At 72.9% G+C, this 57,671-nt stretch carries 51 protein-coding genes and 1 pseudogene (2 of these 52 only partly in view); 29 read left to right on the forward strand and 23 right to left on the reverse strand.

Annotated features, from left to right (window positions below; genetic code table 11):
• Window positions 1–475 carry the 3' end of a trehalose-6-phosphate synthase gene (locus ABZU74_RS14920; protein ID WP_355423174.1) on the forward strand. The gene continues 1,025 nt to the left of window position 1, outside the view, so the window shows 475 of its 1,500 coding nt (coding positions 1,026–1,500); its start codon lies beyond the left edge, outside the window; it ends in the stop codon at window positions 473–475.
• A gap of 15 nt (window positions 476–490) precedes the next feature.
• Here ABZU74_RS14920 and ABZU74_RS14925 read toward each other — a convergent pair whose 3' ends face one another.
• The 6 genes from ABZU74_RS14925 to ABZU74_RS14950 all read right to left on the reverse strand — a co-directional run bounded on the left by ABZU74_RS14925 (window position 491) and on the right by ABZU74_RS14950 (window position 5,780).
• Complete coding sequence (locus ABZU74_RS14925; protein WP_355423360.1) at window positions 491–1,285, reverse strand: alpha/beta fold hydrolase; 795 nt, start codon at window positions 1,283–1,285, stop codon at window positions 491–493.
• A 76-nt stretch (window positions 1,286–1,361) separates the two neighbouring features.
• A complete protein-coding gene (locus ABZU74_RS14930) occupies window positions 1,362–2,768 on the reverse strand; it encodes an NAD(P)-binding domain-containing protein (protein ID WP_355423177.1) in 1,407 nt (468 codons plus the stop codon).
• Window positions 2,769–2,872: 104 nt separating this feature from the next.
• Complete coding sequence (locus tag ABZU74_RS14935; protein WP_355423363.1) at window positions 2,873–3,580, reverse strand: endonuclease/exonuclease/phosphatase family protein; 708 nt, start codon at window positions 3,578–3,580, stop codon at window positions 2,873–2,875.
• The gene (locus ABZU74_RS14940) at window positions 3,577–4,524 is read right to left on the reverse strand and encodes an ROK family glucokinase (protein WP_355423180.1); all 948 of its coding nucleotides are present in this window, start codon (window positions 4,522–4,524) and stop codon (window positions 3,577–3,579) included. The genes ABZU74_RS14935 and ABZU74_RS14940 overlap by 4 nt, the downstream gene beginning before the upstream one ends.
• A 76-nt stretch (window positions 4,525–4,600) precedes the next feature.
• Complete coding sequence (locus ABZU74_RS14945; protein ID WP_355423183.1) at window positions 4,601–5,293, reverse strand: hypothetical protein; 693 nt, start codon at window positions 5,291–5,293, stop codon at window positions 4,601–4,603.
• 31 nt (window positions 5,294–5,324) lie between these two features.
• The gene (locus ABZU74_RS14950; RefSeq protein WP_355423186.1) at window positions 5,325–5,780 is read right to left on the reverse strand and encodes an SRPBCC family protein; all 456 of its coding nucleotides are present in this window, start codon (window positions 5,778–5,780) and stop codon (window positions 5,325–5,327) included.
• 119 nt (window positions 5,781–5,899) lie between these two features.
• Here ABZU74_RS14950 and ABZU74_RS14955 point away from each other — a divergent pair, with 119 nt between their 5' ends.
• The 7 genes from ABZU74_RS14955 (at window position 5,900) to ABZU74_RS14985 (ending at window position 14,165) form a co-directional block, all read left to right on the forward strand.
• Window positions 5,900–7,714 carry a long-chain fatty acid--CoA ligase gene (locus ABZU74_RS14955; protein WP_355423189.1) on the forward strand — a complete coding sequence of 605 codons (1,815 nt, stop codon included), beginning with the start codon at window positions 5,900–5,902 and terminating at the stop codon, window positions 7,712–7,714.
• Window positions 7,715–7,728: 14 nt separating this feature from the next.
• Window positions 7,729–9,420, forward strand: a complete 1,692-nt coding sequence (locus ABZU74_RS14960) for a GAF domain-containing sensor histidine kinase (protein WP_355423192.1) — start codon at window positions 7,729–7,731, stop codon at window positions 9,418–9,420.
• 7 nt (window positions 9,421–9,427) lie between these two features.
• Window positions 9,428–10,096: a response regulator transcription factor gene (locus ABZU74_RS14965; protein WP_030337723.1), complete on the forward strand. Its 669-nt coding sequence runs from the start codon at window positions 9,428–9,430 to the stop codon at window positions 10,094–10,096.
• 191 nt (window positions 10,097–10,287) lie between these two features.
• Entirely contained in the window at window positions 10,288–11,097 is an 810-nt protein-coding gene (locus ABZU74_RS14970; protein WP_355423196.1) for an SAM-dependent methyltransferase, read from the forward strand.
• Between the two features lie 79 nt (window positions 11,098–11,176).
• Entirely contained in the window at window positions 11,177–12,835 is a 1,659-nt protein-coding gene (locus ABZU74_RS14975; protein WP_355423366.1) for a bifunctional diguanylate cyclase/phosphodiesterase, read from the forward strand.
• 62 nt (window positions 12,836–12,897) lie between these two features.
• The gene (locus tag ABZU74_RS14980) at window positions 12,898–13,482 is read left to right on the forward strand and encodes a TetR/AcrR family transcriptional regulator (protein WP_355423199.1); all 585 of its coding nucleotides are present in this window, start codon (window positions 12,898–12,900) and stop codon (window positions 13,480–13,482) included.
• 20 nt (window positions 13,483–13,502) lie between these two features.
• The gene (locus tag ABZU74_RS14985; RefSeq protein WP_355423202.1) at window positions 13,503–14,165 is read left to right on the forward strand and encodes a lysophospholipid acyltransferase family protein; all 663 of its coding nucleotides are present in this window, start codon (window positions 13,503–13,505) and stop codon (window positions 14,163–14,165) included.
• A 14-nt stretch (window positions 14,166–14,179) separates the two neighbouring features.
• On the opposite strand, the gene ABZU74_RS14990 is transcribed toward ABZU74_RS14985, so the two are convergent.
• The 5 genes from ABZU74_RS14990 to ABZU74_RS15010 form a co-directional block, all read right to left on the reverse strand.
• A complete protein-coding gene (locus tag ABZU74_RS14990) occupies window positions 14,180–15,304 on the reverse strand; it encodes a glycosyltransferase family 4 protein (protein ID WP_355423205.1) in 1,125 nt (374 codons plus the stop codon).
• Window positions 15,301–16,560: a M48 family metallopeptidase gene (locus ABZU74_RS14995; RefSeq protein WP_355423208.1), complete on the reverse strand. Its 1,260-nt coding sequence runs from the start codon at window positions 16,558–16,560 to the stop codon at window positions 15,301–15,303. The genes ABZU74_RS14990 and ABZU74_RS14995 overlap by 4 nt, the downstream gene beginning before the upstream one ends.
• Before the next feature lie 102 nt (window positions 16,561–16,662).
• Complete coding sequence (locus ABZU74_RS15000; RefSeq protein WP_355423211.1) at window positions 16,663–16,881, reverse strand: hypothetical protein; 219 nt, start codon at window positions 16,879–16,881, stop codon at window positions 16,663–16,665.
• 254 nt (window positions 16,882–17,135) lie between these two features.
• A complete protein-coding gene (locus ABZU74_RS15005; protein WP_355423214.1) occupies window positions 17,136–17,855 on the reverse strand; it encodes a DinB family protein in 720 nt (239 codons plus the stop codon).
• Window positions 17,856–17,967: 112 nt separating this feature from the next.
• Window positions 17,968–19,419: an NYN domain-containing protein gene (locus tag ABZU74_RS15010; RefSeq protein WP_355423217.1), complete on the reverse strand. Its 1,452-nt coding sequence runs from the start codon at window positions 19,417–19,419 to the stop codon at window positions 17,968–17,970.
• Between the two features lie 127 nt (window positions 19,420–19,546).
• Between ABZU74_RS15010 and ABZU74_RS15015 the strand changes: the two genes are divergently transcribed.
• The 5 genes from ABZU74_RS15015 to ABZU74_RS15035 all read left to right on the forward strand — a co-directional run bounded on the left by ABZU74_RS15015 (window position 19,547) and on the right by ABZU74_RS15035 (window position 25,052).
• A complete protein-coding gene (locus tag ABZU74_RS15015) occupies window positions 19,547–21,301 on the forward strand; it encodes a DEDD exonuclease domain-containing protein (RefSeq protein WP_355423220.1) in 1,755 nt (584 codons plus the stop codon).
• Window positions 21,302–21,429: 128 nt separating this feature from the next.
• Window positions 21,430–23,223, forward strand: coding sequence for an HD domain-containing protein (locus ABZU74_RS15020; RefSeq protein ID WP_355423369.1), 1,794 nt, complete (start codon window positions 21,430–21,432; stop codon window positions 23,221–23,223).
• 53 nt (window positions 23,224–23,276) lie between these two features.
• Window positions 23,277–23,819, forward strand: a complete 543-nt coding sequence (locus ABZU74_RS15025) for an NUDIX domain-containing protein (RefSeq protein ID WP_355423223.1) — start codon at window positions 23,277–23,279, stop codon at window positions 23,817–23,819.
• A complete protein-coding gene (locus ABZU74_RS15030) occupies window positions 23,816–24,685 on the forward strand; it encodes an NTP transferase domain-containing protein (protein ID WP_355423226.1) in 870 nt (289 codons plus the stop codon). Before ABZU74_RS15025 ends, ABZU74_RS15030 begins: the two co-directional genes overlap by 4 nt.
• Before the next feature lie 79 nt (window positions 24,686–24,764).
• Window positions 24,765–25,052, forward strand: a complete 288-nt coding sequence (locus ABZU74_RS15035; RefSeq protein WP_124772802.1) for an Lrp/AsnC ligand binding domain-containing protein — start codon at window positions 24,765–24,767, stop codon at window positions 25,050–25,052.
• Between the two features lie 127 nt (window positions 25,053–25,179).
• Here ABZU74_RS15035 and ABZU74_RS15040 read toward each other — a convergent pair whose 3' ends face one another.
• The 5 genes from ABZU74_RS15040 to ABZU74_RS15060 form a co-directional block, all read right to left on the reverse strand.
• On the reverse strand, window positions 25,180–25,875 hold the full coding sequence (locus ABZU74_RS15040; protein WP_196918970.1) for a DUF4142 domain-containing protein: 696 nt from the start codon (window positions 25,873–25,875) through the stop codon (window positions 25,180–25,182).
• Between the two features lie 190 nt (window positions 25,876–26,065).
• Complete coding sequence (locus ABZU74_RS15045) at window positions 26,066–27,697, reverse strand: cytochrome b N-terminal domain-containing protein (RefSeq protein WP_355423230.1); 1,632 nt, start codon at window positions 27,695–27,697, stop codon at window positions 26,066–26,068.
• Complete coding sequence (locus ABZU74_RS15050) at window positions 27,694–28,782, reverse strand: Rieske 2Fe-2S domain-containing protein (RefSeq protein WP_355423233.1); 1,089 nt, start codon at window positions 28,780–28,782, stop codon at window positions 27,694–27,696. Before ABZU74_RS15050 ends, ABZU74_RS15045 begins: the two co-directional genes overlap by 4 nt.
• Before the next feature lie 64 nt (window positions 28,783–28,846).
• Entirely contained in the window at window positions 28,847–29,683 is an 837-nt protein-coding gene (locus ABZU74_RS15055; RefSeq protein ID WP_355423236.1) for a cytochrome c, read from the reverse strand.
• A 70-nt stretch (window positions 29,684–29,753) separates the two neighbouring features.
• Window positions 29,754–30,353, reverse strand: coding sequence for a heme-copper oxidase subunit III (locus tag ABZU74_RS15060; protein WP_091408043.1), 600 nt, complete (start codon window positions 30,351–30,353; stop codon window positions 29,754–29,756).
• 99 nt (window positions 30,354–30,452) lie between these two features.
• Between ABZU74_RS15060 and ABZU74_RS15065 the strand changes: the two genes are divergently transcribed.
• From ABZU74_RS15065 to ABZU74_RS15080, 4 genes are all read left to right on the forward strand, one after another.
• Complete coding sequence (locus ABZU74_RS15065; RefSeq protein WP_355423372.1) at window positions 30,453–31,382, forward strand: cytochrome c oxidase assembly protein; 930 nt, start codon at window positions 30,453–30,455, stop codon at window positions 31,380–31,382.
• Between the two features lie 103 nt (window positions 31,383–31,485).
• Window positions 31,486–31,881, forward strand: coding sequence for a hypothetical protein (locus tag ABZU74_RS15070; RefSeq protein WP_196925327.1), 396 nt, complete (start codon window positions 31,486–31,488; stop codon window positions 31,879–31,881).
• A gap of 89 nt (window positions 31,882–31,970) precedes the next feature.
• On the forward strand, window positions 31,971–33,014 hold the full coding sequence (gene trpD / locus ABZU74_RS15075; protein ID WP_355423240.1) for an anthranilate phosphoribosyltransferase: 1,044 nt from the start codon (window positions 31,971–31,973) through the stop codon (window positions 33,012–33,014).
• A 309-nt stretch (window positions 33,015–33,323) separates the two neighbouring features.
• The gene (locus ABZU74_RS15080) at window positions 33,324–33,527 is read left to right on the forward strand and encodes a hypothetical protein (RefSeq protein WP_355423243.1); all 204 of its coding nucleotides are present in this window, start codon (window positions 33,324–33,326) and stop codon (window positions 33,525–33,527) included.
• Between the two features lie 333 nt (window positions 33,528–33,860).
• Here ABZU74_RS15080 and ABZU74_RS15085 read toward each other — a convergent pair whose 3' ends face one another.
• The gene (locus ABZU74_RS15085) at window positions 33,861–34,286 is read right to left on the reverse strand and encodes a cytochrome c oxidase subunit 4 (protein ID WP_355423246.1); all 426 of its coding nucleotides are present in this window, start codon (window positions 34,284–34,286) and stop codon (window positions 33,861–33,863) included.
• Window positions 34,287–34,295: 9 nt separating this feature from the next.
• Window positions 34,296–35,267, reverse strand: a complete 972-nt coding sequence (coxB, locus tag ABZU74_RS15090) for a cytochrome c oxidase subunit II (RefSeq protein ID WP_355423249.1) — start codon at window positions 35,265–35,267, stop codon at window positions 34,296–34,298.
• A 230-nt stretch (window positions 35,268–35,497) separates the two neighbouring features.
• On the opposite strand from coxB, the gene ABZU74_RS15095 reads away from it, so the two are divergent.
• Window positions 35,498–36,649, forward strand: a complete 1,152-nt coding sequence (locus ABZU74_RS15095; protein ID WP_355423252.1) for an aminotransferase class V-fold PLP-dependent enzyme — start codon at window positions 35,498–35,500, stop codon at window positions 36,647–36,649.
• Window positions 36,646–36,879: a sulfurtransferase TusA family protein gene (locus ABZU74_RS15100; RefSeq protein WP_196918979.1), complete on the forward strand. Its 234-nt coding sequence runs from the start codon at window positions 36,646–36,648 to the stop codon at window positions 36,877–36,879. The genes ABZU74_RS15095 and ABZU74_RS15100 overlap by 4 nt, the downstream gene beginning before the upstream one ends.
• A gap of 148 nt (window positions 36,880–37,027) precedes the next feature.
• Here the strand turns inward: ABZU74_RS15100 and ABZU74_RS15105 are convergent, their stop codons facing one another.
• The 3 genes from ABZU74_RS15105 to ABZU74_RS15115 all read right to left on the reverse strand — a co-directional run bounded on the left by ABZU74_RS15105 (window position 37,028) and on the right by ABZU74_RS15115 (window position 39,896).
• Window positions 37,028–38,005, reverse strand: a complete 978-nt coding sequence (locus tag ABZU74_RS15105; RefSeq protein ID WP_355423255.1) for a carbohydrate kinase family protein — start codon at window positions 38,003–38,005, stop codon at window positions 37,028–37,030.
• A gap of 201 nt (window positions 38,006–38,206) precedes the next feature.
• On the reverse strand, window positions 38,207–38,575 hold the full coding sequence (gene erpA / locus ABZU74_RS15110) for an iron-sulfur cluster insertion protein ErpA (protein WP_030337969.1): 369 nt from the start codon (window positions 38,573–38,575) through the stop codon (window positions 38,207–38,209).
• 181 nt (window positions 38,576–38,756) lie between these two features.
• Window positions 38,757–39,896 carry a glycerate kinase gene (locus tag ABZU74_RS15115; RefSeq protein ID WP_355423375.1) on the reverse strand — a complete coding sequence of 380 codons (1,140 nt, stop codon included), beginning with the start codon at window positions 39,894–39,896 and terminating at the stop codon, window positions 38,757–38,759.
• 68 nt (window positions 39,897–39,964) lie between these two features.
• Between ABZU74_RS15115 and nadA the strand changes: the two genes are divergently transcribed.
• The 6 genes from nadA to ABZU74_RS15145 all read left to right on the forward strand — a co-directional run bounded on the left by nadA (window position 39,965) and on the right by ABZU74_RS15145 (window position 50,590).
• Complete coding sequence (gene nadA / locus ABZU74_RS15120) at window positions 39,965–41,164, forward strand: quinolinate synthase NadA (protein ID WP_355423258.1); 1,200 nt, start codon at window positions 39,965–39,967, stop codon at window positions 41,162–41,164.
• Between the two features lie 212 nt (window positions 41,165–41,376).
• The gene (murA, locus tag ABZU74_RS15125) at window positions 41,377–42,732 is read left to right on the forward strand and encodes a UDP-N-acetylglucosamine 1-carboxyvinyltransferase (RefSeq protein ID WP_203177790.1); all 1,356 of its coding nucleotides are present in this window, start codon (window positions 41,377–41,379) and stop codon (window positions 42,730–42,732) included.
• Between the two features lie 113 nt (window positions 42,733–42,845).
• Window positions 42,846–43,439: a DUF3043 domain-containing protein gene (locus ABZU74_RS15130; protein ID WP_355423261.1), complete on the forward strand. Its 594-nt coding sequence runs from the start codon at window positions 42,846–42,848 to the stop codon at window positions 43,437–43,439.
• 170 nt (window positions 43,440–43,609) lie between these two features.
• Window positions 43,610–44,170, forward strand: coding sequence for an XRE family transcriptional regulator (locus ABZU74_RS15135; protein WP_355423264.1), 561 nt, complete (start codon window positions 43,610–43,612; stop codon window positions 44,168–44,170).
• Window positions 44,171–44,552: 382 nt separating this feature from the next.
• Window positions 44,553–49,547 (forward strand): WG repeat-containing protein, encoded by a 4,995-nt coding sequence (locus ABZU74_RS15140; RefSeq protein WP_355423267.1) that lies wholly within the window; start codon window positions 44,553–44,555, stop codon window positions 49,545–49,547.
• Between the two features lie 44 nt (window positions 49,548–49,591).
• Window positions 49,592–50,590, forward strand: a complete 999-nt coding sequence (locus tag ABZU74_RS15145; RefSeq protein WP_355423270.1) for an aldo/keto reductase family protein — start codon at window positions 49,592–49,594, stop codon at window positions 50,588–50,590.
• Window positions 50,591–50,720: 130 nt separating this feature from the next.
• Here ABZU74_RS15145 and ABZU74_RS15150 read toward each other — a convergent pair whose 3' ends face one another.
• On the reverse strand, window positions 50,721–51,518 hold the full coding sequence (locus ABZU74_RS15150; protein WP_355423273.1) for a site-2 protease family protein: 798 nt from the start codon (window positions 51,516–51,518) through the stop codon (window positions 50,721–50,723).
• Complete coding sequence (locus tag ABZU74_RS15155) at window positions 51,518–51,718, reverse strand: hypothetical protein (protein ID WP_030337978.1); 201 nt, start codon at window positions 51,716–51,718, stop codon at window positions 51,518–51,520. Before ABZU74_RS15155 ends, ABZU74_RS15150 begins: the two co-directional genes overlap by 1 nt.
• Window positions 51,719–51,864: 146 nt before the next feature.
• Here ABZU74_RS15155 and ABZU74_RS15160 point away from each other — a divergent pair.
• The 4 genes and pseudogenes from ABZU74_RS15160 to ABZU74_RS15175 form a co-directional block, all read left to right on the forward strand.
• Window positions 51,865–53,322 (forward strand): annotated as a pseudogene (locus ABZU74_RS15160) (protein kinase); the annotation flags it as partial.
• 413 nt (window positions 53,323–53,735) lie between these two features.
• Entirely contained in the window at window positions 53,736–55,715 is a 1,980-nt protein-coding gene (locus ABZU74_RS15165) for a bifunctional adenosylcobinamide kinase/adenosylcobinamide-phosphate guanylyltransferase (RefSeq protein WP_355423276.1), read from the forward strand.
• Window positions 55,705–56,478: an adenosylcobinamide-GDP ribazoletransferase gene (locus tag ABZU74_RS15170; protein WP_355423279.1), complete on the forward strand. Its 774-nt coding sequence runs from the start codon at window positions 55,705–55,707 to the stop codon at window positions 56,476–56,478. The genes ABZU74_RS15165 and ABZU74_RS15170 overlap by 11 nt, the downstream gene beginning before the upstream one ends.
• 67 nt (window positions 56,479–56,545) lie before the next feature.
• A protein-coding gene (locus ABZU74_RS15175; RefSeq protein WP_355423282.1) for a DUF2314 domain-containing protein crosses the window boundary here: on the forward strand, window positions 56,546–57,671 show its 5' portion. Its footprint extends 170 nt past the window's final position; only the first 1,126 of its 1,296 coding nucleotides appear in the window; the start codon lies at window positions 56,546–56,548; its stop codon lies beyond the right edge, outside the window.

Raw genomic sequence — 57,671 nt, forward strand, 5'->3', positions numbered from 1 at the left:
CTACCTCACCCAGCCCTTCGACCGGGCCGAGCTGGCCGCGCTCTACCGGGTCGCCGACGTGATGGCGGTGACCCCGTTGCGCGACGGAATGAACCTGGTCGCCAAGGAGTACGTGGCAGCGCGGGTCGACGACACGGGCGCCCTGCTGCTCAGCGAGTTCGCCGGCACCGCCGCCGAGCTGTCCCAGTCGTACCTGGTCAACCCGCACGACCTGGAAGGGCTCAAGCAGGGCCTGCGTGCGGCGCTGCGCGCCAGCCCGGCCGACACCACCCAGCGGATGCGGGCCATGCGCGCCCACCTGCACCAGCACGACATCCGGGCCTGGGCCCGCTCCTACCTGCACGCCCTGGACGAGGGCGGCGCCCTGGTCAGTCGCCTGGCCAGCACCGACACCGCCGCCGACGGCACCGCTCGGGTGCCCCGGCCGACCACACCGACCGGCAGCAGCCCGGCCGTCCACCAGGCCGGCGGCTGACCGCCGGCCCGGATCTCAGTGCGCCGCGGGCTCCTTCTCCAGCCAGTCCAGGATCGCGTCGATCGGCTCCGCCCACCGCGAATCCAGCATCAGGTCGTGGCCCATCCCGGGGAAGAGCAGCGGGGCCGACCCGTACCGGCGGGCCACCCGGGTCAGCGTCGACGCCGGCACCACCCGGTCGTCCGGGCTGCCCAGCACCAACACCGGGGGCTCGCCCACGGCCGGCTCGGCCGCCGGCTCACCCAGCAGCGCCCACTGGGCCCGCCGACCCGCCCGACCGAGGCGTCCGACGTACCGCCGAGCCTCCTCGTCGGGCAACTCGCGGCTGAACAGCTGCCCCCGGTTGAGCCGCAACGGACCGCCGAACACGGCCGGCAGCGTGCCGGCGGGGTTGCGGCGCAACGCCGCGCCCAGCAGTCCCCAGCCGCCGAAGACCGGCGCCACCAGGACCGCGCCGCGCGCCGGGTAGCGGGCCAACGCGTGCGCCACCACCAGGGCCCCGGCGCCGTGCCCCACCAGCACCGCCTGCCGCGGCAGGCTCGCGGCCACCTGGACCACATCGTGGGCGTACGCCCGCAGCGTCGCCTCCGGCGCCGGCTCACTGCCACCGTGCCCGCGCAGGCTCACCGCGTACGCCGGGAACCCCCGCGACGCCGCGTGACCCAACCAGTGCTCGGCGAACGCCCACGCGCCGTGCCCGAACCCGGGAACGAAGAGCAGCGGCGGACGCCCCTGTTCCAGCTCGGGGATCGCGCTGAGCACCTCACGCCGGGCCGGCCGGACCGGACGGGACCACTCCCGGCCCCGCATGATCCGCAGCTCGCTCGCGCTCACGGTGCCAACCTTTCGTTCGCGACTGCGGGGCTCGCAAGCTCACTCCTCGCGCTCACTTACCCTCCAGCTCGACCAGGGCGCGCTGGATGGCGCGCAGATAGTCGGCATGTCCGACCTCGAACCAGTGCCGGCTGCTCTCCTTGACCGGCCCGGAGTACCGCTCCCCGGCCCGCTCTCGCACCCGCTGCGCGAACGCCGTGGCCCGTTCCGGCCGGTCCCGGCGGGCCCGTAGCAGTCGGGCGAAGAGCACCGTCTGCCAGTGCGACAGGGTGAACAGCCCGGAGTCCGGTTGCAGCAGACCGGCGACGGCCAGGGTCGGGTGCCCCGGGGTGAACGCGTTGAGCCACAGCGTGGGCCGGCCCGCACCCGCGCTGTCACCGAACACCGACGCGTCGAGGAACTCGAAGCGCGGCAGGTAGCCGGTGGCGAAGACGACCACCTCGGGGTCGATCTCGCGGCCGTCGGCCAACTCCACGGCGTACGGGTGGAACCGGGCGACGTCCGGCACCGGGCCGATCGCGCCGTGGCCCACGTAGTAGACGAGCTGGCTGTTCGCGATCGGGTGCGTCTCGTACACCCGGTGGTCGGGCTTGGGCAGGCCGAAGCGGGTCAGGTCGCCGACGGTCAGCCGCAGCGTCCAGTGGTAGAGCCACTGCCGCACCCGCAGCGGCACCCGCAGCGCCAACAGGGTGTCGTTGACCTGGTCGGCGGGGCGACCGAGGACGTACTTCGGCGCGTACCAGTACCCGCGCCGGGTGGAGTGCCAGCAGCGCGACGCCTGCTGGGCGGCCTCGACGGCGATGTCGCAGCCGGTGTTGCCGGCGCCGACCACCAGCACCCGCTTACCGCGCAGCTGCGCCGGGTCCTTGTAGGACGAGGCGTGCATGATCTCGCCACGGAACTGTTCGAGGCCCTCGTAGCGGGGCAGCTTCGGCGACCAGTTGTGACCGTTGGCGATCACCACGGCGGCGTACCGGGCGGTGCGCTCCGGACCGTACCCGCCGGTGGAGCGGGTGGTCACGTCCCACCGGTCGCCCTCCACGGGCTCGACCCGGATCACCTCGGTGCCGAACCAGATGTGCGAGCGCAGGTCGAAGTGGTCGGCGTACCGCTCGAAGTAGGACAGCACCTGACCGTGGTGCGGGTAGTCCGGCCAGGAGTCCGGCATCGGGAAGTCAGGGAACTGGGTGAACGGCTTCGACGAGATCAGGTGGGTGCTGGCGTACACCGGGCTGCGGTCGTGTCGCCAGTTCCAGGCGCCGCCGACGCCGGTCTCCCGCTCGTAGCAGTCGACGCCGAACCCGTGCTCGCGCAGGTTCTTGATGGCCGTCAGGCCGCTGGCCCCGGCCCCGATGACGCAGACCGTGTCGCCCCGGTCGGAGACCGGGCGACCGTCGCTGTTCGCCGCGGGCGAGGTCGCCTCCGGGTCGGGCCGGCCGTGGTCGGTGGAGGTGGACACCGGGGAGATCTCCTTTTGGTACGGCAGGCGTGCCGGTCGCCGCGAAATCCTCTCCACAACCGGGCCGGATGTCCAGTCCTGGAACGGTCGAGCCGGGGCGGGGGTCAGCCGGCGGTGGGCAGCAGCAGGTCGACAAGGACCGGGAAGTGGTCGCTGGCCCGCCGGGTCTGCGGGGTGTCCACCACGTCGTAGTCGACAACTGTGATCCGCGGATCGACGAAGAGCGCGTCGATGCGTCGGCGCGGGTCGGCGCAGGAGTAGGTGAGCCGCTCGGCCCGGTCGGCCGCCACCGCCGCGTCGGTCAACCCGCGCGACACGGTGGCCCAGGCGGGCCCGTCCGGACCCTCGTTGAGGTCCGCCCCGGCCAGCACCGGGCTGGTCGCCGCGTCCAGGCCACGCTTGAACTCGGCGGCCTGCGAGGGCCGCTCCGCCGGGTCGGTGGACAGGTGCGAGCCGGCGAGGGTGAACCGGGCGTCACCGACCCGGCAGTCGGCGTACGCGGCGCCTCGCAGGTGCCGGCCGGGGGTCAGCGGGAAGCGCTGGCAGCGGGTGCCGAGCACCTGGACCCGCAGGCTGGTCAGGAGCAGGTTGCCCAGGGCGGGCAGCCCACCGGCGGCCACCACCAGACCGAACGACTCGGCCAACGTGGCGGACTTCTGCCGCCACCGGAACCGGCGCGGGCCCTCCTGCACGATCACCACGTCCGGCCGCGCGGCCCGGACCACCGCCGCCAGCGCGGCGGTGTCGTCGCGCTGGCTGTGGATGTTGTACGACACCACGCGCAGCGGCACGCCCACCCCGGACCGCCTCAGATCCGGCGGGCCAGGTCAGCGGCGCCGATCACCCCGGCGCTGTTGCCCAGCTCCGCCGGGAGCACCTCGGCCACCGGCAGGCGACCGCGCTGGGCGAGCGCGTCGAGGTACGAGCGGCGGGTGGGGCCGAGCAGCAGGTCACCGGCGTCGATCACCCCGCCGCCGACCACCAGGGTCTGCGGGTCGAGGATCTGCGCCATGTCGGCGAGGCTGGTGCCCAGCCACCGGCCGATCTGGGCGAACGCCTCGGCGGAGACCGGGTCGCCGCCCTGCGCGGCGGCGGTCACCATCGGGCCGGTGATCGCCTCGGCCTCACCGCCGGCCAGCTTCAGCAGGGCGGTGGCCCGGTTGGGCTCCTGCCGGGCGCCGGCCCGGGCGAACCGGACCAGGGCGCTGCCGCTGGCGTACTGCTCGATGCAGCCCAGCCGGCCGCAGCCGCACTGGTGCCCGTCCGGTACGGCCAGCATGTGGCCCAACTCGGCGGCGATGCCGTGCGAGCCGCGCATCAGGTCGCCACCGAGGACGATGCCGCCGCCCACACCGGTGCCGATGGTGAACATGATCATCGAGTCGTCGGCGTCGCGGGCCGCGCCGTAGCGGAACTCGGCCCACGCGGCGACGTTCCCGTCGTTCTCCACGATCACCGGCAGACCGACGGCCTCGCTGACGTACTCGCGCAGCGGTTCGTCACGCCACGCCAGGTTGGGGGCGAAGAGCACCGTCGAACGGCTGGCGTCGATCCACCCGGCCGCGCCGATGCCGACGGCCTCGATGGTCCGCCCGGCAGCCAACTCGCCGACCAACTCGATGATGACGTCCCGGGTCTTGGCGACGTCATCGGCGGGAGTGTCCCGTCGGGTCTGCACGAGGACCGTGCCGGTGTCGTCCACGACACCGCCGGCCACCTTCGTGCCACCGACGTCGACTCCGATGGTCAGCGTCACCGCTACCGCCCCCCTCTGCTGTGCTGTCCGGCCCAGGTCCCGGCCCAGTGCCGGTCCGGGTCGGAAGGTCCCGCGCTCAGGCGCCGTCGCCCGATGCTTCCGCGTCGGCGTCATCGGGCACCCGCGAGGCGGGCACCACGGGGCGGGTGGTCGGTGCCGGTACGGTCGCCGGCCCGGCCTCGTCGACGGGTGGTACGGCGGCCGGGGCGAGTGGGTCCGCCGTCCGGGTGGCGACCGACCAGACATCCCGCTCCGGCGCCGGCTGAGAATCATGCCCGGTACGGGTGGCATCGCGCCACACGTGGTCGTCGGCGGTCGCTGTGGGCGGGGCGCTGTGTGGTGGTTCGGGGAGCAGGTCGTCGGTGCTCGCGGCGGGGGCCGGCTCCGGCGGGGTGGTCGGCTCGGCGGGGCCCGGCGCGGGCGGTTCGGCCGGGGAGAACGCCCGGAGCAGGCTGGCGACACCGGCGGCGAGGTCACCGGCGCCGGTGGCGAGGCGTTCGGCGAATTCCGGACTCGGGTCTCGCAACGCGGCGATGCCCCGACAGACCGGGCAGACGCAGCATTCGGCCGAACCGGTGGCGAAAGCACCACCGGCGCCGGAGCGGCCGTCCGGGCCGGCGCTGTGACCGAGGACACCGGACAGCATCCCGCCCAACGAGCCGAGCGCGCCGCCCGCCGAGCCGGCGGAGGCCAGTCGCGCCCCTGCCAGCAGGGTGGCGACCAGCCGTTCTGCCTCTTCCCGGGCCGAACCCGGATCCGTTCCGCCCACCGTCGGCTCCTCTACCGTGCCACCGGACACGTCACTGCGCCGCACCGGTTGCTTCTACCCGGCGCTTGAGCTGCTTCAACGCGGTGTCCATGATCATCTTTTCGGCTTTGCGCCGAAACATCCCGAGCATCCCGACCGACAGGTCGACCTCCAGCGTGTAGGTCACCGTGGTGCTGCCGTCCGGGTTCCCCACCAGGTCGTACGAGCCGCGCTGGGACTTCTGCATCTTCGAGGGGGCGACCAGGTGCCATTCGATCCGAGACAGGTCCTCGGCGTACTCGTAGGCGAGCACGTAGTCGTCGGCCATCACCCCGGCGTCGATGGTGAAATGCACCTGACTGGGGTAGCCGTCCTCGTACTCCTCGACGACCTCGGCGCGACGCACCGCGTCGGTCCACTCCGGGTAGCGCGCGAAGTCGCAGATGACCGCCGTCACCCGATCCGGTGCGGCGCCGATGATGATCGACTGGGTGGAGGAGTCCGCCATGGGGGGGAGGCTACCCGCCTCCTGGTTGTCCCACCCCGACCGCCCGCCGGGTAGGTTTCGACACAGCCGACGCCCACGGCGGCGGCCAGCCCGACCAGTGCGAGCACGAAGGAGTGCAGGTGCGCGAGTTCTCCGTCCCACCGATCGTCACCGTTGGCGACGCGGCCAACCTCACCGATCCGGTCTGGGACAACGCCGAAGTCGCGCCCGACGCCGTCCAGTTCGCCCGCCCCACCCCGCACGCCGACGGCACCGTCACCACCTGGACCGAGGTGACCTGCCTCCAGTTCCGCGACGAGGTGGCCGCCGTGGCCCGCGGGCTGATCGCCGCCGGCATCGAGCCCGGTGTCCGGGTCGGGCTGATGAGCCGCACCCGCTACGAGTGGACACTGCTGGACTACGCCATCTGGGCCGTCGGCGCGGTGACCGTGCCGATCTACGAGACGTCCAGCGCCGAGCAGGCCGCGTGGATCCTTGAAGACTCCAACGCGGTCGCCCTCGTGGTGGAGACCGAGGCGCACGCCGCCCTGATCAACGGTGTCCGGCACCGGCTGCCCGAGCTGGGCCAGGTCTGGCAGATCGACCTGGGCGGGGTCGACGAGCTGGTCAGGACCGGCGCGACTGTCGAGTTGGCCGAGGTCGAGCGGCGGCGCAAGGCCATCCGTGCCGGCGACCTGGCCACGATCATCTACACCAGCGGCACCACCGGCCGACCCAAGGGCTGCGTGCTCACCCACCGCAACATGTACGCCGACATCGCCAACGCGGTGCCGGTGCTGCCGAACCTGTTCAACGCCGGCGCGAGCACCCTGCTCTTCCTGCCGCTGGCGCACGCCTTCGCCCGACTCATCCAGATCGGTGTCGTGCAGGCGCGGGCCACCATGGCGCACTGCGCCGACACCAAGAACCTGGTCGCCGAGCTGCAGGCGTTCCGACCGACCTTCGTGCTCTCCGTACCCCGGGTGTTCGAGAAGGTTTACAACGCGGCCAAGCAGAAGGCCGATGCGGACGGCAAGGGCGGCGTCTTCGCCCGCGCCGAGCAGGTCGCCATCGCGTACAGCGAGGCGCTGGAGACCCCGGGCGGACCGGGCCTGGCGCTGCGCGCCCAGCACGTGGTCTTCGACCGGCTGGTCTACCGCAAGCTGCGCGCCGCGCTCGGCGGACGCTGCCGGGACGCGATCTCCGGCGGCGCGCCGCTCGGCGCCCGGCTCGGCCACTTCTTCCGGGGCATCGGCGTGACGGTCCTGGAGGGCTACGGCCTCACCGAGACCTCGCCCGCCGCCGCCGCGAACCTGCCCACCGGCACCCGGATGGGCACCGTCGGCCGTCCGCTGCCCGGCGTGACAGTGCGGATCGAGGACGACGGCGAGATCCTGATCTCCGGCGAGTTGATTTTCCAGGGTTACTGGCGCAACGAGACTGCGACGGCCGAGACGATCAGCGCCGACGGCTGGTTCCGCACCGGCGACCTGGGCCAACTCGACTCCGACGGCTACCTGAGCATCACCGGCCGCAAGAAGGAGCTGATCGTCACCGCCGGCGGCAAGAACGTCGCCCCGGCGGTGCTGGAGGACCTGGTCCGGGCGCACCCGTTGATCAGCCAGTGTGTCGTGGTCGGTGACGCCAAGCCGTTCATCGCGGCACTCGTCACCGTCGACGAGGAGGCACTGCCGACCTGGCTGGAGAGCGCCGGGATGCCCCTCGACACCCCCGTCGAGCAGCTGCGCGAGCACGAGGGCCTGCGCAAGGAGATCCAGGCCGCGATCGACACCGCGAACCAGGCCGTGTCGAAGGCCGAAGCGATAAAGGTGTTCCGGGTCCTGCCCCGCGACTTCACCGAGGCGACCGGCGAGCTGACCCCGTCGCTCAAGGTCAAGCGCCAGGTTGTCCACAAGACGTACGCGGCGGAGATCGCCGATATCTACCGAGGCTGACTACCATCCGTCACGTGCCCGCATCCACAGCCACCACACCGCACCCGCATCCCCTCGCCGCGGCCGCCCGCCTGGTGATGCTGGCGCTGATCGCCATCCTGACCCTGTTCGCCACCCGCGACGTCACCCAGCTGTGGTGGATCGCGTTGCTCGCGGTGGCCGGGCTGCCATCGCTGCTGGCACCACAGCACCGGCTGGTCGGCCCACTGAGCCGGGTGGCCGAGGTGGTCGTGCTGGGGCTGGCCGCGAGCCACGTCGCCGCGGTGGCGTCCATCGGCGGCACTGTCGACGGGCTGGGCGCGTCAGCGGTGCTGCCCTACCTGGCGGTCCCGGTGACCGTCACCGCGCTGCGCCGCCGCTTCCCGGAGGGCGCCGCGCTGCTCGTGGTCACCGCCGCCACCCTGCTGCTCAGCGGCGCGCTGACCCGGGTCGACGGCGGGCCCCAGCTCGGTCAGCCGGGTTACCTCGCGGTCTGCGCGCAGTGGCTGATCCTGGCGGCGCTGGGGCTCTACGCCGCCGGCACCCTGCACCAGGTGATGGCGGTCCGCGGTGAGGGCAAACCTCAGCCGTACGCCGAGGCCACCCGGCTGCTGACCCAGCTCCGTACGGTGGCCCGGCAGCTGCCCGGGGCGACCCTGGACCCGGGCGGCATCTCCGAGCACCTGCTGGAGGAGCTGCGCACGGTGGCCCGCGCCGACCGGGGCGCCGTGCTCTCGGCCAGCGGCGGGGGTCGGCTAGTGGTGCTCGCCCAGGCCGGCGTCGACCGGGTGGACTGGGAGACGACACTGGACGCGGACTCGGCGATCGCCGACGCCTGGGCCACCCAGCAGGCCACCACGGCCGCCCGGTCGCAGTCCCGCTCGCACCGCGGCGGCGACGTGTCCGCGCTGATCATTCCGCTGGTCGCCGGTGTGCGCACGGTGGGGCTGGTGGTGCTGGAGGCCGACGCCGCGCACGCGTACCCGCCGCCGGTGGTGTCCCGGGTGACCGCGCTGACCCGCCCGGCCGCGCTGCGGTTGGAGGCGGCGCTGCTCTTCGACGAGGTGCGCTCGCTGGCCACCAACGAGGAGCGGCAGCGGCTGGCCCGGGAGATCCACGACGGGGTGGCGCAGGAACTGGTGATGGTCGGCTACGGCATCGACAACGCCCTGGCCACCGTCTTCGACGACGCCGACGAGACCGCCGAGGCCCTGCGTACGCTGCGCGGCGAGGTGACCCGGGTGATCCAGGAGCTGCGGCTGAGCCTCTTCGAGCTGCGCAGCGAGGTGGACCGGCAGGGCGGGCTGGCCGCGGCGATCGCCGAGTACGCGCGCACCGTGGGCGCGTCCGGCGGGCTGCGGGTGCACCTCTCGCTGGACGAGTCCACCGCCCGGCTGCCGGCCGCCACCGAGGCCGAGTTGCTGCGCATCGCGCAGGAGGCGGTGACCAACGCGCGCAAACACGCCGGTGCGTCGAATTTGTGGGTCACGTGTGAGGTCGACCCCCCGTACGCGCAAATAGAAGTGTCGGATGACGGTCAGGGGATGGCTGACCAGCGCCCGGACGGGCGGTACGGTCTTGCGATCATGGCCGAGAGGGCGGAACGTATCCGGGGCCGGTTGGAGATCAGGCCGCGGCAACCCAGCGGCACGACCGTGGCGGTGGTTCTCGGCACCTCGGCCCGGCGCGATAACGTGCGCGGCAGCGCAGCACCAGAAGGGGAGTAACCCGAGGATGACCACAAGTCCGATACCGGCCACCCGTACCAAGGTCCTCCTTGTCGACGATCATGACCTGATTCGCAAGGGTTTGCGGCACGCCTTCGAGCGCGACCGCCAGTTCGAGGTCGTCGGTGAGGCGGCCACGGCGGCGGAGGGGGTACGCCAGGCCGGCGCCTTGCAGCCGGACGTGGTGATCATGGATCTGCGGCTGCCCGACGGCAGCGGCCTGGAGGCCACCCGCGCGCTGCGCAAGTCCAGCGCGTCGATGGGCATCGTGGTGCTGACCATGTACGCCGGCGACGACCAGCTCTTCGGCGCCCTGGAGGCCGGCGCGAGCGCCTTCGTGCCGAAGACCGCACCGGCCGACGAGGTGGTGGCCGCCGCACGGCACGCCGCCTCCTCCCCCAGCGCGTTCACCGCGGCTGACCTGGCCGAGGCGATGAAGCGCCGGCTCGCCCCGTCCGGCCCGCAGTTGTCTCCTCGGGAGGGGCAGGTGCTGCGGCTGCTCGCCGACGGGATGAGCGTGGCGGGCATCGCCAAGCAGCTGTTCGTCAGCGAGTCCACGGCGAAGACGCACATCTCCAAGCTGTACGAGAAGCTCGGCGCGGCCAACCGGGCTCAGGCCCTGATGACCGCGCTCCGGCTCGGCCTGCTCGAGGCACCGGACGCGCCGAAGTTCTGACCTGCCTCCCGCTCGTCGAGCGGGACGTCGCGACCGACGGTCCGCGCCAGCTTCTCGGCCGGCGCGGACCGTCGCGCATCGACCGACGTCGGCGGGCAACCTCCGGCGCGCTATGGTCTGGCGTGCGTGGCGGGTGCACAATACCCGCGCGGGCGACGATGCTCGTGTCGCGGACTCGAGGGGTGAAACGCATGCAGCGGCCGGACTGGGCACCCGACACCATCGACATCGAGCGCCCGAGCGTCGCGCGGATGTACGACTACTACCTCGGCGGCTCACACAACTTCGCCGCCGATCGCGCCGCCGCGCAGGCGATGGTCGCCGCGGTGCCCGAGGCGCCGTTGATGGCCCAGGCCAACCGGGCGTTCCTGCGCCGGGCCGTGCACCACCTCGCCGAGGCCGGGATCCGGCAGTTCCTGGACATCGGCTCGGGCATCCCGACCGTCGGCAACGTGCACGAGATCGCCCAGCGGCTCGACCCGCAGTCGCGCGTGGTCTATGTGGACGTCGACCCGGTGGCGGTGGCGCACAGCCGCGAGATCCTCGCCGGCAACGAGCGGGCTGCGGTGGTGCAGGAGGACCTGCGCCATCCGGAGGCGATCCTGGCCCACCCGGACGTCCGCAAGCTGCTCGACCTGAGCCAACCGGTGGCCGTGATGGTCGTGGCCGTCCTGCACTTCGTCTCCGACGACGACCGTCCGGCGGAGCTGCTGCGGACGCTGCGGGACGCGTTGGCGCCCGGCAGTTACCTGGTGTTGTCACAGGCCAGCGATGACGGGCGCAGCGACGACGAACGCGCCGAGGCAGAGCGGGTCTACCGGCGCACCGACAGCCCGCTGTGGGTGCGCAGCCGCGCCGAGCTGACCGCGCTCTTCGACGGGTTCGAGCTGCTCGACCCGGGCGTGGTCTGGGTGCCCGAGTGGCGACCGGACACCCCGGAGAGCGCCGAGGACGCCGAGCGTGCGGTCTTCATGGGCGGCGTCGGGCGCCTCGGTGACTGAGTCGCCCGGGGCGACCCCCTACCCGGGGACGTTCGCCCGGGCCTGGGCGAAAGCGGTTTCCGGCACCAGCTACCTACCCATGACCCAGGCCCAGTTGGAGGCCCTGCTGGACCGGCTCACCGGGGAACTGGCCGGCGCGTTGCGCACCGAGCCGTTCGACCTGCGTGCCGGGCATCGGGTCGGCGCCGAGTTGGTGGCCGCGCACATCGCTTCCGCCGAGGGGCTGGGTCGTACCGTCGAGGTCATCCAGCTCCGCCTGGTGCGCGACCTGGGCTTGGTGGCCGAGGACGTCGAGGATCGGATGGCCCGGCTGCTGGCGGCCGTGGCGACCGGCTACGCCCGCGCGCTGCGCGACCGGACCCTCGACGAACAGGAGTCGATCCGCCGCGCCGCGATGCGGGCCCGCACCCAGGCAGAGCGGGCGCTGCGGGCCAGCGAGGCCCGGTTCCGGCACCAGGCCACCCACGACCCGCTCACCGGCCTGCCCAACCGGACACTGTTCACCGAACGCCTCGCCGCCGCGCTCAACGAGCCGGGCCGGGGCGCGCAGCGGGTCGGGGTGTGCTTCCTGGACCTGGACCGTTTCAAGGTCGTCAACGACTCTCTGGGGCACCAGATCGGTGACCTGCTGCTGGCCACGGTGGCGGAGCGGCTGCGCAAGGCGATGGGTGAGCACCTGGTGGCCCGGCTCGGCGGCGACGAGTTCGTCATCCTTGTGGAACGCACCGCCGGCACCGACGACATGGTCGCGGTGGCCGAGACCGCGCTCGCCGCAGTACGCACACCGGCCCTGGTCGACGGGCACGAGCTGCAGATCTCGGCGAGCATCGGCATCGTCGAGCGCCAGGTGGCCGGGGCCAACCCGACGGACCTGATGCGGGCCGCCGACAGCACCCTGCACTGGGCGAAGTCCGCCGGTGGGGCGCGCTGGGCGCTCTTCGACGCCGAACGCAACCAACGCGAACTGGCCCGCTACGCGCTCTCCGCGGCCATCCCGGCCGCGTTGGAGCGGGGCGAGTTCTACTTGGACTACCAGCCGCTGACCTCACTGCGCGACGGCAGCCTGGTCGGCGTGGAGGCGCTGGTCCGCTGGCGGCACCCGGAGTTGGGGGTGCTGCGCCCGGACAGCTTCATCGGGTTGGCCGAGGAGACCGGCCTGATCGTCCAGTTGGGCGGGTGGGTGCTGGCCGAGGCGTGCCGCGAGGCCGAGGCGTGGTCGGCCGGGGGTGCCGCCGCGCCGTTCGTCAGCGTCAACCTGGCGGTACGGCAGGTGCACCGGCCCGGGTTGGTCCAGGAGGTCCGCGCGCTGTTGCGGCAGACCGGCCTGCCGCCGGAGCGGCTCCAACTGGAGATCACCGAGAGCACGATGATGAGCACCGCCGAGGAGCCGGTACGCGCCCTGCGGGTCCTCGCCGACCTCGGGGTACGCATCGCCATCGACGACTTCGGCACCGGCTACAGCAACCTGGCGTACCTTCGGGACCTGCCGGTGACCGAGCTGAAGGTGGCCGGGGAGTTCGTGGCCGGCCTGCGGTCGCCCTCCGTCGGCCGCACCGACGAGCGGATCCTCGCCTCCCTGGTCTCGCTGGCGCACGCGCTGGACCTGACCGTCACCGCCGAAGGGGTGGAGACCGCCGGGCAGGCCGAGCGGCTACGGGCGATCGGCTGCGATGCCGCACAGGGCTGGCACTTCGGCCGCCCAGCCCCCGCCGATCGCATCCTCGCCCGCATCCGCTGAACCTCCCGCGGCGGTGCCACCCCGGAGTAGACAGTGTCTACGCCGCCTGGTAGACAGTGTCTATGGACGCCGACGAGCAGGGGCTGCGGGCGCGGCTGGTGGCCGCCGGGGTGGACCTGGTGCTGCGCGAGGGCCAGTCGGCGGTGTCGCTGCGGGAGATCGCCCGCCGTGCCGGGGTCTCGCACGGCGCGCCGCGCCGCTACTTCCCCACCCACGTCGACCTGCTCTCCGCCATCGCCCGGGAGGGCTTCGCCGACCTCACCGCCCGGGTCGAGCAGACGATGCGCACTGTCGACGCGGACCCGCGTACCCGATTGACCGCCCTGGCCCGGACGTACCTGGACTTCGCGGCGGCCCACCGCGGCATGTTCGAGTTGATGTTCCGCCACGACCTGCTGGACAGCGGCCGGCTGCGGCTGCGCGAGACGAGCCTGCCGCTGTTCGCCGTCCTGGCCGACCTGGTGGCGCAGGCGCGCCAGCCGACCGACGCGCCCGCGGCGGTCCTCGCCGGCGCGCTCTGGGCAAACCTGCACGGCATCGCCCAGCTCTGGGCCTGGGGCAGCCTGCCGCTGGCCACCGGCGCCACCACCGACGACGCAGTGCTGCGCGCCGCGTTGGAAGCGCACCTCGGCCCGGCGCCCACCTGAAACCCGACCCCGGAGGACACGTGCCCCTGCTGTACGACGTCACCAAGCTGACCGTCGGCACCGCGCTGCGCTTTGGCTGGCGGCCCACGGTGGAAGGGCTGGAGCATCTACCCCGACACAGCGGCGCGATCCTCGCCGGCAACCACCTGTCCGTCGCCGACGAGTTGTTCCTCGTCACCTCCACGCCCCGACACGTCACCTTCTGGGCGAAGGTCGAGTACTTCAACGGCCGGGGGCCGGGCGGCTGGCTCAACCGGCGGATCGTCGCCGGCATGGGCGCCATCCCGGTCGACCGCACCGACGGCCGGGCCGCCCTGCGCGCCCTCGACGCCGCCATCCCGGTGCTGCGCGCCGGCGGCCTGGTCGCCGTCTACCCGGAGGGCACCCGCTCCCCGGACGGGCGGCTCTACCGGGGCCGGGTCGGGATGACCCGACTGGCCCGCGACGCCGAGGTGCCGATCATCCCGGTCGGCGTGACCGGCACCGCCGAGGTGCTGCCTGTCGACGCACGGCTCCCCCGTCGACACCCGATCACCCTGCGGTTCGGCCCGCCGATCCCGGTCGCCGAGCGGATCAACGGGCCGCGCGACATCCGGACGGTCACCGACGAGGTGATGGCGGCGATCCAGAAACTCACCGGCCAGGAGTACGTGCCGCGCTACGCGCCCGCCCGGGAGAGCTGAACCACAGCCGGCGATCAGCCGGCGAGCAGTGCCGCCATGCGTTCGGCCTGCGCCTCCCAGCGCCACTCCCGTTCCACCCACGCCCGGCCGGCCGCGCCCAGCTGGCGGGCCAGGTCCCGGTCGGCGAGCAGCCGGCAGACCCGGTCGGCGAGCTGGGCGACGTCCCGGCCGCGTACGACGTAGCCGGTCTCCCCCTCGCGGACCGCGTCCGGTGCGCCCCCGGAGTCACCGGCCACCACCGGCAGGCCGGTCGCGGACGCCTCCAGGTAGACGATGCCCAGCCCCTCGACGTCGAGACCACGGTTGCGGGTGCGGCACGGCATCGCGTAGACGTCGCCGGCCGCGTAGTGCGCCGGCAGCTCCACCGACGGCACCGTGCCGGTGAACACCACATCCCGTTCCACACCGGTCTGGCGAGCCAGCTTCTCCAGGGTGGCCCGGTACGGCCCGCCACCGACGATGAGCAGCGCCGCGTCGGGCACCCGGCGGCGGATCTCCGGTAGGGCCCGGATCAGCGTGTCCTGCCCCTTGCGCGGCACCAGCCGGGACACACAGACCACCACCGGCCGGTCGGACAACCCGAGCCGGGCCCGGACCTGTTCACCGTCCACGGTCGGGTGGTAGGTGTCCACGTCGACCCCGGGGGCGAGGCGGCGCAGCTCGGTCACCCCGTCCAGCACCCGGGCCAACCGGCTACGGGTGTACTCGCCGAGATAGGTGGTCACGTCGACCCCCCGACCGATGCGCCGCAGCGCCGGCCGGGCGGCCGGCACCGCCGCCCAACCAACCTCGTGGCCGTGGGTCTGCGCCACCACCCGGCGAATGCCGGCCCGCCTCCGCAGACCCGCCGCGAGCAGCCCCAACGGGGCCGCCGCGCCGAACCACACCGTGTCGCAGTCGTACGCGCGAGCCAACCGGGCCGCCCTGCGGGCGATCAGCGGGGTGGGCAACAGCACCCGGGTGCGCTCCCGGACCACCTCGAACGGCTGGTCGGCGTCGAACTTCGCGGCCCCGCGCCAGCTCGACGCGTAGACGACCACCGAGCCGGCCGGTTGACGGACCGCGAGGTTGTGCACAAAGGACTGGATTCCGCCCGGGCGGGGCGGAAAGTCGTTGGTGATCAGCAGGGTACGGCTCATCGGCCGACCTCCCGGGCGTACGCGCGGGCGGCGGCCATCCGCTCCACTGTGGACGGATGCGAGGCCGAGTAGAGGTATTCCCAGCGGGGCGGGTCGGGGTCGCCGAGGTTGACCGAGCCGAGCCGGCGCTGCATCGACTCGAAGGACTCCGGGTCACCGGTGAGCGCGAGCGCGTGCGCGTCGGCCCGCGCCTCCACCCGTCGGGACATCAGCGCCTGCACCGGAGCGGCGATCAGACCGGCCACCGTGACCAGGGCGACCAGCAGCGGAAACGCGCTCGGTTGGGCCACCGAGTCGACGCCGGCCAACCGCAGCAGTGGCCCCCACGAGCCGAGCAGGTAGAGCGCCACCACTGCCGCCGCGGCACCCAACGCCCCGGTCAGCGTGCCGACCGCCACGTCGGAGTCCTTCGCATGGCCCAACTCGTGCGCCACGACGGCGGTCACCTCAGCCGGGGTCGCCTCGCGCAGCAGCGTGTCGTAGACGACCACCCGTCGAGTCGGCCCGAGACCGGAGACGTACGCGTTGACCGCCCTGGTGCGGCGGGAGGCGTCGGCGACCAGCACGTCCCGCACCGGCACCCCGTCGCGGGCGGCCATGCTCATCAGCTCGGTGCGTAACGGGCCCTGCTCCATCGGGGTGAACCTGTTGAACACCGGCTCCACCAGCACCGGCAGCACGAACGACAGCAGCACCACCAGCACCGCGGCGCCGGCCGCGCCGAACGCCCACCACCAGCGCGGCGCGAGCCGGATGACCGCGTAGAAGCCGAACAACGCCACCGCGCCGATCACCGCGCTGACGGCGTACGACTTGAGCAGGTCGACCGCCCAGCCGCTCCAGCCGTTGGTGCTCAACCCGTAGCGGGTGAGCACGCTCTGCCGCCAGGCGGCGAACGGGAGCGTCACCAGGTCGGCGACGAGCACCACCGCCAGCCCGCCGAGCACCGCCTGCGCGGCCCAGTGCCCACCGAACGGCCGGCCCACCAGCTCGACCAGGCGACTGCCCAGCGGGGTCAACCCGAGCGCGAGGGCGATCAGCAGCCCAACGGCGAGGGCGGCATAGCCGCCGGGGCGCAGCGCGGCCCGGAACTCCCGGCCCTTGGCCACCTGCTCGGCCGGCAGGTCACCCAACGCGGCGAGTTGGTCGGCTCGGGGCGCCGGCGGGCGGTGCCACGGGATGAGCAGCGCGGCCAGCACGACCAGCGCGACGGTCAGCCCGGCCAGGGCCATCAGCGCCCAGCCGCGCGGGGTCACCGCGTCACCGCCTGTCGTACCCCGCTCATCGCGCCGCTCCTCCCGCCGTGACCGCTCATCCTATGGCCCGCGAGAAGCGCGCTTCCGAGTGCGGTGTCGCGCTCAGGCGACGCGCCGGGTGGCACGGCGGCGAGTCGCCGCGGGGCGCGCGGGCGCGGCCAGCACCTCCACGTCGAAGCCGGCCCGGGCGAGCACCTCGATGGCCTCGACCTCGGCGGCGACCAGCCCGGCCGCCGGGGACGTCTCGTCGAACAGGGCGGTCAGCGGGCAGCCGGAACAGCCGTCGGCCCGCTTCGCGCACCCGTCGCAGTCGATGAGCATCACGCCTCCTGATCGGCTCGCGGTGCACGGCCGACACCCTGTCGTCGCCGGTCGAGCACCGTCGGTGACATCGACACTAACCACCGGGTACGACAGGAACCCCGTCCGACCGCCCGTTCGGGGCTAGATCCACTCCAGATCAGCGAAATCGGGCCATCCCACCCGGCCGGAAGACCCGACATCAAGGAACTCGTGTCGATCGAGCGACGGAGGGGCGTCCAGCGGCGCCCCGAGCGACCGTTCGAGGCGAAGATTCAGCCCTGCGCGTCGAGGTCACGCAGGGCGAAGCGGAGGTGCTGCCACTCCTCGCCGATGATCACGTGAAGGCAGTGCAGGACGGTCACGACGTAGTCGGGCCACCAGGCGCTCGGCCGCGACTCGGCGAGCAGCTCGGGCGTGACGGTCGCCAGGAAGTCGCGCACCATGGCCTGCCGCTCGGCCCGCACCTGAAGCACCGCCTCGAAGGTCGGCCGCTCGGTGGTGAAGACCAACATGTCGAAGCCGTCGGTCTCGTACTCGACGTGCGACTGACCGAGCGGGTGGAACGGCTGCGGCAGGCGCAGGATCGCCTTGCCCAGCCATGCGTCGGTGGCGAACACGAGGTGGCGCAGTGTCTGCGCGAACGACCACTCCCCGTCGATCGAGACGTCGACCGCGCCCTTGGGCATGGACCGGGCCCGCTCGACTGCCGACGCCCAGGCTCCCTCGACCGCCGCCCATGCCACGCGCAGGTCGTCCGGGTCCTTGGCCTGTCGGAGATCACGGCCGGGGAACTGTCGGTTGAGCTCGGCTTCGACCAGCGGCACGACATCGACGCCGTTGACCACGAGCGTGCCGTCGGACAGCCACGGCGCGTCGATGTCCAGGCCATCCACGTCGACGCCGCGCATCACCGCACCGGCCAGCGTCGCCCTGTTGAACCGGGCCCCCCGCAGGTCCCGGTCGACGAATTCCGTGGCGTTGTCCTGAGTCATGGCGACCCCCTCCCGTCGGCACCAGCGGAAACGGTAGCCCTCGGGCACGACAGAAACCGCCCCCCCCTACCGGTGCCCTCCCACCGGGCCGCTGGACCGGTCGGAGCGGGTGTCAGGAGCGGGCGAGCCGCCGCAGCAGCGAGTCCGCGCCCAGCGGGTAGGCCCCGTGCCGGCGTACGCCGTCGGCGACCTCACGGTCGGACGAGACCACCACCACCGGCCGACCCGCGGGCTCGGCGCGGACCAGCCGCCGGATCAGCTCGTCGGCGGTCTCGCCCTTGCGGGAGAAGAGCACCCGTACGCCGCGCGGGGCGGGCGGCAGCCCATGCATCCGTTCGGCGCCGTCGAAGACCACGGTGACCTCGTCGCCGGTCTGCGCGGCGATCCCGCCCAGCCCGGTGATCAGGCGTTTGCGCTGCTGCTCCAGGGACATCTCGCCGAAGCCACGCTTGGTGACGTTGTAGCCGTCCACCACGAGGTGCGCCCGGGGCAGGGCGAGCAGTTGGTCGAGCCGGGCCGGGTCGTCGGTGTCGCGGGCGCGGGCGGCGGGGCCGGCCGGGGCGGTGCCCGGCTGCTCGGCGAACGCGTCGGCGACGAAGTCGGCGGGGAGTTTGTCCACCGGGTCGAGGGCCAGCTCCCGGCGCAGCCCGACGGCGGCCTGGCCGATGGTCTCCAGCAGCAGCCAGAGCCGGGCGTCGTCGACCGAGCGGGCCTCCTTGGCGCTGGCCCGGGCCACCCCGGCGGCGGCCTCGGCCTCGGCCAGCCGGGCTCGGGCGCGGCGGAGTTCGGCGTCCACGTCGGCGCTGGCGCGGGCGGCCCGGCCACGCTCGGTGGCCAGCAGTTCGGTGGCCTTCCGCTCGCGGGCCTGGGTCTCCCGCAGGGTGCGGGCCAGCTGCCGGGACTCCTCGCGGAGCTGACCCAGCTCCTCGCGGACGCGGGCCAGCTCGTCGCGGAGCTTCTCGGCCTCGACCCGGGCCACCGCGCGGTCGTGCTCGGCCCGGGTGGCCCGCTGCTCGGCCTCGCGGACCAACTCGGCGACCACGGCGCTGTCCGCCTCGGCGCGTACCGCCGCGCCGCTGGCGTCGATCAGCTCCCGCCAGCCGCGGGGTCGGGCCAGGTAGGCGAGCGCGGCCACCTCGACCGGGTCGGCGGCGGCCGGCGCGGTGCCCTCGACCACTGCCGCGCCGAGGTCACCGGCGTCGGCCAGGACCCGCGCGGTGACCCGCTGCCGGAACAGCGGGTCGGCGGTGAGCTGGGCGGCGATGACCGGCGCGCCGAGCCGGGCGCGTCGGTTGGGGGCAAACTTGGCCACCCGGCGCAGCGGCACCGGGACCTCGTCGGTGGGGAGGGTGGGAAGCACCGCTGCGGTCAGCGTCACGATCCGCTGCCGGACCGGCTCGGGCAGGATCGGCTCGGGTTCGGTGGCCGGGCCGTCGCCCGTCGCCGGGTCTGATGGGGCCGATGTGTCCGTGACTACGTTGTCGTCCGGGTTGCCCACAGCACCGTCGAACGCGACCGGGTCCTCCTGCGGGAGGTGGTCGTCGTACGGCTCGGTGAGGGGCATGTGGCAAGTCTCCCACCGCGACCGGGCCCACCGCCCGGTGAGTGAGCCGATCTCTCATCCTAGCCCCATGGTGACGGATGGGACGGCTGCGACGGGAGTGTCGGACCGTGGCGCTAGCGTGCCGCCGATGGCACAGGCGGAGTACGTCCAGGAGTCACTGGCCGGTCTCGACCCGGCGGTGGGCGGGGTGGACCCGGCGCTGCCGCTCTACGCGACGACCTTCGTGGTGGTCGACCTGGAGACCACCGGCGGCGCGCCGGACGGCGGCGGCATCACCGAGATCGGCGCGGTCAAGGTGCGCGGTGGCGAGCAGTTGGGGGTGCTGGCGACCCTGGTCAACCCGGGCCAGCCGATTCCGCCCTTCATCACCGTGCTGACCGGCATCACCCAGGCCATGCTGGTGCCGGCGCCACCGATCGAGCAGGTGCTGCCGAGCTTCCTGGAGTTCCTCGACGACGCGGTGCTGGTGGCCCACAACGCCCCGTACGACGTGGGCTTCCTCAAGGCTGCCTGCGCCAAGCACGGCTACCGCTGGCCCAACCCCCGGGTTCTGGACACGGCGGCGCTCGCCCGTCGGGTGCTGACCCGCGACGAGGTGCCCAACCGCAAGCTCGGCACCCTGGCCGCCTACTTCCGCACCGCCACCCAGCCCACCCACCGCGCGTTGGACGACGCGAAGGCCACCGTCGACGTGCTGCACGGGCTGATCGGTCGGCTCGGCGGGCACCGGGTGGACACGATCGGCGACGCCATCGAGTTCGCCCGCGCGGTCACCCCGACCCAGCGCCGCAAGCGGCACCTGGCTGAGGGGTTGCCCCGGGTCCCCGGGGTCTACATCTTCCGCGCCGCCGACGACCGGCCGCTCTACGTGGGCACCTCCGTCGACATCGCGACCCGGGTGCGCAGCTACTTCACGGCCGGCGAGAAGCGTGCCCGGATCTCGGAGATGTTGGGGGCGGCCGAGCGGGTCGAGGCGGTGGAGTGCGCCCACTCGTTGGAGGCGGAGGTCCGTGAGCTGCGGTTGATCGCCGCGCACGCCCCGCCGTACAACCGCCGGTCGAAATACCCGGAACGGATGGTCTGGCTCAAGCTGACCGACGGTCCGTACCCTCGGCTGTCGATCGTCCGCGACCTCTCCCCCACCGACACCGCGTACCTCGGGCCGTTCACCTCCCGGCGGGCCGCCGAGCTGGCCGCCGCCGGTTTCCATGACGCGGTGCCGCTGCGCCAGTGCACGCACCGGCTCTCGCTGCGCACCGTCACGCCGGCCTGCGCGCTGGCCGAGCTGGGTCGCTGCCCGGCGCCCTGCGAACACAAGATCACCCCTGAGGAGTACGACGACAGCGCCGCCGCGCCCTTCCGCACCGCGACGGCCAGCGACCCCCAGCCAGTGGTGGACGCGCTGCTCGCCCGGATCGACGTACTCTCCGGCGACCAGCGCTACGAGGAGGCAGCCGTGGTGCGGTCCCGGCTGGCCGCCGTGCTGCGGGCCACCGTGCGGATGCAGCGGCTGGCCGCGCTGACCGGGATCGTCGAGTTGGCAGCGGCCCGTCCGGCCGCCCGGGGCGGCTGGGAGTTGGCGCTGATCCGGCACGGCCGGCTGGCCGGCGCGGGGGTGTCGCCGCCGGGCGTGCACCCGCGGCCCACGTTGACCACGATCCGGGCCACCGCCGAGACGGTGTCCGGCGGGCACGGTCCGGTGCCGGCCGCCACCGCCGAGGAGTCCGAGCGGATCCTGTCCTGGTTGGAGCGACCGGAGACCCGACTCGTCGAGATGTCCTCCGGTTGGTCCTCGCCGGCGAGTGGAGCGGCCCGGTTCCGTGACCTGCTGGCGAAGGCGGAGGGCGGCGCGTCCCACCAACTCTCGACCGAACGCTCATGACCAACTGACCGATCGGACTACGTCGACTCGCTTAGGCTGTTAGAGAAGTGCAGTCCTGCCCGATTCGTGGGCCTGCTCCCGCCGCCGGGTTCCCGGCGATGCGGAGCCGGGGTGAGGAGGTGTCCCTCGTGGACGTCGACGCCGGACACGGCGCCGCCCTGGGGGGCGCCCTGCCGACACAGCCGGGTGAGCTGCCGCTCGCCCGTCGGCTGCGGTCGTTGCTCAGCTGGCCGACCACCGACTCCGACCCGGTCACCCAACTGGTCCGCACCCACCGGGGCATCCACGCCGGCACCGACCCCGCCGTGCTGCGCCGTGCCTACACCATCGCCGAAAACATGCACCGCGGGCAGTTCCGCAAGAGCGGGGAGCCGTACATCACCCATCCCCTCGCGGTTGCGCAGATCTGCGCCGAGCTGGGGATGGACACCACGACCCTGGTCGCGGCGCTGCTGCACGACACCGTGGAGGACACCCGCTACACCCTCCAGGCGCTCTCCGAGGATTTCGGCGGCGAGGTGGCCCACCTGGTCGACGGGGTGACCAAGTTCGACAAGGCGTTCTACGGCAAGGCCGCCGAGGCGGAGACGATCCGCAAGATGATCGTCGCGGCCGCCAAGGACGTCCGGGTGCTGATCATCAAGCTGGCCGACCGGCTGCACAACATGCGGACGCTCGGGGTGCGTTCGGCGTCGTCGCGGGAACGGATCGCCCGTAAGACCCAGGAGGTGCTGGTCCCGCTCTGTGACCGGCTGGGCATCCAGACGCTCAAACGTGAGCTGGACGACGTGGTGCTGCTGCACCTCGAGCCCGACGAGCACGCCCGGCTGGCCCGGCACGTGCACGACCGGCCGGGGTGGGACGCGTACCTCGACTCGGTGGTCACACGGGCCCGGGTGGCGCTACGCCGCAGCCGGGTCGACGCCGAGGTGAGCCCTCGTCCCCGGCACCTCTACTCGATCTGGAAGGACACCATCGCCGGCGGTCACACCGCCCCGTACGATCTGCCCCGCATCGTGGTGGTGGTCGACGGCCCGGCCACCGACTGTTACGCCGCGCTGGGCGCGATCCACGGCACCTGGCGACCGGTGCCAGGCCGTTTCAAGGACTTCATCGCCTCACCGAAGAACAACCTCTACCGTTCGCTGCACACAAGCGTCTGCGGCCCACAGGACCGCACTGTGGAGGTACTGATCCGCACCGAGGAGATGCACCGCTCGGCCGAGTACGGCATCGCCGCCGACTTCCGTTTCCCCCGCTCCGGCAGCAGCAGCGCCGCGGCCCGTGCCGAGCAGCTGGATTGGCTGCGCCGAGTGCTCGACTGGGAGCCGGACGCCGCCGACCCGGCACAGTTCTACGAGTCGCTGCGCTGCGACCTCGCCGAGGGGCAGATCCAGGTCTTCGCCGACGGGCGGCAGGTCGTGCTGCCAGCCGGTGCCACGCCTGTCGACCTCGCGTACGAGCTGGGCAACGACCGGGGCGACCACTGCCTCGCCGCACGCATCAACGGTCGGCTCGCCCCGCTCAGCTCGGAGCTGGACGAGGGCGACGTGGTGGAGATCTTCACCGAGAACGACGGCGACAACGGCTTCGAGGCCGGGGTGGCGCCGCGCGGCCCCCGCCGGGAGTGGCTGAGCTTCGTCAAGTCGCCGCACGCGCAGATGCAGATCAACAGGTGGTTCGCCGAGCACACCGAGCCGGGCATCACGATCAGCGACAAGGTGCGTCTCGGTCGGGCCACCATCGGGCTCGCCCTGCGCCAGCACAACCGGGGCCTCGCCAGTGACCTGCCGTTGCTGCGCCTCTCCGAGGAGTTGGGCTACCCCGACCTGGAGACCCTGCTGGTCGCGGTCTTCGACCGGGCGATCGAACCGGACACCGTGGTTCGCCAGCTCATCGACCTGGTCGACCATCGACAGTGACCCGACGGGCCCCAGCGCGTCCGAAGGACATTCGTGACCACTAGCCTGGAGTCATGATCCCCCGCTCCCGCGCCACCGGTCGGGCCCTCTTCTACCAGGCCTTCTACCGGCTGCCGTTGCCGGTGCGTCGACGCCTGGTCCGGCTGGCCGTGCCCAAGTACATCGTCGGCGCGGTGACACTGGTCCGGGACAGCGAGGCGACGGGCGCGGGTCGGTTGCTCATGCTGCGCCAGCCGCCCGGCAAGGGTTGGTCACTCCCCGCCGGCCTGCTCGACCGGGGCGAGGCCCCGGTGGTGGGCGCGGCCCGTGAGCTGTTCGAGGAGTCTGGCGTCCGACTCCCCCCGTCCCGGCTGCGCCCGGCGGTGCCGAACGCGATCGTGCACGCCAAGGGCTGGGTGGACATGGTCTTCGAGACCGAGGTGCCAGCGTCCAGCACCGAGCTGACCGTCGACGGCGGGGAGGTCTTCGAGGCCGCCTGGCACCCCCTGGACGACCTGCCCAAGCTGACCTGGCCGACGGCCCGGCTGCTCGCCTACTACGACATCGGACCGCTGGCCGGGCAGTTCCCGCCACCGGTGCCCGACGACACCCCGTGACCGGCGTGGCCGGCGTGCCGGCGGAGCTGTGCGCGGTGGTGCTGGCCGCCGGTGAGGGCACGCGGCTGCGCCCGCTCACCGAACGGGTGCCCAAGGCGCTCTGCCCGGTGGGCAACGTACCCCTGCTGGAGCGGGCGTTGACGCGGCTGGCCGGGTTGGGCCTGACCGGCCCCGACCGGGTCGCGGTGAACGCCTGCTACCTCGGCGACCAGGTGGTGGCGCACGTCGGCGACCGCGCGCACCTGTCGGTGGAGCCGGGCGACCCGCTGGGCACCGCGGGCGGGGTGGCCAACCTGCGGGACTGGATCGACGGGCGGCCGGTGCTGGTCGGCAACGCCGACGCGTACCTCGCCGACCCGGCTGCTCCCCCGGGCCCGGACGTGGCCGCCCTGCTCGACGGCTGGGACGGGCGGACCGTACGCCTGCTCGGCCAGCCCGCCGCGAACCCGGCGGCGCCGGGCACCTTCGCCGGGCATCTCTTCACCGGCTTCTCGCTCCTGCCCTGGCGGCTGGTCCGGGACCTGCCGGTCGTCTTCTCGGACCTGGTCCGCGCCGTGTGGCGGCCGGCCGAGGCGGCGGGCGCCCTGGCGGTGGTGCCCTATCCCGGCACCTTCTTCGACACCGGCACCCCGGCCGACTACCTGGCGGCCAACCTGCACGCCGCAGCCGGCGGTTCTCTCGTCGAGGAGTCCGCGACGGTGACCGGCCGGTGCGTGGAGTCGGTCGTCGGCGCGGGCGCGCGGGTGGATGGCGACGTGTCCCGCACTGTGGTGTGGCCGGGCGCGACCGTACGCGCCGGCGAGCGGCTGCGGAACGTGATCCGGGCCGGAAGCGACCTGACCGTGCCCTGCCCCGCCCAGGGCTGAGCCCCGACGGCTCCCGCCTCCGGTGCCGGGGCGAAGCATCTAGCATGGGCGACGACGCCGACGAACGGAGAAATGCCCCGTGATCACCGCGATCGTGCTGATCGACTGCGCCACCGATGCGATCCCCGAGGTGGCGGAGAACCTGGCCAACCTTCCCGGCGTCAGCGAGGTCTACTCGGTGGCCGGGCACGTCGACCTCATCGCCATCGTCCGGGTCCGCGAGTTCGACCAGATCGCCCAGGTCATCGCGGGCAGCATCTCCAAGGTCCCGGGCGTGCTCAACACCGAGTCGCACATCGCCTTTCGGGCGTATTCCCAGCACGACCTGGAGGAGACGTTCGCGATCGGCCTGGCCAGCGCCGACTGACCCGCCCGTCGTTTCGGGGCCAGCCCCGACCGACCCGCCCGCCGTTTCGGGGCCCGCGCCGGCCCCACGGCGCACAGGGCGGCCGGCCCACCCGGTGGGGTGGACCGGCCCGTCTGCTGTGGCTACGTCAGCTCTCGCTGGGAGCCGGTACCTCGGTGGTGCCGCCGCCCGGAGCCGGCGACTCGGTGCCGGTACCGCCGCCAGGAGCCGGCGACTCGGTGCCGGTGCCACCCGGAGCCGGCGACTCAGTGCCGGTGCCGCCCGGGCTGGGCGTACCGCTGGCGCTGGTCTGCGGAACCGGGATGCCCAGCTTGTTGGCGAGCGCCACCAACTCGTCGTAGTGCGTCTGCAGCGTCGGAAGCGCCGTCTGCGCCAACTGGACCACCGACTGCTCGGAGCCCTGCGAGATCTCCGTCTGGGTGGCCTGGATGGCCTGGACGTGGCCGGCCAACTCACTTGTCACCCAGAGCCGGTCGAACTCCGCGCCGCTGGCGTTGTTCAGCTTGTCGATGACCGCCTGCTGATCGGCGTTCGGCTCGTTCGGCAGTTCCACCCCGAGCTGCGACGCGGTCTGTTGCACCGTCTGGTCCAGCTGGGTGTGGTCGGTCTTCAGCATCGCGCCCAGGTCCTTGACCCCCTGGTCCTGACCCTTCTGCTGAGCCAGGTCACCAGCGGTGATCTCGAACAGGTTGACCTGGTGTACCGCCTGCAGGTACTGGGTGTCCTGCGTTGACGGCTGTGCCGCGGCCTGCGCGGCCGCAGCCGGCGCGACACCGACCAGTACCAGCGCGGCCAACAGGCCGAGGCGTTTGATACCCAACATGCTTCCCCCCCTTGAGACGTTGGACCGCACGGATACCCGGCTCACCGGGGTTATTCCTGCGATCGCCCGTCGCGCGGGGTCGACCGGTCCGATCAGGGACGTCCGACTCCTGGCGGGATGGGCGGGAGACGGATACGACGGGGCGCCCGCCGGAATCCGGCGGGCGCCCCGTAACGGTGCGACTGGGCGGTCAGCGGCGGCTCTCGCCGCTGCCGACCTCCTCGCGCTCGGGTCGGGCCTCGACCGGCGGGTGCCCGGGCGAGACCGGAGCCTCGACCGGCTTCTCGATCGGGTAGAAGAAGCCCCGGATGGCCGGGCCGAGGGCCCCGAGCCGGTTCATCTTCTTCGGCACGACCCAGCCGACGTAGTCCAGCTGGCCGTGACCGTCCGCGTGCCCGTTCGACGCGCTGAGCGGCTGGTGCACCTCGACGAACCGACCGTCCGGCAGACGCCGGATGATGCCGGTCTCCACACCGTGGGCCAGAACCTCCCGGTCGTGCTGCTGCAGGCCCAGGCAGAGCCGGTAGGTGACGTAGTACGCCAGCGGCGGGACCACCAGCAGGCCGATGCGGCCCGCCCAGGTCATCGCGTTCAGGCTGATCTGGAACTTGTCCGCGATCACGTCGTTGGCGCCGGAGAGCGTCAGCACGATGTAGAAGGAGACGGCCATGGCGCCGACGGCGGTCCGGGCCGGAGCGTCCCGGGGCCGCTCGAGCAGGTTGTGGCTCTTGCGGTCCTTGAGGTGCCGGGCCTCGAGGAACGGGTACATCGTCGACAGGCCCACCAGGATGCCGGGCAGCACGACCGTCGGCCAGAACAGCGGCGGGATGACGTACCCGTCGCCGATCGGGATGGGGATCTCCCAGGCCGGCATGAGTCGGGTCGACCCGTCGAGGAACATGACGTACCAGTCGGGCTGGCTGGCGGCCGAGACCACCCACGCCTCGTACGGGCCGAACAGCCAGATCGGGTTGATCTGGAACAGACCGCCCATCAGCGCGATGACGCCGAAGACGACCATGAAGAAGCCGCCCTGCTTCAGCGCGTACCGGGGGAACATCCGCTCGCCGACCACGTTGTTGTTGGTCCGGCCGGGGCCGGGCCACTGGGTGTGCTTCTGCTTGAAGACCAGACCCAGGTGAACGCTGATGAGCGCGACCAGCAGACCCGGAATGAGCAGCACGTGGGCGATGAAGAACCGGCTGATGATGATCGTGCCCGGGAACTCACCGCCGAAGATCGACGAGGTGACCCAGGAGCCGATCACCGGGATGGACAGCATGATCGCCGAGGCGATCCGCAGGCCGGTGCCGGACAGGCCGTCGTCCGGCAGCGAGTAGCCGGTGAAGCCGGCCAGGAAGCCGACCCAGAACAGCAGCGAACCGATGATCCAGTTGGTCTCGCGCGGCTTGCGGAAGGCGCCGGTGAAGAAGACCCGCAGCATGTGCACGACGATCGCGGCCATGAACAGCAGCGCCGCCCAGTGGTGCATCTGCCGCATCACCAGACCGCCGCGGACGTCGAACGAGATGTCCAGGCTGGAGGCGTACGCGGCGGACATCGGGGTGCCCTGCAACGGCGCGTAGCTGCCGTCGTAGACCACCTCGGTCATCGCCGGCTCGAAGAAGAAGGTGAGGAACACACCGGTCAGCAGCAGCACGATGAACGAGAAGAGCGCGATCTCGCCGAGCAGGAAGGACCAGTGGTCCGGGAAAACCTTGTTCAGCAGCTTGCGCAGCGGGGTGGCCACCGCGAAGCGGTCGTCCACTCCCACCGCGGCCTTGCCCGGCGTCGCCGCAAGGTCAAACTTTCGACGCTTCATGGCCGCTCCCAGAAATCAGGCCCGACGGTCTCGGTGTAGTCGGACTTCGCCACGAAGAAGCCCTCGGAGTCCACCTCGATCGGCAGCTGCGGCAACCGCCGGCTGGCGGGGCCGAAGACGGGCCGGGCGTTGTCGGTGATCAGGAACTGGGACTGGTGGCACGGGCAGAGCAGCCGATTGGTCTGCTGCTCGTACAGGCTGGCCGGGCATCCCGCGTGCGTGCAGATCTTGGAGAACGCCGCGTAGTTGCCCCACATGTAGTCACCGTGGCCGACCCGCTCGTTGGCTCGGCGCGACTCCTGCGCGTCGGAGTCGCGGAGATGGATCAGCAGCGTCGGCGAGTCGGCGTGCCTGTTGCTCACGCCGTGTTCGATGCCGGGGAAGACGGTCAGCTGCCCACCGGTGCTGATGTCCGCCGGGCGGATCGGCCGGCCGTCCTCGCGGACCAGACGGATCCGCTGGCCGCCCTCGGCCGCGGCGAACCCGGTGGTGAACATCTGGTTGTTCTTGTGCGGCTGCGAGATCAGCCCGCCGACCAGCGGCGCCGCGGCGACCGCGGCGACCGGCGCGAGACCGGCCAGCAAAGAGATGCCGAGCAGTGGGCGACGCTTCACGCCCAGCTCGTCGGCCATGTAGAGCATGGTCTGGCCGGTGATGGTGCGGCCTTCGGAGTCCACCTGGCCCTCGTGCCGGTCCTGGATCGAGACCTCCTTGGGCAGCAACTTCTTGCCCCAGGTCAGGATGCCGAAGCCGACGGCGAGCAGCGCGACGCCGAGGGTGAAGCCGAGCAGCGGGGTGTAGAACTTGTCGCCGCCCCGGCCCGCCTCGTACTGCCACGGCCACCAGATGTAGATGGCCAGGAAGGCGGTCGCGGCCAGGCCGGTGATCAGGAAGAAGCCGGCGACCACCCGGGTCAGCCGACGCTCCGCCTTGGTGCCCGGCAGCACCTGCGGCTCGTAGTGGACGATCTCGATGTCGTCCCGTCGCGCGCCCTCACGAACGATGTCGAACCGGGTCAGCTTGGGGTCGTTCACGTCGAGCGGCTCCTGGCCCTGGGGGGCCTGGTGCTCGGTGTGGGTGCTCATGCCGTCACCTCGCTACGGGTGGCGCCGAGCGGCACCACAGCACTGAATCGGATGGCCTGCTCGATCACGACTTACCCGCAATCCACAGGCTAGCGAAGACGAGCGCCACGATGCCAACCAGGAAGATCGCCAGACCCTCGGTGGACGGGCCGTACCGCCCGAGGTTGAACCCACCCGGGTCCTGGTCGTGCTTCAGCGTCTCCTGGATGTAGGCGATGATGTCGGCCTTCTGCTCCGGCCGGAGCTGGTTGTCGCCGAACACCGGCATGTTCTGCGGGCCACTCAACATCGCCGCGTAGATCTGGCGGTCGGTAGCGGGGTGCAGGCTCGGGGCGAACTTGCCCGAGGAGAGCGCACCGCCGCCGCCGCCGAAGGCGTGGCACTGCGAGCAGTTGATCCGGAACAGCTCACCGCCGGCCGCGATGTTCCCGTCCTCGCGGAGGTCGTCGCCCTCGGGCACGACCGGGCCGCCGCCGAGCTCCTGGATGTACTGGGCCAGCTGGCGGGTCTGCTCGTCGGTGAAGAGCGGGGGCTTGCGGTGCGCCTGGGCCTCCTGGCGGGCCAGCGGCATCCGCCCGGAGCTGACCTGGAACTCGACCGATGCCGCGCCGACGCCGATCAGGCTCGGCCCGCGGCCCTCGACACCCTGGGCGTTGCGGCCGTGGCAGGTCACGCAGCTTACGTCGAACAGCGCCTTGCCCTCGGCGGCGGCGCCGGTCAGCTGCGGGTTGTCCTGCGCCTGCGCGCCCGGGGCGAAGACGGTGTATGCGCCGCCGGCGAGCATCAGCGCGGCGATCAGCCGGACCGCGGCGCCCAGCCGGCGGCGGCCCCTGCTGCGCGCGGCGGGCCGCTCACGCAACCGCGCGAGCAGACCGCGTCGGCGGTCGTTGTCAGAAGTCATGAGCGGTGTCCTTAACCGGTTGGACCTGTCTCAGGGGACGGAGCAGCAGCGCGGAATGTGACGCGCAAGATCACTGGAGCCAGTAGATCATGGCGTACAGCCCGATCCACACGACGTCGACGAAGTGCCAGTAGTACGACACGACGATCGCCGACGTCGCCTGCGCCGGAGTGAACCGGCCCATGGTCGTACGGACCATGAAGATGATGAAGGCGATCAGACCACCGGTCACGTGCAGGCCGTGGAAGCCGGTGGTCAGGTAGAACACCGACCCGTACCCGTCTCCGTTGATCTTGATGCCGTCGGCGACCAGGTGCCGGTACTCGTTCAGCTGGCCGAGGACGAAGATCAGGCCCATCACGAAGGTGACGGTGAACCAGCGCCGCAGCGCGTGCACGTCACCCTTCTCCGCCGCGAAGACGCCGAGCTGGCACGTCACCGAGGACAGCACCAGGATCACCGTGAAGGTGGTCGCGTACGGGATGTTCAGCGCCTCGGTGTGCTTCTCCCACTGCTCCGGCGCTGCCGCGCGGATGGAGAAGTACATCGCGAACAGCGCCGCGAAGAACATGAGTTCGCTGGAGAGCCACACGATCGTCCCGACGCTGACCATGTTCGGTCGGGTCAGAGAGTGGATCCGGCTCTTGTCAATGGCTGGGGCCGCAGTCACGCCGTCATTATTGCCCCTGACCGGGGCCGGCGATCAGCGGGGTGGCAAACCTGCGCCTTCCGTGGCCCGAGCGTCAGGGTCCGGTTCGCCTGGCCTAGCCTGAAAAGCGTGCTGCACGTCGATCCGATCTTCGCCGCCACCTCGGCCCCGCCGCCGTTCACCGTCGGCGCGGTGCTGAGCGAGACCCGGCTGGACAGCTGGCTGGCCCTCGGTCTGGTGCTCGCCGCCGGCCTGTACCTCTACGGGGTGCACCGGCTGCGCCTGCGGGGCGACCGCTGGCCGGTCGCCCGTACGGTCTTCTTCCTCGGCCCCGGGCTGGGCGGCATCGCGCTCGTCACGGTCAGCGGGCTGCACGCGTACGACACCGCTCTGCTGTCCGTACACATGATCCAGCACATGGTGCTGTCCATGGTGGCGCCGATCTTCCTGGCGCTGGGCGCGCCGATGACCCTGGCCCTGCGGACCCTGCCGGTCCGGCCACGCAAGCGCCTGCTCGCGATCGTGCACAGCAGGGTCGCCCGGGTCTACAGCTTCCCGCTGGTGGCGTTCGCCATCTTCGTGGTCAACCCGTTCGTGCTGTACTTCAGTGATCTGTACCGCTACACCCTCGAACACGCCTGGGCGCACGAACTGGTGCACGCGCACTTCATCATGACCGGCTGCGTGTTCTTCTGGCCGCTGCTCGGCCTCGACCCGCTGCCCGGCCGCTGGCCGTACCCGGCGCGGGCGCTGCTGATGCTGCTCTCCGTGCCGTTCCACACAGTGCTCGGCCTCACCATCATGCAGAGCAGCACGCTCTTCGGCGGCGACTGGTACCCGTCGCTCAACCTCGGTTGGGTCGACCCCTGGCAGGACCAGGTGGTCGCCGGCGGCATCCTCTGGGCCGGTGGCGAGTTCGTCAGTGTGACGATGCTCGCGGTGCTGGTCGTGCAGTGGGTCAAGCAGTCCGAGCGGGAGGCCCGCCGGGTGGACCGCGAGCTGGACCGCCAGGAGGCCCGCGAGCGCGCCGCCGACGCCGCGCCCGCCTGAGCTGCCCGGACGGTACGCCCCGACGCACGACGCCGGGCGGGATGTCGGCTACGTCACGCCGACCGGTACGATCTGCGAGCAGCTACGAGGTGGGAGTTCCGGCATGACCGATCGTCTTTGCACCGTGTTGCTCTACAGCGACGACCCGCAGGTCCGTGATCGGATGCGGATGGCTGTCGGCACCCGGCCCGCGCCCGGTCTGCAGATCGAGTTCGTCGAGGCGTCGACCTACGCGGAGACCATCCGGCTGGTCGACGACTACGAGATCGACCTGCTGCTGCTCGACGGCGAGGCGAGCCCGGGCGGCGGCATCGGCATCGCCCGGCAGATCAAGGACGACCGGGACGACGCTCCCCCGACCTGCCTGGTGATCGCCCGCGCCGCCGACCGATGGCTCGCCGCGTACGCCGAGGTCGACGCGACGCTGGTGCACCCGCTCGACCCGGTGACCACCGGCGGCACGGTGGCCGAGCTGCTGCGGACGCACGCACCCGCCTGACGTCCCCGCTTCTCCGGCACCGCACGGCGCCGGATCTCCTCGGCGCCGGTTCCAGCCCACCCGCACTTCGCATGCTCGGGAGGCCCGCCATGGGCGATCGGACCTGGCCGCATCTGCTCAACGCGCTGCTGCGCGGTGACGAACTCTCCACCGCCGACACCGCGTGGGCGATGGACGAGATCATGACCGGGTCGGCGAGCGCGGCGCAGATCGCCGCCTTCGCCGTGGCGCTGCGGGCCAAGGGGGAGACCCCCGCCGAGCTGGCCGGCCTGGTGGAGGCGATGCTGGGTCGCGCAGTCCCGGTGACGCTCCCCGAGGAGATGCGCCTGACCGCGCTCGACGTGGTCGGCACCGGCGGTGACCTCGCCCACACGGTGAACATCTCCACGATGACGGCGCTGGTGGTCGCCGGCGCGGGCGTCCGCGTCGTCAAGCACGGCAACCGGGCCGCCTCCTCCCTGTGCGGCACCGCCGACCTGCTGGAGTTCCTCGGCATCCCACTGGATCTCGGCCCGGAGCAGGTCGCCCGCTGCGTCGAGGAGGCCGGCATCGGCTTCTGCTTCGCCGCCCGCTTCCACCCCGGGATGCGGCACGCCGGCCCGGTCCGCCGCGAGGTGGGCGTACCCACCTTCTTCAACTTCCTCGGGCCGCTGACCAACCCGGCCCGCCCCCGGGCCGGCGCTGTCGGCTGCTTCGACCTGCGGATGGCCCCGGTGATGGCCAGCGTGTTCGCGGCCCGTGGCGACTCGGCGATCGTGATGCGCGGCGAGGACGGGCTGGACGAGTTCACCACCGCCGCGCCGACCCGGATCTGGGCGGCCCAGGGCGGCACCGTACGCGAGGCCGTCCTGGACGCGACTGACCTGGGGGTACCCAGGTCCACCCTGGCGGACCTGCGGGGCGGTGACGCCCCGTACAACGCGGGGGTGGCCCGTCGCCTGCTGGCCGGCGAGACGGGCCCGGTCCGGGACGCGGTGCTCGTCAACGCGGCGGCGGCGCTGGCCACTCAGGGCCCGCTGGACGGCGACCTGACCGAGGCGCTCCGCGCCGGCCTGGCCCGCGCTGCCGAGTCGATTGACTCCGGCGCGGCCGCGGCGACCCTGGACCGCTGGATCGAGACCGCCACCGCCTAGACCTCACCACCGTCGGCGTGGTCTGACCCGTCAGTGCCGTCGACACGGTCTGACCCGCCGGCGCCGTCTGCGGCCGGAGTCTCGGGCGTGATCGACTCGGATTCCTTGAACCCGCGGTGTCCGGGCAGCCGTAAAGCCCCGACTTCAATGAAGTCGAGTGGATCACACCCGGATGACGTCGAGCGGGCGACCGTGCGCGGAGATTTGTCGGACCCGTCTGGGAAACTACAGCTGAGTAGTTCTCTGCTGCCGTCGGTGCGTCACTGTCGCATCCGGGGGCGGTCCGCCTGGTATCGAGAGGAGACGCCCGTGTCGCATCGCGAGCTCTACTGCGACGTCTGCGAGGGCGTGGCGCTGTTCGAGGCGCCGCCCTGCGTCGACGGCCACGGCACCGACTGTCCAGAGCTGATCTGCACCGGCTGCGGCACCGCCGTGATGGTCGGCACGTTCACCTTCCCGGTCACCCGGCTGGCCGCCCGCCGACGCCAGCCCGCCCGCCGCCACGCCGCCTGACCGCAGCGCCGCCTCACCACCAGCGCCGCCTCACCGCCAGCACCGCCTCACCGCCAGCACCGCCCCAGGGCAGCGCCGCCCCACCGCAGCACCGCCTCACCACCAGCACCGCCCCACCGCAGCGCCGCAGCGCCGCAGCGCCGCAGCGCCGCAGCGCCGCAGCGCCGCAGCGCCGCCCCACGGCAGCGCGGCCTCACCACCAGCGGCCGCCGAACCGCAGCTCGTCTCCCCACCAGCGCCGCCGACCTGGCCTGCGCATGATCGAAGGCCCGCTCCCCTCCCAGGGAACGGGCCTTCGTCGTGCGGGGTCGGTCGCGACGGCGACCGGGTGGGTCAGTGCTCGGCGGTGCGCCGGGTGCCGCTGTAGTACTCGAACAGGAGCCCACAGGCGGCGAAGACAACGGCCAGCAGGCCGGCGCCGATCAGCCAGAACTGCCAGAACACCAGGCCGAGCGCGGCGATCGCGGCGGCCAGCGCCAGACCGAACGGCCAGTAGCTGCCCGGGCTGAAGAAGCCGACCTCACCAGCGCCATCGGCGATCTCGGCGTCCGGGCGGTCCTCCGGGCGCAGGTCGATCCGGCGGGAGACGAACCAGAAGAAGCCACCGCACATCGAGCAGAGCAGGAACGACAGCAGCAGGGCGACGGTGCCGACCCACTCGACTCCGCCCGACTCCCCGTTCGTCCAGGCGCCGTACAGGATGGTGGCACCGAAGAGGAACCCGGCGATGATCAGGAAGATACGCCACTCGGTCTTCATGCGGCTGCCTCAGCTTCCCGTGCGGGCCGGAACATCGTCCGGGTTGAAGTTGTCCTGCGTCCGCCGCGTGTCGAACGGCTTGGTGGTCTCCGCGTACGGGTCCTCACCGATCGCGGACAGCGCGTCCTGGGTGGACTTGCCGCTCTGCTTGGCCGCGAGGAACTGGTCGTACTTCTCCGGCGAGACCACCCGCAGCTCGAAGTTCATGAACGCGTGGTAGCTGCCGCACAGCTCGGCGCAGCGCCCGACGTAGGCACCCTCGGCGTCCAGGCTGGAGACCTCGAACACGTTGCGGATCTTGCCCGGCATGACGTCCCGCTTGAAGAGCAGCTCCGGCACCCAGAACGAGTGGATGACGTCGCGGCTGGTCTCCTCGAACCGGATGGACCTGTTGGTCGGCAGCACCAGCACCGGGATGACCTCACTGGTGCCGAGCGTCGACGCGGTGGTGCGGGCCTCCGGGCCCTGACCGTCGCGGTAGTTGAACTGCCAGTTCCACTTGAACGCGACGACCTCGACCGTGACGTCCGGGTTCTTCGACAACTTGTCGACGTCGGTCTGCACGATCGCCGTGTAGTAGAAGAGCACGGAGACGATCAGGATCGGCGCGATGGTGTAGAGGAACTCCATCGGCATGTTGTAGCGGGTCTGCACCGGCAGCGCGTTGCCACGCTTGCGGTAGCGCACGACACACCAGAAGATCAGGCCCCACACGAAGACGCCGACCGCGAGCGCGGCGATGCAGGAGGCGATCCACAGGTCGTACATCCGCTTGGACTCGGCCGAAATGCCGCCCTGCGGCCAGCCGAAGCCGTCAAAGGTCTGACCCACGTCACAGCCCGTGAGCAGAACCAGCAACGCGACGCCACCGAGACCGAGCCCGGCCAGGCGACCAGCACCACGCCCCCGGCGTCCACCAACCCCTGGGGAAGCGCTGTGCCGTACGGCCGACGGCCGTACCTCCGAACTCCTTGCGACCACCTGGTCCTGCCTCCCTAGCGCGCCGCGGTGCGTCCTTCGTCAGCACCGGCGGCAAAGGCGTCACCGACGGTCGCAGATTACTCGACCATGACGGACTCGGCCGTGGTGGGGTCACTGTCCGCCCCCCATCGGGGGGATCCTGGGCATACCGCCGCGATAGCGTGTTGCTGTGTGAGCGCGAGGAGCGAGCCGGGGTTGCGAGCCCCGCAGTCGCGAACGAAGGCGGGTCTGTGAGCGCATCCCCGGTCTACCTGGACGCGGCGACCGCCGCGCCGATGCATCCGGTCGCGCGGCAGGCGCTGCTGGCCGCGCTCGACGACGGCTGGGCCGACCCGGGCAAGCTGTACACGCAGGCCCGCCGGGCCCGGCAACTGCTCGACGCCGCCCGCGAGGCCACCGCGCTGACGCTCGGCGTCCGCGCCGACGAGGTCTCCTTCACCCCCAGCGGTACGACAGCGGCCCACGGCGCGGTGCTCGGGGGTCTGGCGGGGCGGTGCCGGGTCGGGTCGACGCTCGTGCACTCGGCGATCGAGCACTCGGCGGTGCTGCACGCGGCGGAGCGGCACGTCGCGGCGGGCGGGTCCGCCACCGAGGTGCCGGTCGACAGGTTGGGCCGGCTGGACCTGACCGCATGGTCGACTGCCGTTCAGGCCCCGGGGGTCGCGCTGGCCGCGTTGATCACCGCCAGTCACGAGGTGGGGACGGTGCAGCCGGTCGCCGAGGCGGCGGCCGCGTGCGCCGACGCGGGTGTGCCGCTGTACGTGGACGCGGCGCAGTCGGTGGGTCGGGTGCCCCTGCCGGCCGGTTGGTCGGTGCTCACGGCGAGCGCCCACAAGTGGGGCGGGCCACCCGGGGTGGGAGTGCTGGCGGTGCGCAAGGGCGCCCGCTGGGAGTCACCCTGGCCGGCCGACGAGCGGGAGAGCGGACGTACCCCGGGGGTGGTGAACCTGCCGGCGGTCGTGGCGGCGGCGGCGAGCCTGCGGGCGGCGGCGGCCGACGCGGCGGCCGAGGCGACCCGGCTGGCCGCCCTGGTGAACCGGGTCCGGGAGCGGGTCGCGGCGGAGGTGCCCGACGTGGAGGTGGTCGGCGACCCGGTGCTCCGGCTCCCCCACCTGGTCACCTTCTCCTGCCTCTACGTCGACGGGGAAGCGCTGCTGCACGCCCTGGACCGGCGGGGCTTCGCCGTGTCGTCCGGCTCGTCCTGCACCTCGTCCACGCTGCGCCCCTCGCACGTGTTGGAGGCGATGGGGGTGCTCTCGCACGGCAATGTGCGGGTCAGCCTGCACCGCGAGACGACCGAGGCGGACGTGGAGCGGTTCCTGACCGAGCTGCCGGGGATCGTCGCCGGGCTGCGCGCCGAGGCCGGGGTGGTGGGGCTGTGACCATGCCGGACGAGGTGATCGACTGCCGTGGGCAACGCTGCCCGCTGCCCGTGATCGCCGCGGCGCGACGGATGCCCGAGGTGCCGGTCGGCACTGTGGTCCGGGTGCTGGCCGACGACCCGGCGGCGGCGGTCGACATCCCCGCCTGGTGCCGGATGCGCGGCCAGGAGTTCCTCGGCTCGGTCGACGGCCCGGACGGGCCCGCCTACGACGTCCGCCGCACCCACTAACCCCGCCACCCCGCGTCACTCCCGCGCACCACGCCTCACCCCGCCCACCCCGCGATCTTGCAGTTTCTGCGTGGACAAAGGGGTGCAGAAGCCGCGATACGCCGACAGAAAGCGCGAGATCGCCGGGGTGGGGCGGGGGCGGGGTGGGTTACGGGAGGAGGTGGGGGCTGACCTCTTCCGCCGCGGCGTCGCCGTAGGACTCGGCCAGCCGCTTGACGAACAGGTCGCGGCGGACGTCGTACTCCTGGGTGCCGACGGTCTCCAGGACCAGCGTGGCCAGCAGCGAGCCGACCTGGGCGGCCCGCTCCAGACCGAGGCCCCAGGAGAGCGCGGTGAAGAAGCCGGCCCGGAAGCCGTCGCCGACACCGGTCGGGTCGACCGCCCGGATCTCCCGCGCGATCGGTACGTGGATCGGGTCGATGCCGCGCCCGGCGATCTCCACACCGTGCTTGCCCAGCGTGGTGACGCGCACCTTGACCAGGTCCAGCAACTGGTCGTCGCTGAGCTGCGCCTTGCTCTGCAGCAGCGACTTCTCGTAGTCGTTGGTCATCAGGTACTCGGCGCCTTCGATCAGCGCCACCACGTCCTCGCCGGGCATCCGGGCGAGCTGCTGGGACGGGTCGGCGGCGAACGCGTACCCGCGGCTGCGGCACTCGGCCGAGTGGCGCAGCATCGCCTCGGGGTCGTTGGCGCCGACCAGCACCAGGTCGAGACCGCCGAGCCGGTCGGCGACCGGGGCGAGCTCGATGTTGCGGGCCTCGCTCATCGCACCGGCGTAGAACGACGCGATCTGGCACATGTCGGTGTCGGTGGTGCAGACGAAGCGGGCGGTGTGCGCCACCTCGCTGATGTGTACCGAGTCGCAGTCCACGCCGTGGCGCTCCAGCCAGGAGCGGTAGTCGGCGAAGTCGGCGCCGACGGCGCCGAGCAGCACCGGGCGCAGGCCGAGCTGACCCATCCCGAAGGAGATGTTCGCCGCCACACCACCTCGGCGGAGCACCAGGTCGTCGACCAGGAAGGAGAGGGACACCTTGTGGAGCTGATCGGCGATGAGCTGGTCGGCGAAGCGACCGGGGAAGCTCATCAGGTGATCGGTGGCGATCGAGCCGGTGACGGCGATCTTCATGTCAACCCTCGGGGTCGGGAGCAGGGCGCGGTCAGCCTACCGGCACGGCAACCCGATGGTCACCGCTCGGTCGGACAACGGCAACCAGCCCGCCACGACCCCGTCGGGACCGCTCCCAGACCGGTGCGACCGCCGACCGGTACGACGATGGGGCCGTCCCGGAGAGAACGGCCCCATCGTCGCTGGTGGGTGTGGTGTGACTCAGTTGAACGAGTCACCGCAGGCGCAGGAGCTGCCCGCGTTGGGGTTGTCGATGGTGAAGCCCTGGGCGTCGATCCGGTCGGCGAAGTCGATCGTCGCGCCGGAAAGGTACGGGGCGCTCATCCGGTCGACGACGACCTCGACACCACCGAAGTCGGTCACGACGTCACCGTCGAGCGAACGCTCGTCGAAGAAGAGCTGGTACCGCAGGCCGGAGCAGCCGCCCGGCTGCACGGCGACGCGGAGCCGCAGGTCGTCGCGGCCCTCCTGCTCGATCAGGGCCTTGACCTTCTGCGCCGCGACGTCGGTGAGGACGACGGAAGTAGGGGCCTGGGCCTCGGTCGACTCGGTCTGCGCTGGCGTGGTCACGTGGAAGTCTCCCTGCGCGGTTTTGGGTCCGGACGCACTGGCCAACGTCGCGCGCCGTCCAGTGATTCCCGGTTGTGGTCCTCAGCCGATCGTACGCCGCCCCGGCCGGGCTCACCCGCGTGGCGTGACCGCCGCCCCAGGTCGGCCCCGGTCAGGGCGGGCGCGCGGACGGTCAGGACGCTCAGCGGCTCCACTGCCGGGCGAGCCGGGCGCCCAGCTCGCGCAGCCCCTCGGTGGGCCGGCTCAGCGCCGCGTCGAGCCCGCCGCTCTCCTCGCCGCCGAAGTGCTCCACCAGGCTGTACGCGTCGGTCACCCCGGCCGAGGCGGCCTCCCGCCGGCCGGTGCTCACCTGCCCGGCCACCACCACGCAGGGCACTCCCCGGTCGCGGGCGGCGCCGGCCACCCCGGCGACGACCTTGCCGCGCAGCGACTGGTGGTCGAACGACCCCTCACCGGTGATCACCAGGTCCGCGGTGTCCAGTGCGGCGTCGAGTCGGGTGGCCCGGGTGACCAGGCCGATCCCCGACTCGCAGTCGCCGCCCAGGGCGAGGAGCGCGGCGCCGATGCCGCCGGCGGCCCCGCCCCCGGGCAGCGCCCCGAGCCCCGCCGGGCAGCCGGCCAGGTCCCGTTCCAGCACCGCCGCGAAACGCTCCAGGGCGGCGTCGAGCAGCAGTACGTCAGCCCGGTCGGCGCCCTTCTGCGGCCCGAACACGTTGCTCGCGCCGTGCAGGCCGAGCAGGGGGTTGTCCACGTCGGTGGCCGCGACAAGCCGGACGCCGCGCAGCCGGGGCGCGCCGTCCAGCGCGTCGACCGCGGCGAGCGCCGCCCCGCCGTACGGGAGGGCAGTGCCGCCCTGGTCGAGGGGGGTCACGCCCAGCGCGGCGAGCATTCCAGCGCCGGCGTCGTTGGTGCTGGAGCCGCCCAGCCCGATCACCACCGTGCGGGCGCCGCTCTCCACCGCGGCGGCCACCAACAGACCCAGCCCGTACGAGGTGGTGGTCTTCGGGTCGCGTTCGGCAGCGGAGAGCAGGTGCAGGCCGCACGCCTGCGCGCTCTCCAGGTAGGCGGTCGCGCCGTCGGCGGTGAGCAGGATCTCACCGGCCGCCGGCCGGCCCAGCGGGTCGACCGTCGACACCGGCACCCGCCGGCCGCCGAGGGCTTCGGCGAGCACCTCCACGAAGCCCGGTCCGCCGTCGGCGAGCGGTCGGATCAGCAGATCGTCTCCGTCGGTGACGGTGCGCCAACCGACGGCGACGGCAGCGGCCACCTCCGGTGCGGACAGGGTGCCGGCGAACTTGTCCGGGCAGAGCAGCACGCGCATGCCGAGCAGTGTGGCAGCCCACACCGAGCGAAGCTGCGCCGCGCTCGCGCTGTGGGACCATGGATTACGTGACTTCGACCTGGGTGGAACCCTCCAACACGGCGACGGCTCTGCTGCTTCTCGGCCGGGGCAGCGACCCCGACACCGAGCGCGGCGTCGAGTGTCCGGGCGACCTGCCGGCGCCCAGCGATCCGGATCTGGTGGCCCGCGCCACCGCCGCGAAGGCGAAGCTGGGCAGCAAGGTCTTCGTGCTGGGGCACCACTACCAGCGCGACGAGGTGATCCAGTTCGCAGACGTGACCGGCGACTCGTTCAAGCTGGCCCGGGAGGCCGCGGCCCGCCCGGACGCGGAGTACATCGTCTTCTGCGGCGTGCACTTCATGGCCGAGAGCGCCGACATCCTCACCACCGACACCCAGCGGGTGATCCTGCCCGACCTCGCGGCGGGTTGCTCGATGGCGGACATGGCGGTGCTGGGCCAGGTCGAGGCCGCCTGGGACACGCTGACCGAGCTGGGCATCGCCGGCGAGACCGTGCCGGTGACGTACATGAACTCCTCGGCTGACATCAAGGGTTTCGTGGGCCGCAACGGCGGCGTGGTCTGCACCTCGTCCAACGCCAAGCGCGCCCTGGACTGGGCCTTCGAGCAGGGGTCGAAGGTGCTCTTCCTGCCCGATCAGCACCTGGGCCGGAACACCGCGGTGCTGGAGATGGGCCTGTCGCTGGACGACTGCGTGCTCTACGACCCGCACAAGCCCGGTGGCGGGCTCACCCCGGAGCAGCTGCGCGACGCCAAGATGATCCTGTGGCGGGGGCACTGCTCGGTGCACGGCCGGTTCACCCTGGAGAGCGTCAACGACGTGCGGGAGCGGGTGCCCGGGGTCAACGTCCTGGTCCACCCGGAGTGCCGGCACGAGGTGGTCACGGCCTCCGACTACGTCGGGTCGACCGAATACATCATCAAGACGATCGAGGCGGCTCCGGCCGGCTCGGCGTGGGCGCTCGGCACCGAGCTGAACCTGGTCCGCCGGCTCGCGCTGGCGCACCCGGACAAGCAGATCATGTTCCTGGACAAAGCCGTCTGCTACTGCTCGACGATGAACCGGATCGATTTGCCGCACCTCGTCTGGGCCCTCGAAGAGCTGGTCGCGGGCCGGGTGGTCAACCAGATCACGGTGGACGTCGACACCGCGCACCACGCCCGGGTCGCGCTGGATCAGATGCTCGCCCTGCCCGGCGCGGACACTCCGCCGCCGGCAGTGTCCTGATCACGATCCGTAGCGCTCTTGGTACGCAAAAGTGCCGGATCACCGATTAATGCCACACACGCCGATGTGACCGAGTCCTTTTTCGTCACCGAGGGCTATGCTGCCCGAGCGACGACACACGCGGGCCGTTTCGATATGGCCGCATCCGGGGTAGAGACAACGTTCATGCCCCCCACCATCAACACGGCAGCACCGACGCGCTGGAGGTTGCGTTGACCGACGACGTCCTGGTTGTGCACGGAGGTACTCCGCTCGAAGGGCGGATCCGCGTGCGCGGCGCGAAGAACCTGGTATCGAAAGCGATGGTCGCCGCGCTGCTCGGCGACAGCCCGAGCCGGCTGTTCGACGTGCCCAAGATCCGCGACGTCGAGGTGGTGCGAGGTCTGCTCGGGCTGCACGGCGTCAAGGTCACCGACGGCGCCGAGGACGGCGAGCTCGTCTTCGACCCGGCGAACGTGGAGAGCGCCAGCACCGACCAGATCAACGTGCACGCCGGTTCCAGCCGGATCCCGATCCTGTTCTGCGGCCCGCTGCTGCACCGCCTCGGGCACGCGTTCATCCCGGATCTGGGCGGCTGCCACATCGGCCCGCGCCCGATCGACTTCCACCTCCAGGCGCTGCGCGAGTTCGGCGCCACCGTCGACAAGCGGCCGGAGGGGTTGCACCTGTCGGCGCCGAACGGGCTGCACGGCACCAAGTTCGCCCTGCCGTACCCGAGCGTCGGCGCCACCGAGCAGGTGCTGCTGACCGCCGTGATGGCCGAGGGCGTCACCGAGCTGCGCAACGCCGCGGTGGAGCCGGAGATCATCGACCTGATCTGCATCCTGCAGAAGATGGGCGCGATCATCAAGGTCCACACCGACCGGGTGATCGAGATCCAGGGCGTGCCCAAGCTGCACGGCTACACCCACCGGCCGATCCCGGACCGGATCGAGGCGGCGAGCTGGGCGGCCGCCGCCCTGGCGACCCGTGGTCACGTCGAGGTGCTGGGTGCGCAGCAGGCCGACATGATGACCTTCCTGAACATCTTCCGCTCGGTCGGCGGCGAGTACGAGGTCACCGACGCCCGCGCGCCGAAGCTGGGCGACCCCGGTCAGGAGGGCGGCATCCGCTTCTGGCACCCGGGTGGCGAGCTGAACGCGGTGGCGCTGGAGACCGACGTGCACCCCGGCTTCATGACCGACTGGCAGCAGCCGCTGGTCGTGGCGCTGACCCAGGCCCGTGGCCTGTCGATCGTCCACGAGACGGTCTACGAGCAGCGGCTGGGCTACACCGAGGCGCTCAACTCGATGGGTGCCAACATCCAGGTCTACCGGGACTGCCTCGGCGGCACTCCGTGCCGCTTCGGCCGGCGCAACTTCAAGCACTCCGCGGTGATCGCCGGGCCGAGCAAGCTGCACGCCGCCGACCTGGTCATCCCGGACCTGCGGGCCGGGTTCAGCCACCTGATCGCGGCGCTCGCGGCCGAGGGCACCTCCCGGGTGTACGGCGTCGACCTGATCAACCGGGGCTACGAGGACTTCGAGGCGAAGCTTGCCGACCTGGGCGCGCACGCCGAGCGTCCGTAACCTCTCTCACCAATCGTTCGGCTCCGACGGCTCCAGGTCGCGCTGCGACCTGGAGCCGTCGGCCGCCGTACCGCGATGTGCACCGGGCGCGAGTCGTTGGCTACCCTTGCCGCGTGCCGTCGCTCTTTCGCCGCAAGTCCACCGACCTCGTCGACGAGGCCGTCACCTCGGTGACCCCCGAGGAGACCGCTGAGCGTTCCCGGGGTTACACCCCGGCCAAGGGTCGGGAGACGCCGAAGCGGCCAACCGTCGGCCGTCGCCCGGCCGGTCCCAGCCGCCCCCTCACCAAGGAGGAGGAGCGGGAGCGTCGCCGCCAACTGCGCGCCGAGGCCGCGTCGGAGTTCCGCCGCGAGGGCGGCCCCCGCGACCGTGGCCCGGAGCGGCTGCTGGCCCGCAACGTGGTCGACTCCCGCCGTACCGTCGGCACCTGGTTCTTCGGCGGCGCGCTGATCGTGCTGGTCGGGTCGAACGCGGCCATGCCGGCGCCGGTCCGACTGATCTCCAACGTGCTCTGGGGCGCGTTGGCACTGGGCGTGGTCGTCGACTCGGTGCTGATCTGCCGCAAAATCAGCAAGCTGGTCCGGGAGCGGTTCCCGAAGACCGACCAGCGGATGGGCTCGCTCTACCTCTACGCGGTCATGCGGTCGATCACCTTCCGGCGGATGCGCGCCCCGGCGCCCCAGGTCAATCTCGGCGACAAGGTCTGACCCCGGGCTCCCACGCCACAAGATCCGCGCGACTTCAGCGAAACTGCTGCCTCAGACATCTCAGAGGCAGCAGTTTCGCCGTATCTGCGCGGACCTCGGCGCGCGTTCATCATGCTGAACGGGTTGCCGTTGTTCGCCACACCGAACGTTCGACCCAATGGAGCGAAGGCATGCCTTCGGAACCGGCTGCCCCGCTGGCCACCATCGCCGCCGCCCTGCGCCGGGAGCGGGAACGGGTCGGCATCTCGTTGACCGAACTGGCCCGCCGGGCGGGGGTGGCCAAGTCCACCCTCTCCCAACTGGAGTCGGGCACCGGCAACCCGAGCGTGGAGACGCTCTGGGCGTTGGGCGTCGCGCTGGGCGTGCCGTTCAGCCGACTGGTGGAGCCCGCCGACGACGGCGTACGGGTCATCCGGGCGGGGGACGGGCCGCACGTCCGCTCCGAGCAGGCCGACTTCAGCGGAACTCTGCTCAGCGCCGGCGCGGCGCACCTGCGCCGGGACGTCTACCTGATCAGGCTGGAACCGGGCGCGGTCCGCACCGGACAGGGACACACCCCCCGCAGCATCGAGCACGTGGTGGTCGCTGCCGGCCGACTGCGGGCAGGGCCCGAGGGGGCGCCTGTCGACCTCGACCCCGGTGACTACGCCACGTTCCCTGGCGACGCTCCGCACCGTTACGAGGCGCTCGCTCCCGGCACGTTCGCCGTCCTCATCATGGAACATCCCTGACGAGCGCGGCGATCCTGCCGCAGCCAGGTGGTCTTCGAGTGCGGTAGGGTCGGAGTCCAGATTCGCTTATAGGACCAAATGTCCGAAACCAATGGGATAACGTTTGCGCCGGTGGGCGGCGCCACAGTGGCGGTGAGCGAGCCCACGCCGTTACCCTCCATCCGCAGCCACGGCCTGCCGAAGCGGCGACCTGACCGGCATGTGCGGCCCCAGCGCGACAATTTGCAACGAGGTGACAACGCGTGAGCGAGCGGACGCGAGTCGGCCACCGGGGCGTGGCAGGCGGCGACCGGACGCCCAGCGGTCACCCGACGACGGCTGCGGACAGCTCACGCCCGGCGAGAATCGGCCCGACGGCCGGGTGTGGCGACGGGCTCGACGAATGAACGGCCGCTACACCGACCGGTGGTCAGACCCGAACGAACCGTCCTGGGTGGTCGAACCGACCACCGAGTGGCACCCCCAGTTCCCCGGCCAGCGCTACCCCGGCGACATCGGCAGGCCGCACCAGCCGCCACCGCGCGGCCGGGCGACGGTGTCCGGCCGGGCCGAAGTGCCACCCCTCGCGCCCACCCGCCCGGACGGCACCTACCTCGGCCGGTCGTGGTCCGACGAACCACCGGCGGAACAGACACCCCAGGGCGGGTCCTGGGTGGACGACGAGCCGGGCGAGACACCGGCCTACGGCCGGCCCCGAGGCGACGAGCGCTCGGCGGACACCTCCGCCTACGGCCGGCCCGGCAACGCCGACTCCCCCCACTACGACCACGAGCCGTACCGTCGTCCGCTGCCCGAGCCACCCCGCCGCGACGACCGCCGCTCTCCTGAGTCGGACCGGCGTACCGCCTGGTCCGACCGCCGCCCCGTCGAGGAGCGGGGACCCGCGCGGGAAGCCGCCTGGCACCGGGACCAGCCCAATCCCGAGCGGTACGACCACCGCCCCCGACAGGAGCCGACCGAGCGGGATCGCGGTTACCGGGGCACGCCGCCGGTCTCCCCCGCGCCACGACCCGAACCCGGCTGGGTGCCCGAGCCGGACGACGGACCGCGTCGGCGCGGCACACCGGAGCGACCGGCCGCCGGTTACGAGCGGCACCCCGACGACGGGTACGCCACCCGACCCACCCGCGACCACGACGGCCGGACCGCCGGCGGGGCCGACCCGTGGGCACCCGTGGACGGCCGCACGCGATACCGGGCCGACGGATACCCGGACCGGGCCGCCGACGACCTGCGCCGCCCAGAGCCGCGCTACCGCGCTGACGAGGGCGCGGCGCCCTCGCCCAACGATGGACGACGTCGTCGCCCCGAACCGGACCTGCCTGACCAGCCCCGCCTCGACGACGACCGGCGCCGGCCCGACCCCGACCCGCACTGGCAGCAGCCCCGTGAGGCGGCGGCCCGCGCCGAGGCGTACCCGGACCGGCGACCCCGCGAGCAGGCCCGCCCGGACGCGTACCGCGAGAACGGATACCGCGAGGACGCGCCTCGTGAGGACGCCTACCGCGAGCCCCGGCCGCAGCCGGGCCAACGGTCGGACGGCAGTCTGCCCTGGCCGCCGCCGGGTCCGGTGCGCCAGGACCGCACCCCGGACCGCACTCGGGAACCGGGTCACCGCACCGACCCACCCCGAACCGCAGAGCCACAGCGCACCGGAGGACCGCGCGGTACCGACCCGCACCGCGGTCCCGACCCGCACCGCGGTCCCGATCCGCACCGCATCGCGGACCCGCACCGCAGTCCCGACCCGCACCGCAGTCCCGATCCGCACCGCAGTTCCGACCCGCACCGCACCGCGGACCCGCACCGCAGCGCCGAGCCGGGCATCGCGTCGCGGCCGGCCGCCCGGACCGAACGGCCGGCGGCCACGCCGTCCCGGCCCGACGAGCGACCGACGGCCACCCCGGCGCGGTACGACGATCGACAGGTACGCCCGGCCGCGACGGCACCGCCCGCGGCCGGCCGTGCCATGCCGGTCCCACCGGTCTCCCCGGAGCGACCGGTGTCTTCGGCCCCCGTCTCGCCCGGTTGGGACCGACCGCTGTCGGCCGCCCCGGTCTCCCCCGCCTCCCCGCAGCGGCCGGTGTCACCAGCACCCGACTCCCCCGCCGCCCGCGGCTGGGACCAACCAGTGTCAGCGTCCCCCGCCTCCCCGCAACGGCCGGTGTCACCAGCACCCGTCTCTCCCGCCGCGCCCGGCTGGGACCGACCGGTGTCGGCCGCCCCGGTCTCTCCCGCCTCCGACCGGCCCGTCTCGGGGCCACCCGCCGCGCGCCTGCGGCTGGAGTACCTGCCCGCGCCGGTGGACCCGCCCGACGCCGACGAGCGGTCGACTGCCGCGCCAGCACCGGGACGTCGGCCGCTGGCCGAACCGCCACCGTCGTCCGGGGCGCACCCCACCCCGCCACCGCGTTACCCCGGTACCGGGGACCGCCCGGCGGAGCAACGGCGCGGCGAGGAGCCGGGCCACCCTCGGGTAGGCGACCCGCTGGCCGGCACCCCACCGACCGACCGCCGCCTGATCTCCCCGGACCGCGCGCCCGCCCCGGAACGGTCGCACTCCGCCGATCGCCCGGCCGCGCCGCAGCGCCCGTACTCGCCGGAACGACCGACCCCGACGGCGGACGCACGCCCGTCGGTCGCCCCGCCACCCACCTGGCAGGCTCCGGAGCCACCGGCGACCCGTCCCGCCCCACCCCCGGCCGACCCGACCCCCGCGGCTCCGGCTCCTGCGGCCTCCCAGCCGCCGGCGGAGGACGTCGTGCCGGCGCTCCCGCCGGCCCCCGGTACGCCGCGCCGCTACGTACCCCCGCCGCCCTCGGAAGAGCCGGTGGCGCCCGTTCGCGAGCCGGACGACGTCCCGGGCACCCGCGGGCCGGAAGCGTGGTTCAGCCCCGCTCAGCCCGCTGATTCCGACCAGGGTGAGTCGCCGACGGATCAGCAGTCGTTCGACCCGGCCGACGACGAGTCGACGGCCGGCGACCCCGACCTCGCCACGACCCCGGCCACACCGGACGCGGAGGAGACGTCGACGCCGAGGGCCGATACCCACCTCGACGTGGCCGACGAGCACGCCGGCGGATGGACACCAGACGACGCCTACGCCCCGGTCTCCGCGCCACCCGCCCACCCGGTCTCCGCGCCACCTGCCCAACCCGTCTCCGGGCCGCCCGTTGAACCGGTCTCCGGTGCCCCCGGGCTCTGGCCGGACGACCTGGATGACGACCCGCTGACTGCGGCTGCGGACCAGGTCGGCGTTTCCGGCGAGATCGACGCTGTCGACACAGGAACGGTTTACGGCGACGAGCCCGTCTCCGGCGCGCCTGTCGTCGCGATGCCCCACCAGCGGCCCGAAGCCGACCTCGAAGCCGAGGGCGAGGCCGACCAGCGGCCCTTCGCTTCGGCCTACGAGGACACCGAGCCGGTCGAGCACGATCCGAGGGACGCACTCGCGCCACACGGCGAGCCAGCGGACGCCGCACCGCCGGTCTCCGCACCGCCGGTCTCCGCACCGCCCGCCTCGGCACCGCCGGTATCCGCACCGCCCGCCTCGGTCCCGCCGGTCTCCGCACCACCGGCACCGCCGGTATCGGCCCCGCCAGCGCCCACCTCAGCCCCACCCCTCACCGCCGCTGCACCGGCCTCCGCGCCACCCCTCACCACCGCGCCCGTCTCCGCGCCGCCAGCGTCGACCGCAGCCCCGGTGTCCGCGCCACCCGCGCCGACGCGGCCGCATCCCGCCGCGCCCGTCTCGGCGCCACCCGCGCCGACGCAGCCACACCCCGAAGCGCCGGTCTCCGCGCCGCCAGCGTCCATTTCCGCACCGCCGGCTGTGGCACCGGCCTCGGCGGCGCCCGTCTCCGCGCCACCAGCCTCGACACCACCACCCGCCGCAGCTCCCGTCTCCGGGCCGCCAACGCCCGAGGCAGTCCCCGTCTCCGGGCCACCGGCGTCGGTGGAGCCGACGTCCGGGCCACCCGCCTCGGCCGTACCCGGTCCGAGGAGCGGTTCGGACGGCGAGAACGTGCCGGTGTCCGCGCCACCCGTCGACGCGCCACCCGTGGTGACCCGCCCGTCGCTGGCCGACCCGGGCGACCCGGAGCAGGTGCTGGCCGCGTACCGGTGGCGGTTGGACCGGGTCACCCTGCGCGAGGAGCTGACGGACCCGGACGACCTGCGGGCCATCCGGCGGGGGCTGACCGAGAAGTTGGGCTCGGCGGTCGACAACCGTGCTCGGGCCCGGCTGCTCAGCCTGCGGGCGGTGGCCTCGCGGATTCTCGGTGACCTGGACGACGCGCTTGCCGACGGTCGGCTCGCCCTCACCTACGCCGAGGCCACCGGCGAGCTGCGCCGGACCGCGCTGGCCCAGGCCCGGCTGGCCCACGTGCTGCGCTGGCGCGGCGACTTCGCCGAGGCGGACCAACTCTTCGCCCAGGCCAACTCGGTCGAGTTGCCGGACCGGTTGCGGGCCGCGCTGCACGAGCACGCCGGGCGGTCGTGTTACGACCAGGGACGACTCATGGAGGCCTGCGCGCACTTCGAGAAGGCGCTCGACCTGCGCGGCGCGGGCGACGCCGAACTGCTGGACCGGGTTCGGGTGGCACTCGACGCGGTCACCGTCCGGGCCGAGGCGGATGGCTTCGGGCCGTACCCCCGGAGTCGGGACGAGGTGCTCGACCGGGACCGACCCCCGGTGCCGGACCGGGACGGGCCGCTGTGGGGTTACACCAGCCAGGACGGCGAGGTGGTCATCCCCGCCCGGTACGCCGAGGCGCAGCCCTTCCACGACGGGTTGGCCTGGGTCCGCCGGCCTGACACCGACCGCTGGTCGCTGATCAACCTGCTCGGTACGACGGTGATCCCGCCGTCCTTCCGGGCCGCCCATCCGTTCAGCGACGGCCTGGCCTGGGTGGTCGGCGAGGGCGGTTGGACGGCGATCGACGCGACCGGCACGGTGCAGGTCGCGCCCAACTTCGCCGAGGTACGACCGTTCCGGCGTGGGCTGGCCGCGGTGCGGCGCGAGGGGTGGGGGGCGGTCGACCGGACCGGTCGGATCGTCGTGCCCACCCGCTACCACGGCTTCGTCACCGAGTTGGCCGACGGCCAGCAGATCGACGGTTTCACCGACGAGGGGCTCGCTGTGGTCGACGTGGCGGGTCGGCGGGGCGTGGTGGACCGCACCGGCACGGTGCTGGTCCCGCCGGCGCACCCGATGCTTGTCATCCACCCGGTGGCGTTCCTGGTCGAGAGCGGCAACGGGCGGTGGGGTGCGCTGGACCGGCGCGGCGTCCCGCTCATCGACCCGGTGCACCGCGATCGCGCCGAGGTGCTGGAGGAGATCGACCGGCTACTCACCGACGCCAACCCGGTGCTCTGAGTCGCCGATCGCCGCCGGTGATCCACTAGAGCTAGGGTCGGTACATGGAATTCCGACACCTGGGCCGTTCCGGCCTGATGGTCAGCGAGATCTCGTACGGCAACTGGATCACCCACGGTTCGCAGGTCGAGGAGGACGCGGCGTTCGCCTGCGTCCGGGCCGCTCTCGACGCGGGGATCACCACCTTCGACACCGCCGACGGATACGCCGCCGGTCGAGCCGAGGAGGTGCTCGGCCGGGCGTTGCAGAACGAGCGCCGTGAAAGCCTGGAGATCTTCACCAAGGTCTACTGGCCGACCGGGCCCACCCGCAACAACCGTGGCCTGTCCCGCAAGCACATCATGGAGTCGATCAACGGCTCGCTGCGCCGACTGCGCACCGACTACGTCGACCTCTACCAGGCCCACCGCTACGACAACAGCACCCCGCTGGAAGAGACGATGGAGGCGTTCGCCGACGTCGTCCGCTCCGGCAAGGCGCACTACATCGGCGTCTCCGAGTGGACCGCCGCCCAGCTGCGCGCCGCCCACCCGCTCGCCCGGGAGCTGCACATCCCGCTGATCTCCAACCAGCCGCAGTACTCGCTGCTCTGGCGGGTCATCGAGACCGAGGTCGTGCCGGCCAGCGAAGAGCTGGGCATCGGGCAGATCGTCTGGTCGCCGATAGCCCAGGGCGTGCTCTCCGGCAAGTACCTGCCGGGCCAGCCGCCGCCGGCCGGTTCCCGCGCCACCGACGAGAAGTCGGGTAAGGGCTTCATCTCCCGGTTCATGAACGACGACGTGCTGACCCGGGTCCAGCAGCTCAAGCCCCTCGCCGAGCAGGCCGGGCTCAGCATGGCCCAGCTCGCCGTGGCGTGGGTGCTGCAGAACCGGAACGTCGCGTCGGCGATCATCGGCGCGTCCCGCCCCGAGCAGGTGCACGACAACGTGAAGGCGGTCGGGGTGAAGCTCGACGCCGACCTGCTCAAGGCGATCGACGACATCGTCGAGCCGATCGTCGAGCGGAACCCGGCGAAGACCGAGTCCCCGGCGCAGCGTCCCTGACGCCGGCCGGCCCGGCCGGCGCGAGGATGTCGCGCCGACCGGGCCGGGTCCACTCAGCTCAGCCCGTCACCGGGCCCGGTCAGCTCAGCCCGTCGCCGGGCCGGTCAGCTCTGCCCGTCGCCGGGCCCCGTCAGCTCTGCCAGAAGCGGATCAGCTCCAGGCCGGTGGCGTAGAGCCACGAGGGCAGGCCGAGCAGGTCACCGACCGTGAAGACCGCGTCGAAGAACCAGCCACCGATGCGCGGGTTCCACAGCAGCGCGAAGAGCAGAATGAAGCCGTACGGGGCGAACAGGTCGTACATCTTGCGCCACTGCGGGTTGAGCCACGGCTGGATCATGTTGCCGCCGTCCAGGCCGGGCACCGGCAGCAAATTCAGCACACTGGCGGTGAGCTGGAGGAAGGCGAGCAGCGCCACCCCGGCCCAGAACTCCACCGGGCCACCAGACTGGATGCCGAGCCGCACCGCCGCCACCAACACCAGCGTGAACAGCACGTTCGTCGCCGGACCGGCGAGGCTGACCAGGGTGTGCCGCAGTCGGCCCGGAATGGCGTGCCGGTCCACCCAGACCGCCCCACCCGGCAGGCCGATCCCGCCGAGCAACACCACCACCACCGGCAGCACGATCGACAACAACGGGTGGGTGTACTTGAACGGGTTGAGCGTCAGGTAGCCGCGATGGGCGATGTCCCGGTCGCCGGCCCGGTAGGCCACCACCGCGTGGGCGTACTCGTGCAGGCAGAGCGACACCAGCCAGCCGGACACCACGAAGAGGAACACGTTGAACCGGACGCTGCCGTACCCGTTCCAGGTCAGTACCCCACTGACCGCGAAGAGCGCGACCAGGCCGAGGAAGACCGGGCTGGGCCGGAACGCCGCCCTGGGTACGCCGAGGACCAGCCCGTCACCGCCCGGGCGGTCGTAGGCCATCACTCGGCCGTGGGCAGCAGGCTCATCCGGTACTCCACCCGGTCGTCCTCCACGAGCGCGACCGAGGTGACGCCGGACGCCGCGAGCTCCCGCCAGGTCTGACCGATCCAGGATTCGGCGTCGGCCTGGCTGCCGAACGACTCCGCCGGTCCCTCGACCGTCTGGCCGTCCGTGCCCTCGTACCGCCAGCTCCACGCCATGCCGCGTCTCCCCTCGCCGCTGAAGTCCCCGTGGGACGAACCCCCGCCAGCGTAGTCGGCCCGGCGCGCAACGGCCGCTCGCTCGCCCCGGCGGCGACCCCACGGGGTGGATCAATCCGATTGACGCCGGCCGGTACGGTGGCCCGGTGTTGACGCGGGGAGTGCTGCTCGGCGACCGGTACCGGCTGGGCGAGCGGGTGGCGACGGGCGGGATGGGCGCGGTCTGGCGCGGCACGGACGTGCTGCTGGAACGCGAGGTCGCGGTGAAGGTGCTGCTGCCGTCGCTGGTCGCCGACCCGGAGTTCACCGCCCGGTTCCGGGCCGAGGCGCGGATGCTGGCCGCCCTGCGGCACCCCGGAGTCGTCCCGGTGCACGACGTGGGGCAGGCCACGCTCGACGACGGCAGCCAGGTCGACTACCTGGTGATGGAGTACGTCGAGGGCGAGCCGTTGTCCGCCCGGGTGCGCGCGGTGGGGCGCCTGGATCCGGCCACCACCATGTCGGTGCTGGCCCAGGCCGCGGACGCGCTGCACACCGCCCACCTCGCCGGCATCGTGCACCGGGACGTGAAGCCGGGCAACCTGCTGGTCAAGGCCGACGGCTCTGTGGTGCTCGTCGACTTCGGCATCGCCCGGTCCCGCGACATGGCCGGGCTCACCGCCGCGAACATGGTGCTCGGCACCGCCTCGTACATGTCCCCCGAGCAGGCCACCGGGCAGCCGGTCTCGGCCGCCACCGACATCTACGCGCTCGGCGCTGTGGCGTACTTCTGCCTTGCCGGGCAGCCGCCCTTCCACGGTGACAACCCCCTCGCGGTGGCGCTCCGACACGCCCAGGAGGATCCGGCGGCGCTGCCGGCGGACACCCCACCCGCGGTCGCCGCCGTGGTGGCCCGCGCGCTGGCCAAGCGTCCGGCGGACCGCTTCGGCAGCGCCGCTGAGTTGGCCGCTGCCGCCGCCGATGCCCGCGACGCCACCCTGGCGAGCATCCCGGTCTCGGCCCGCCCACCGTGGGCCCTGGCCGCTCCAACCCCCGGTACGCCCTCGGCCCTCGCGGTCACCCCGGACGTCACACCGCCCGTGCCGACCCCCGCGCCGCCGTCCACACCGACGCCCTCGACCGGGCCGACGCCGACCGGGCAGCCCGCGCCGATCGGGTCCGCCGCCGTGCGCACGCCGGCAGGCTTCGCGGCCTCGCCGGTGACCGGGCCGGGATCGACCCGAGAGGAGGCGTTCCGGAACGGCTCGTCCGGCCGACGCCGGCAACTGCTGGTCGGGGCCGGCGCGGTGGCTCTGGTAGCCCTGATCGCGGTGGCCGTGGCGGCCCTGCGACCCGACGGGGAGCCGGCGGGGACGGAGCACCCGCCCGCGCTGGCCGGCGAATCGGCGGTGGCCCCGGACGGCGGCGCGTTCGACGACGCAGGTGCGGGTACCTCGGGAAGTCCTCCCAGCGGCACCCCCGGTGTCAACCGCACCGCGTCTGCCGCACCGACCGGCTCCGGCGGACGGACCGACGCGCCGACCGCCGCCCCGGACCCGCGCACCACGGCGCCGGGCGGCACGCCGACCGGTACGACCAGTAGCCGACCGACGCCCAGCCGCACCCCGTCGAGCCGGCCCAACCCGTACACGGCAGCCCAGGCGTGCGGCAGCGGCTACCAGGTGATCGACTCGGCGACGCTCACCGGCGGGGACGGGCAGCGCAAGGGCCGGGTCTTCCTGCTCTACCACGCGGGCACCGGCACCAACTGCGTGGTCACCCTCAAGGACACCGCGGTCGGCGCGAAGTCGGCTGCCTCGGCGTACCTGGAGGTGCAGGGGCGGGCCCGCAGCACCGACAGCGGGTCCTTCGACTACTACGCCGGACCGGTGAAGGCCACCGCCGCCGGGACGTGCGTCAAGTGGGGCGGCTCCACCGGCGGAGTCAGTTACGGCAGCGGGTTCGAACACTGCGACTGAACGACCGGGAGCACCGGGCCGGCAGGCACCGCAACCCCGGGCGGCCTTAAGGTACGGGCATGTCCGTAGACGGGTGGAACACGGTCCTGGTGCTCGGCGGTATCCGGTCCGGCAAGTCCGAGTTCGCCGAGTCCCTGGTCACCGACGCGCCGGTGGTCCGCTACGTCGCCACCGCGCCCGAGGGCGACCCGGAGGACACCGAGTGGGCGACCCGGCTGGCGGCGCACCGCGCCCGGCGGCCGGGCAGTTGGACCACCGAGGAGACCACCGAGGATCCGCGCCGGCTGGCCGACGTGCTCTCGTCCGCCGAGCCCAACGAGACGGTGCTCGTCGACGACCTGGGCGGTTGGGTGACGGTGCTGCTCGACCCGGACCACCAACCCGCCGACGATGTGGCGACCATCGCCGAGCTGGCCGAGGCGATCCGCGGATGCGCCGCCCGGGTGGTGCTGGTGAGCCCCGAGGTGGGGCTGTCGCTGGTGCCGACCACGCCGCTGGGCCGAGCCTTCACCGACGCTCTGGGCGCGGCCAACCGTGCGGTCGCCGACGCCTGCGACGCGGTGGTGCTGGTCGTCGCCGGTCAGCCGGTCTGGCTCAAGCCGGTCGCGACCGCGACCGAGCCGACAGCTCCCGCCACCGCTACCGAGCTGGCAGCTCCCGCGACCGCCCCGACGGCCGCCGCCACCGCTTCGGTCGTGGCGAGCCTGGCCGACACCGAGCCGACCCCCGAGGTGCAGCTGCCCGACGTGCTGACCCACACGCCGCCGGCCGCCCCGACCCAGGAGCCGGGCAACGCGTGGGCCGCACCGACAATGGCGCTGCCGATGGTGTCCACCGGGCTGGTCATCCAGCCCGGCATGGAGCTGCCGATGCCCGACGAGTACGCGGGCCCGCAGGCGGTGGATCGGCTGGCCACGCTCGACGTACCGGGCGCCGGGCTGGGCGTACTGGACCGGGTGGTGGGCTTCGCCGCCGCCACCCAGGGCACCTCGACCCCCGCCGCCTGGGGCTCGGTGCGAGTGCTGCTGCTGCACGGCGACCACGCCGGCGGGGCGTCGGCTGGCACCGTGGCCGGTGAGTCGGCGCGCCGCGCCGCGCAGGCCCGCGCCGGCCGCGGCGCGTTGGCACGGCTGGCCGCCGAGAGCGGCGCCAGCCTGCAGGTGGTGGACACCCCGGCCGCCGCGCCGATCGAGGACGAGCCGGCCCTCGCGCCGGAGCAGGTGGAATCCGCGCTGCGCTACGGCTGGCGGTTGGCCGAACAGGCCGCCGACGCCGGCGTACAGCTGCTGGTGCTCGGGGCGTGCGGAGCCGGCACCGAGGCGGCGGCCGCGGCGGTGCTCGCGGCGACCGCCGGCGCGGAGCCGCCCGCCGTGCTGGGCCGGGTGATCACCGAATCCGGCGAGATCGACGACGCCGCGTGGATGGTCCGTTGCGCGGCGGTCCGCGACGCGCTGCACCGCACCCGACGCTCGTCCCGCGGCGCCAAGGACATCCTCGCCGAGTTGGGCGGCGGCGACGTGGCAGTGGCCACCGGTGTGCTGCTCGGTGCCACCGCCCGCCGGGTGCCGGTGCTGCTCGACGGGCCGGTCGGGTTGGCCGCCGGCATGGTGAGTCGTGATCTGGCCGGGCAGGCCCGGCACTGGTGTCTGCTGGCCGACCACGGCGGGCACCCGGCCGTGCGGCTCGCCGCCGACGTGCTGGGCCTCACCCCGCTGCTCGACCTGCGGCTGGATCTCGGCGAGGGCGCGAACGCGCTGGTCGCGCTGCCGCTGCTGCGCTCGGTGCTGGCGCTCTCCGCCGCGTTGCCGGTGCATCCGTCGCTGGGCGGCGCCGACGACACCGACCCGGCCGCCGACGAGCCGGAGCCCACCTACGCGGACGAGCCGGAGCCCACCTACGCGGCCCCGGATCTCACCGAACCCGACTCCACCGAGCCCGACTCCACTGAGCCCGATTTCGGCGAGCCGGAGCCGGCCGGGCCGGGCCCGGCCAGCACCGGGGCGGACGAGCAGCCGGCGTCGGGCTGGCGTGCCGGCTGAGCCACGGCTCCTCGCGGGAGCCCGGCTGGCGGTCACCACGTTCACCACGCTGCCGGTGCGGGCCGGGCGCATCGACCGCCCGGTCGCCGGCACGGCGATGGCGCTCGCCCCGGTGGTCGGCGCGCTGCTCGGCGTCCTGCTGGCCGGTGTGCTGCTGCTGGCCGGCGCGCTCGCTCCCCCGCTGGTGGCGGCGGGCGTGACGGTCGGCGTCGCGGCGCTGCTCACCCGAGGGCTGCACCTGGACGGGCTGGCCGACACCGTGGACGCGCTCGGCTCGTACCGGCGGGGCGCGGCCGCCCTGGAGATCATGAAGAAGCCGGACGTCGGCCCGTTCGGGGTGGTCGCCCTGGTGGTCGTACTCCTGGTGCAGGCGGCGGCGCTCGCCGACCTGGCGGGTCGGTCCTGGCCGGCGGGACTCGCGGCGGTGGTGGCGGCGACCGCGGCCGGGCGGTTCGGTGTCACAGTGGCCTGCCGGCGGGGCGTGCCGGCGGCCCGACCCGACGGGCTGGGCGCGCTGGTCGCCGGCACGGTCGGCCCGGTGGCACTGGCCGCCGGTGCGATCGCCGTCGTGTTGCTGGCGGTGCCCGCGGTGCCGGGCCGACCGTGGCAGGGGCCGCTGGCCGTCGTCGCCGCGATCGCCATCGCGCTTCCGCTGCTCAATCACGTGGTACGCCGGCTCGGCGGGATCACCGGCGACGTCCTCGGCGCGACCGTCGAGGTGGTCACCACGCTGGTCTACCTGGGTCTGGTGCTGTCCGGCTGAACCGGGCCCGGCGGGCCGGGTAGCGTTCGGCTCGACAACACCGGCGCGGCCACCGGGGGATCCCACAATGCTCATCACGGACGACTTCCTGCCCGTACCGGTGCCGGAGTCGCTCAGCGCGACCTACCTGGTGCCGATGGCGGGGCTACCGAAGGTCAGTGCGAAGACCGCGGTGGCGGCCCTGACCGGCCGGCTGGCCGAGCCTGTGCACGGGCTGGCCCGGCAGATGCTCGACAGCCCGCTGATGAGCGTCGACACCCGGCCGATCTCCGAGTTCCCCGAGCTGCCACCGGACCTGCTCACCGCGTTCGGTGCCACCAAGGAGCAGTTGGCCCGGCTGGCGGCGGCGACGCACCTGGTGGTCGTCCAGGCCGAGTACCGGCCCGGCTGGCCGCCCGCGCACGAGTGGGCCGCCCGGGCGGTCGCGGCCGCAGTGGCGGAATCCGTCGACAGCGACGTGGTGGACGTCTTCGGCCTGCAGTTCCTCGACCCGGCGACCGCGCTGCGTTCCCTCCCCGACGAGCAGGGCCGCATCCGACTCGTCGACTGGGTCCTGGTGCCGTACTCGTCGGACACCGAGGGCCTGTGGTTCACCACCAAGGGGCTACGCCGCTTCGGCCTGCTGGAGTTGCAGACCCAGGGGGTGCCCGACCACCTCACCCGAGCCTGGGGTGCGGTGATGACCGGGGCGGCCCGCCGGTTGCTGCGGGACTGGACCGACGGGCTCACCGGCGAGGAGGTGCCGGCGTTCGTACAACTGCCGGTGCTGGCCACTGTCACCGGGCACGACATCGCGGTGGCGTACGGCAACCCGGAGCAGCACGGCGCCACCGCCCCGGTGCTGCTCCGCCTCGAACTGGATCCGGCGACCGACCCGGAGGCCGACTCGTTCCTGAGCCTGCGCCCACCCGCCGGGCACTCCGGCCCGGACGGGCGCTACTACGCCGCCGCCTGCGCGACCCTGTTCTCCGGGATCCAGCCGGACGTGCGCTACGCCCGCTCCGGCGACGCGATGAGTCGTGCCGTCGCCACCGCCCGGGCCGCGCTGGGTGACGCGCGGGCCCGGTTCGTCGCCGGTCAACTCCCCACCGAGTCGCAGCTGGTGGTGAAGTACGGCCTACCCGGCGACGACGGCCCGGAGTACGTCTGGGCGGGCGTGACCTCGTGGGAGACCCCGGAGCGCATCGTCGGCG

The organism is Micromonospora sp. NPDC005171 (assembly GCF_040608575.1).
GTDB lineage: Bacteria > Actinomycetota > Actinomycetes > Mycobacteriales > Micromonosporaceae > Micromonospora.

Bases quoted from the DNA above. Each gene is read 5' to 3' on its own strand.
- ABZU74_RS15005 (WP_355423214.1), bottom strand. From the start codon at position 17,855: ATGACTCAGGACAACGCCACGGAATTCGTCGACCGGGACCTGCGGGGG.
- ABZU74_RS14950 (WP_355423186.1), bottom strand. From the start codon at position 5,780: ATGGCGGACTCCTCCACCCAGTCGATCATCATCGGCGCCGCACCGGAT.
- ABZU74_RS15115 (WP_355423375.1), bottom strand. From the start codon at position 39,896: ATGCGCGTGCTGCTCTGCCCGGACAAGTTCGCCGGCACCCTGTCCGCA.
- ABZU74_RS15070 (WP_196925327.1), top strand. From the start codon at position 31,486: ATGACCGATCGTCTTTGCACCGTGTTGCTCTACAGCGACGACCCGCAG.
- ABZU74_RS15140 (WP_355423267.1), top strand. From the start codon at position 44,553: ATGAACGGCCGCTACACCGACCGGTGGTCAGACCCGAACGAACCGTCC.
- ABZU74_RS15025 (WP_355423223.1), top strand. From the start codon at position 23,277: ATGATCCCCCGCTCCCGCGCCACCGGTCGGGCCCTCTTCTACCAGGCC.
- ABZU74_RS15010 (WP_355423217.1), bottom strand. From the start codon at position 19,419: ATGCCCCTCACCGAGCCGTACGACGACCACCTCCCGCAGGAGGACCCG.
- ABZU74_RS15085 (WP_355423246.1), bottom strand. From the start codon at position 34,286: ATGAAGACCGAGTGGCGTATCTTCCTGATCATCGCCGGGTTCCTCTTC.
- ABZU74_RS14990 (WP_355423205.1), bottom strand. From the start codon at position 15,304: ATGAGCCGTACCCTGCTGATCACCAACGACTTTCCGCCCCGCCCGGGC.
- ABZU74_RS14975 (WP_355423366.1), top strand. From the start codon at position 11,177: ATGACCCAGGCCCAGTTGGAGGCCCTGCTGGACCGGCTCACCGGGGAA.
- ABZU74_RS15145 (WP_355423270.1), top strand. From the start codon at position 49,592: ATGGAATTCCGACACCTGGGCCGTTCCGGCCTGATGGTCAGCGAGATC.
- ABZU74_RS15055 (WP_355423236.1), bottom strand. From the start codon at position 29,683: ATGACTTCTGACAACGACCGCCGACGCGGTCTGCTCGCGCGGTTGCGT.
- ABZU74_RS15050 (WP_355423233.1), bottom strand. From the start codon at position 28,782: ATGAGCACCCACACCGAGCACCAGGCCCCCCAGGGCCAGGAGCCGCTC.
- ABZU74_RS15165 (WP_355423276.1), top strand. From the start codon at position 53,736: ATGTCCGTAGACGGGTGGAACACGGTCCTGGTGCTCGGCGGTATCCGG.
- ABZU74_RS14925 (WP_355423360.1), bottom strand. From the start codon at position 1,285: ATGCGGGGCCGGGAGTGGTCCCGTCCGGTCCGGCCGGCCCGGCGTGAG.
- ABZU74_RS15000 (WP_355423211.1), bottom strand. From the start codon at position 16,881: ATGCTCATCGACTGCGACGGGTGCGCGAAGCGGGCCGACGGCTGTTCC.
- ABZU74_RS15040 (WP_196918970.1), bottom strand. From the start codon at position 25,875: ATGTTGGGTATCAAACGCCTCGGCCTGTTGGCCGCGCTGGTACTGGTC.
- ABZU74_RS14970 (WP_355423196.1), top strand. From the start codon at position 10,288: ATGCAGCGGCCGGACTGGGCACCCGACACCATCGACATCGAGCGCCCG.
- ABZU74_RS15105 (WP_355423255.1), bottom strand. From the start codon at position 38,005: ATGAAGATCGCCGTCACCGGCTCGATCGCCACCGATCACCTGATGAGC.
- ABZU74_RS15015 (WP_355423220.1), top strand. From the start codon at position 19,547: ATGGCACAGGCGGAGTACGTCCAGGAGTCACTGGCCGGTCTCGACCCG.
- ABZU74_RS14980 (WP_355423199.1), top strand. From the start codon at position 12,898: ATGGACGCCGACGAGCAGGGGCTGCGGGCGCGGCTGGTGGCCGCCGGG.
- ABZU74_RS15045 (WP_355423230.1), bottom strand. From the start codon at position 27,697: ATGAAGCGTCGAAAGTTTGACCTTGCGGCGACGCCGGGCAAGGCCGCG.
- ABZU74_RS15155 (WP_030337978.1), bottom strand. From the start codon at position 51,718: ATGGCGTGGAGCTGGCGGTACGAGGGCACGGACGGCCAGACGGTCGAG.
- ABZU74_RS14965 (WP_030337723.1), top strand. From the start codon at position 9,428: ATGACCACAAGTCCGATACCGGCCACCCGTACCAAGGTCCTCCTTGTC.
- trpD (WP_355423240.1), top strand. From the start codon at position 31,971: ATGGGCGATCGGACCTGGCCGCATCTGCTCAACGCGCTGCTGCGCGGT.
- ABZU74_RS15135 (WP_355423264.1), top strand. From the start codon at position 43,610: ATGCCTTCGGAACCGGCTGCCCCGCTGGCCACCATCGCCGCCGCCCTG.
- ABZU74_RS15150 (WP_355423273.1), bottom strand. From the start codon at position 51,518: ATGGCCTACGACCGCCCGGGCGGTGACGGGCTGGTCCTCGGCGTACCC.